This window comes from Acinetobacter towneri (genome assembly GCF_001758345.1).
Classification (GTDB): Bacteria; Pseudomonadota; Gammaproteobacteria; order Pseudomonadales; family Moraxellaceae; genus Acinetobacter; species Acinetobacter towneri_A.
Genome location: NZ_MKQS01000009.1, coordinates 1 through 57,671 on the forward strand (window position 1 = coordinate 1; position 57,671 = coordinate 57,671).

Sequence of the window (57,671 nt, forward strand, 5' to 3'; positions counted from 1 at the left end):
GCGTAAATTTTTGCTGCTCCTGTTGCAGTCGAACAGCCGGTTTTTCTTGCGTGGTGGCATGAATCCGCTGATTGGCGGTTTCATGCAGCCACCGGCCAATGTGGGCATTGGCGACATCAACATCTAACAGTAAACCCGAAGTCTTCAGGCTTGCTTTCAATGGCACAATAAAGCTTGATTTGAGGTATCCATTAAAGCGTTCAACTTTGCCTTTGGTCTGTGCACGGTAGGGCTTACATACGCGAGGACGAAAGCTGTATTTCTTGGCGCAGTCGAGCAGTTTGGGATTCCATTTATGCTGCCCCTCCTGATAGGCATCCCGTTCAATCATGATCGTTTTAGCGTTATCAAACAGGATTTCTTGAGGTACTCCTGCAAAAAACTGAAATGCATTTTCTAGACCATCGATCCATGCATCGGTACGTTCATGATCATAAAATTTCACGAAAGTCGCTCTGGAATACCCTAATGTTGCGACAAAGGCTTTTAAAGTCGTGTTGTTGCGTCGAATCGTGGTGAAATCTACCTGCATTTGTTGGCCAGGTTGGGTTTCAAAACGAATGATCGGTTCTGGTTGAGCAACTGGTTTTAATGTTGCAAGATATTCCCTCAAGATCCTGATCTTTCCTGGATATCCCAACCCTAAAATTTCCTGGTAGAGCACAACAGCAGGAATCCATTCAGGATGAGCTGCGTTTACACGTTGGAGTAAATAAGGTTTATATGGGTCAAGGATACTTATTCTAGGCTGTATACGCTGATACTGAGGTGTGGTGTTTTGCCGTAAATATTTACGTACGGTATTTCTGGACACCCCCAGTTCACGACTAATGGCTTTAATAGATTTACCTTGTTGATGAAGTATTTGGATTGTCACTGCTTGCTCCAAAGTTAACATGTTGAGCAGTCCAAAATGACCGCTATATTAACCAAGGGGGTCAGTTTTTAAATGCCATTAGGGGGTCATTTTTACACTGCCGCTAACACCGCAAGACGTTGAATTTCTTTGTCAGACATAGACACCAACATATCAAACCGTCCGCTAAGAAAATTGCAAAAGTGCATATTCTAAAAGCGGACATTTTTACTTTGGAGAAACCGGACATTTCTACTTTGGGCTTACAAGACTGATTGCGTATAATGTACGTTATGTTAAATCCGATACACCTAACCATAACTTCATATCCTTCTTACTTAAACCAAAATTCAATAACTTAAGTGAGTTCTATTTCACTTATAAAATATGATATGTTGACCTTAAGAATACTTCATAAACTTTACTATGTTTGCTTTAAAAACAATTCATTTGGAAAAGAAAGTCTCAAACGARAATCAAATTATTCTTTTATTTGATCTAAATTCATCTTGTCCATGTTTGTACCCTATGCTGTACACAATGAAGTTCCTTAGATTTCAAAGCATATCCACACAGCATGCAGATTTGATAGCAATAAAATTTTGGTATGAATTTTGGTACGAAAAGTTTTCGACATCCTTTTGTGAGTCGTTTTACTCTACATCCTATAATTTTGAGATCATCCAATGTGAAATTGATAATTTCATTGTTTATTTAGAAAATAATAAAAAATTTGAAAGCAATCTTATTCGACTAAGAAATACAGACCATACTAATTACACGACGATTGGTCAGAGAATTAGATCCTTTCTAAAGTTTTACAGCTTTCTGATAGATGAATACCTAAGCATCCAATCTCAGCCACAACTTACTTTGAAGGAAGTCCAAAAAATTAAAGAAAATCTAAGTAAGTATATGACTATAAAGAAAAAAATTATAAATAACTTTTCAAAATCCAATAAAATAATTAAAAGTGAAATAAATCATACGTTTAAAAGCATGAATCAAGAAATGATTAAAGGATTATATTCAGTTATTTCACCAAGCAACTCTAATAGATACAATGAATTAAATCCTTTTAGATCTAAAAGTGTGCAACTAAGAAATTTTCTGATCATACATTTAATGCTTAACTATGGTCTTAGAATTGGTGAGCTTATGCTACTAACAACCAATTCTATTAAAAAATCAATTCAAAATCATAATTTTAGTTTAATTATTACAAATACAGATGATGAATTCGATGATCGATCAAAAAAGCCAAAAATCAAAAATGAATATTCGTACCGAGTAATTAAACTACAGGAACGAGACTATAGAATTCTTCAAATTTATATAAATGAAATCCGAAAAGAACTTCCTTCACAAATCTTATTTACATCTTTAAAGCCTCCCCACTCTGCTTTAAGTTATGCCAGTGTTAAAAAGATATTTGATAAAGTAGATTTGTCATTAAAGGCGTTGTTACCTGAGTGTTTTGATACTTCAGCTTATGATTCAATAGAACGTCTAACTCCACACGTATGTAGACATTCTTGGGCTTATATGATGTTAAGTTTTTCTTTTGAGAAATATAAGAAAGAAAATGCTAGTCACTCTGATCTCAAACAAAGTGTAAATGATGCTCTAGTAAAAGCACAGGATGATCTAAGAGCCTTAGGTGGTTGGTCACCTACAAGTACAATGCCTATATATTATGGTAAACGCTTTATTGTAGAACGAGCTAATTTTATGAACTTGTCTCGGATCATAGATTCCAGTATTAAATTTTGATTGATAAAAATATGTCCCAACTTAGTCTAGATTTTAAAAAAATTGATAATAGTCATAGTGAATTTATTATTTTCCACGATGCTGACCTTAGGCTCATAGAGTCTTTACACTTACCGACAATCATTCGATTTCATAGAGCTGATAAGTTTGATAGCAAGTTCATTCAAACATCTAACGATGTTTGGAATTTTTCTTACTCAGGGAAAAAACTTCACTTAAACTTTTCTAACTTCAGTACGTCAGAGAAAAAATTGGCTAAATTTTTTCTAGCTAATTACATTCAAGTTAATACACCATCTGGACTTGAAGCAAAATTACAGGCTTACACTTTCGCAATAAAGTCGCTAAAAACTAGAAGCCTAAAGCTTGATTATCATAATTCGAAATCTTTGTTAGTTGATTTAGCAAAAGCCGACAATTCTACATACTATTACCATTTTAAGTTCTTAGTGAAGCTACTATTTCTAGAGAACTTTTCATGCTTTGATCTTGATCAGGAATATGAGTTGGAATTTCTTGAACGTCCTAAAGCATTTAATTCAAGATTATATTACCAGCAATACGAAGATGCGATTGATTACCCTCTTATTTCAATGATTCAACAAGGCTTTATCAAATTAAACCAAGCTATCAAAGATGATTTCCAGGGTATCGATAAACAAACACTACTTTACTCATCAATACTTGGTTTGGTGTATGTAACTGGTCTTAGACCTGTACAATTAGCAAAGCTATCTGCTGAAGACATAAAAATAGATACCACTCGTACTACTGATCATTTTAATCGCTATAGCATACTAATTCCCTATGCAAAACAAGCACGTTATGTACATGAAAAGATCGCAGTGAAATTACCAGAAGAAGTTGCTGAAATCATTATTGCTTATATCGAAAAATTTAACTTAAGTCCAAAAAACAAGTTATTTGATTTAGAAGAAAATTCTGCCCGCTTTTGCTCAAAAGCGATTAATACACAATTATTTGATTTTGCTCCCGAAGAGTACAGAGAAGCTGTTCTTGCAGATGAAATGATAAAGCAAAAGTACTCATTTTCTGATTTTAGGCATCATGTTGGCTATAGTTTGGCAATGGCAGGGTCTTCTGCTGAAGAAATTGCATATATCTTAGGTCACTCTTCTGTTGTAACTGCTAGACATTATATTTTTTCTACTCCTGAATTAGCTCAAATTAGAGCACAAGCACTTGGTAAAAATTCTCTGTACAGACAAATGATAGCCATGCTTATGACTGGAAGACTAGTTTATAAAAAAGATTGCAATCAGAAAAAAGTTCTTGGAAATATTGGTAGCAAAATTCATTACGATATTGGTGGGTGTTCTTACAAAAACAAATGTTTATTTCAACCTGTACGTAACTGCTATGGTTGTATGTACTTTCATCCTTTTATTGATGCTAATCATAGTAATGTTCTAGAAAGTATACAAAGTGAAATCAATGAACTCATTAAGCTATCAGATGGTATAGGCGTATCTAGGAATCCCCTGATTAGAGTCCATGAGTCAACTAAATTTGAAATTGAATCTGTAATAGCTCGTTGTGCATTACAGAAGGATGATCTTCATGAACATTGAAAAATATAATGCTTTTATTGAAGAACAAAAAAATTACTTTAATCAAAATTTACAGTCTAATTTCAAGTGGAATTGGAACGACTCCACTTGGTATGGTGGAACAATAGGTTCTGGATGGTTATTATCGAGAAGCGGGGAAATTCATTTTAAATTTAGCAAAATCCAACGATTAAAAGGTGTTGATAGTAGTAATATCAACTTAATTTTCCAAGAATTTATTAAATCATTACTTGTTCTCAGTTATCGAAAATCTAATTCCAAAGCATCTCCTCAAAAGCTCTATGCTGAAGTCTTAATTTTGAAACGCTGGTATAGCGCACTTTATGCTAAAAATAGTGAAAACTTACATCCATGCCAATTGTGTACATCAATTTTAAATAAGTCTTTTGAGATTCTGACAGAAAACTCAAGTAAAACGAATCTCCCCGACCATGCTGGTACATACCTTAGATTACAGGAAATGCTAAATCATTATGGTTTTACTGAACAACCATTAGAATTTTCTCAGAAATATCTTTATATCAACCACCAGAATAGGACTCCAAATGCTAAGAAAACAAAAGCTTTAATAGATCAACTAGAGCTCGATGAAGATGATTTGGATAAAGACAAACTAATCTCCATTCGAACATTTATCAATATCGTGTCGTTAATTAGTTTATGTGAAACGAATGGTGAAAAGATTGTTCTGAATTTAGTGTTATTACTTATTATCACTGGATTCCGTTCGACAGAAGCAATACTTTTAAAAACCGACGCTTTGGTTAAAAAACCTATACTTGATCCTGTTACCAATGAACATTTAAGTATAGATGGTATTAAGCAATACACTTTAGGAATTCATTATCATGGTGCTAAAGGTGCAGGCCTTAGAACATATTGGGTCGAGCCGTTGTCTGCAAATTTAGTTGAGAATATATTTCAATCATTATTAGAACTAACCCAAGAATATAGAGAACACCTGCATTATATTAGATCAAAAAATTGTTCCGATTTTCTACCAAAATCAATTGATATGATTGGAGAAAATTATGTTGAAGTAGATGATCTTATCGGAACAATTTTTGGTACTAAAGATACGTATAGAGGACGAGCTGGGCAACGTGAAGTTATCATCAAAACTCTTAAAAACACTCCAATGTATAAAGAAGAGAAAAAAGGTAGAGATGTAAAGAAATATTACTTAAAAAATGAAATTAATCAATTTGTTAAAAGTCTGACCAATTATGATTCTGAATATCCTATTGATCATGTATTTAATTATGAGGGTAAGATAGAAAAAATTCCTTTTGAAGATCTGCTTTTTATACATCAATTTAGATCAACGACACTTGATAGAGCTTTCTATAACAAGGTCAATATCATCCCATTGAATGTTTTGATAATAAATGCATTTGTAGGTAATAGACGTAATATGTCTGCTTTTAAGAAATATAATTTATTTGAAAATGAAACAGAACACTCTAAATTATCCTCACATATTCCACGCCACAACATTAATACTTTCTTGGCACTCAGTGGCTTAGCTGAACATTTGCAAGCAATGCTCATGGGACGTGTAGACATCAAGCAAAACCAGTATTATCAACACATAGCGTTGAAACAACGTAAAGTCACAGCTAGTCTCATAGAAAAACATGAATTGGTACTTTACAAAGATGATAAACAAGAACTAAAGCCAGACTACCCAATTGATTCTATTAAACATGATGGATTAATGTACTTTTCAGACAAATTGGATCTAGAAAATAATCTAAAGATGAACTTACAAACATTTGATTCAAAAAATGAAGTAGCTAGTTATTTAAAGGAATCTTTCTTTGATGAATATTTTCAAGACATCGCAGAGTCATTTAATGAGTTGGTTAAAGAGGATCAATCATTAGCCAACTCATTAGTTCAACGCCATGCTTGCTTACACCCCTTGCCTTTTGGTGGATGTATGCGTGAAGTCGCTGTACACGATTGCCCTAAGCGCCTTGCATGCCAATCAGGTGATCAATGTGGAAACTTTACTTTAACTGGTCGTAAAGGTGAATTAGAAGTCCTACAACATACTTTGAATAAGTTGCTGGATGAGTTTGCACACATAGAGTAAATTGTAGTCCATGATTTATCTTATAGCGAAATGCTTGAGGATTTACGTCAAAAAATACTTTATTTAAGTGACTTAAAGACAAAAGCACTTGATAGACAAAAAAGTTTAACTCCTATTCCCGTTTTTCCTTATGGGGATGCAATTGCTAAATTACCAACTACATTGAGTGAACTGTTCGCCATCGAACAACAAAAAATTGAGTCTAAGGAAGCCTGATATGATACGTGGTAAACAATTAGATGAAGTCATCGAACAGGAATTACAAATGATGTTGGTAGAAGGGTTTGAGAAATCACCTATCTCACACAAAGCTCTTCATAGTCGTCTAACAGCAAAGGGCTTTATATCAGGTGGGCTAAGTACTTTGAGTTCGGCTGAAAGGAAGAAGCTCATATCTCTGTATGTATCTGAGCAGATTTCTCCACTAAACCTAAAGACTAAAGAACAGCAACTTTATGTAAATAAAAAGACAAGGCAGGCTCTTACGGACACCAATAAAAATCTGCGTACACAAATTGATGATTTGGAGTCACAGCTTCATCAGAATACAGAAACGCTTATAGATATTATTGAAGAGGTAAGGCTTAGAACCAACTTGAAAGTTGATCATCTCTTAGCTCCACATCTCCTTAAAAAGTATCTTTCAAGGGAGTAATATTTTAGGGTCAACATTGAGTGTTTGCGAGATTTGGTAGAGTTTTTCAACAGTAATGCTGACTTCTCCCCTTTCGATTCTCCCCAAATAGCTACGATCAATCGTTGTTAATAAGGCTAATTGTTCTTGGCTAATAGATTTATTTTTTCGAGTTTCTCTGATTTTAAAGCCAATCGACAGTGCTAGTTCTTGATTCATAGGTGACAACCATAAATACAAGAACTATCAGGAATTGAAGTGTTTTAATCCACGGACTATAATCCTCATTATTTGAGTGATGAATATGGAAATTCAAAACTTACCAATGTTCCGAGAGCTTTCTAGAGTCTTTTGTAGCTATAAGATCGAGTCATGGCAAACTGTAGACTTCTGGGATAAAGTTAAACTTTTAGAAGTAGTAAATAGTAATATTAACTATCAAAGTGTTTATCGGTTGATACTTCGATTGGTTAAAGATGGTTATTTAACCGTTGATGTTGAAAAAAGTAGATATGGACAAACCACTTATACCGAAGCTGAAAATTTGCATGATCTACGATCACAGTTTTGTATTGAGTCAACATCTACCCTCCAAGAACTAAATTTGAAAAAAGAAGAGTTTGAGAGTGAAATCACCGCACTAGAAGAAGAAATTGAAGTATTACATGATTTAAAAAGACAATTTCCTGATATCCAATTTAAAATTGAACAATTACGACAAATGAAAAGCAAAGAAATTAACAGCTTGAGCTTAAAAATTAAAGCTCTTGAATCTTTATTAGAATTTTTAGAAGATGGTTAAGAGGCGGTCCAGATAGGATGTGTAATGACTTCTAAAGTGGATTGTCGCTTCACTATGTATAATCTGATTCTAGTACAAGAAGATCGATTGCCTAAGCAACAATCGAGCCCTCATTAACCTACATAGCTCAAGATTTCATAGAATTTCGAGACGAAATACTTTTTAAAGCATTATCGACTCAAATTTCTATTTGTAAAAATGCTATAAGGGGAAAGTCTAATTTTTATATTTATATGTAAAAAACTAAAAAATAGTAAAACTTCACACTAAAGAATAAGAGTAAAATAGACCTCTTGCGAAAGTATTATTTTTGACTATTTTAGACTTTGATATTTATTTAAAAATCAACGTTTATCACTGATTAAATTTTGACTAACGCAAGAGGTCTAATATACAAAATTAATTCAGTAATTTTAAATTAAAATAACGTTTTAATAAAATAAATATCTTATACTGATTTAAAATAGCTCCGTATACTACGCTATMATCAATACCTACATTACTTTGTATAGAAGTAAAAAATACATAAGGATCAATAATCTTTTTATCGAATACTTGATTAATAACTATCGAAACAAAATCTGAAATACTCTTCCCATTATCGAAATTTTTATATTTTATGCCTGCTGAGTTACAAATATTCTCTAAAGTTAATCTATTATCAATTATTTCTGTTAAACATTTATGGAAAGAGAAGCACCAATCTCTGTGGCTAATTTGAACATCCATTAAGTTGTTTGGGAAATTTATCTCCAGTTTTTCCTCAATAGACAAATGATTAGAAATTACAATTCTGTGGTATTCCTTAATTTTTTTATATTTATCTTTATTGTTAGATTTAAATAGATCAATAAACTTTTTAAAAGAATCCTTCTTTTGCTTAATATTGGAGATATAAGTAGACCATTCTGAAGGATTCATGTGATCTGATAGAATACTTAAAACAATGTGATGTTCCACCGAATAAATTACACGAGGATCTTTTAGGTAATTTACAAGATGCATGCTGATTTCTTTAATCTTATATTCAACTATATATTTATTAATATCCTTAAATACAGTCTCTTCAATAGTAAGAATGGGTCTATTTGTAGATATATAAATAAGCGTAGTTGGTCTTAAATAATTTATTGACCATTTACTGATCCAAAGTATTTGTCGCTCACCAAAAGTAAAATTATAAAAGTGTAAATTACCTATTCCATTTAATTCTTTAAGGAATATTGTAATTAATTCTTTTGAGTTTTTATCAATAAGTAATTTAAGTAATTGGTCAAAATAATCTTGGGTGAAAATGTTTAATTTCTTATTTTTTGAAATTGAAGGTAAAATAATAGAAATTATCTTTAATACATTTAGAGATATAGGTGTGCTTTTTATTGTTATTAAGTTTTCCAAAAGAATATCTTTAAACTCATCTAATAAATAAAATTCTTCTAATTCAAGATATAATTTAGAAAATTTTTCACCACCCAATATGGATATTATTAATCTCTTAAATTCTTCTATATAAGAAGAATTACTCTCAATTTTCTTTAAAATTTCAGGGAGAAATAGTTTATTATTATCATCAATTTGTATAGATATAATGGAAAAAACAATAAAAAACTCATCCCAACCTGTTYTAAAAAATAAATTACGTAAGATAAAAAGATTATCTATGATAATTTCTTTTTGATAATATTTTAAATTTAAAATATTTAGAAATAAATTATCTCTATGATTTGAAATAAAATCTAAAAAAATATCTTCGTTACTATTCGATTGAAGGAGTGTTGAAAAAAATGAGTCAATCACATCAGAATTAGCAATGTCAACATTATTATAAATATTTAATAAAAATTCTTTTACCCATAAGAATTTAACAGAATGAGATAATATAGCTTTATCTACAGAATGACCACAGTTTATTAGCTCAATAAATTTTTCTTTAATTAAAATAAAATTTTCAGCATCAAGCAAGCAATCTCTATCAGCAAAAAATCTTTTAGATTGTTTAATGCAATTAATTTTATTAATTAGACTGGTTAAATCTTTTTGTAATGTTGCATAATTTGAATGATAGAAGTCCTCACTAATAATTTCTTTACTGAATTGCAGGTTTAGTGATGAGCACATTGAAAGCAAATTATTTATTTTACTTCTAATATCATCTGTAGAATTAAATAATTTTAAATTCGTAAAATAATTATTCGGTAGATTAAGATCTGTAAGTTCACCCATAAAATTATTGAAGTAATCGCAAGGATGTATTTGATTCTCTAAAGTATTAGAAAAAAATTCTGATAATGGAGTGGTAGCAAGCTCATTAACCTCTAAAAATTTTTGAGAACTAAAAGAAGATTCCCACTGATGAGCTATCTTTTCGGTAAATATTATTTTAGGTTTATCTTGAAAAGGAATATCTATGTATTTTATAGGTCCAATCCAATGAATTTCATGTTTAACTGAAGGAAAAAGCAGTATCCACATAGAACTTAATACTTGAATGTAATCTTCGATATCGACTATATCTCCTTGAATAATAGTTTTAGCATTTTGATTATTTAGATACATGTCATATAAGGTTATAACGGTATTTTTAGCTTTTTTAAATGCCTCAGATTTATCATTAATAATTAAATTATCTAATTCAGCTATCGATACTTGTGTTTCTTTAATTTCATCACATATAGATTTTAAAAAAATAGGATCACTGATTATAAATTTTAAAATTTTATTGATATTTTTTATTGATAAACATTCTTCTTTACTTAAAAAAATAATAAAAGTTATATAACTAGTTCTTCCTTCGTTAGGCAAAATTTGAGTCGCGCCAATTGCCATTTTATTTATATTATTAAGCCATTTCCCGCTTATCACAGGAATTTTTGGAAAATTGCTAGGGATATAAAAAAAATTCTTCAATTCAGCCTGTTGACTTGAATTTAATTTTAATGATCCATTTCGATATTGATGTCCCTTATTAGTAGAAACTTTATCGTCGGAATAAATACATCCCCAGTCAAAAAACATTCTCAACTTCCAACTTTTTCAAATAACCAAGTAATAGGTAGACTTAAATTCTCTATTTTTTCTTTTGGCTTGTCATTTGTTACAACCCATGATTGTGATTTCAAATCTTTAACAAACCTTTCTTTTGCTTCAATAGCTTTTTTTGTTGGGTTTTTAGGATATTTAGATTTTACAAATAATTGTTCTGCATGATCACCTAAAGGGCTAATGCCGTAAATATTTAAGAAATCCTTATGCCAATTAGTATTGATAAATTCGTAGAACCATGGCATCTCACTCTTCAGTTTTTGTTCAGGGGAAATTTCTAAGTTCTCTTTTAAAATTTTATCCCAAAAATTCATAACAATAACTAAAGGCAATTTTTTCTTAGATTTTCTAGAAATTTTCTTTATGAAAAATAGCTGTTGAAAGAATGCAATATAATCCAAATCATGATTAAGTGACTTATCATCTTCTGATTGTTCATTATTTTTAGTTTCAACCTGACTTTCAGCTGGTCTAGCCAAATCATAGACATTATCTTTATCTGATGAAATAACTAGAATAATACCTTTACAGTCATGAATACGCTCAACCCACTCTTGTTTCCATTCATTGGTTTGGGCTAATTCTAAAAACTCTTCACCATTGTATTCTGGTAATTCAATTACAATTTCTTTTCCTTGATACATCAAACTCCATTGAACATTTTTATATGCTTCTTGTGTTCTATCTATAATGTATCCTTGTAACACATCCTGACTAAGTAATTTTGATGGAGTTTTGGTTTGAATTACAGGTGAACTTTTTAATGACCAATTATAAGCTAACATTCTTAAAAAATTTGATTTACCAGTTGCAGGTTCACCTATAATCAAAAGATTATTTATCATTAAATCCACTCTTTTAAATGTTGATGAATTGATGTAACTTCGTTCAATATATTTTTATCCATATCTTCTTGACTGTGTACATCTAATAAAGGTGTATTGATTAAGCAAAGCGATAATACTTTGTCTATATCTTCTGGAGGAACTCCTTGCTTAGCAGTAATACTAATTGTTTTTGCTATGCCAATTAAATTTCTACTGAACTTTTCAATAAAATAATCATTTACTTCTTGATGGTATTGGAAGTTTTCATGATTTTCATCGACTTTATCATATTTGGTCTGTATAAATACTATACTAACTTCTGGATTAAAATCAGCAATAATTTCCGCCAATCTATCAATAAAGATCATATGGTTTTCTTTGGATATCCAAATATCTTCAGTGTAATAATCTGAACTATCCAAGCATATTAATAATGTTTTTGTTTCAGATACCCATTTTTTAATTCTTTCATATTCTTGACTTTCAATATCATTATTTTCAACTATTCCAGAAAAAATTTCTCCTGCTGTATCACCTAGCAATAGATCAAATGGTTTATCATCTTTATTTATTAATAAATGAAGATATTGAGTATTTGGTTTATCTATTGTCCGCTCTGGGTGACGTGGTGTATTTCCGTACGCATATAAAGTTAGACTAATCAGATTGCTCCAAGCATTTAATGTAGAAGAACCCATGAAATTCAAATTTTGCTCATTATCCATTCTTAACATGTATAGCATTGAAGTTAATAAGCTTGTTTTTCCTGAGTTTGGCAATCCAATTAATGTTGCAATGCTTGGTTCATTTTCTAAACCGAAAAATTTAATATTTTCAAATTTAATGAGGTTTCTACTACTAATTATACTTTTAAAATCTGTATCATCTTCTTCATATTCATAATTTTGCTCATCATCAGTTTCTGAGTTACTTTCTACGTTAACTACTTTTATGTGCTCACAATCTTGAAATGTATTTCCTTCTAGACATGGTAAAAGACCATTATCCTCACAATTTTTAACAACACATCCAGAATAATCACATGYATATAACATCATCCTTCATATCCTAATTTTAAAATTTCAACTAATGATAAAATTTGCAAAATAAAAGAAGCTGGTTTTACTTTAATATTGAAATCACTAAATTTTTCTAACGATTTTAGTATATTTCTAAGATTATTTATATTTGGACATATGTTGTAGTCTTCATTATGAATAACACTAATTTCAACAGTTTCTATATCATCTTTCAGCACTTCAGGAAAACTTTTATATAATGCCTCTAAAAGTAAAGCTTTGACTTTCTTAGGTAAAGGTAGTTCTAGTGATTCTATTTCGCATAAATCATTGGCCAGAAATACAGAACTAACGTAGGGATTTAATAGTTCTTTATAAGAATAAAAGTCATGTTCAGGATAGTTATTTGTATGATTTACATTTAACCACCACAATAAATCCTGTTCACGTTTTATTTGTTCATAAGAATTTTTAACAGATTGCTGCAATTCAATTAAATTTTTTCTTATAGAAGAAGTTAAATTGTGTACACTTGTTGAATTATTATAAAGTTTTCTAACATAATCTTCTTCATTTGGAATATTCTGCTCTGTTTCAAAAGTTAACTTTGAAAAACTTTTCACAGTCTCCACGGTATGGCCTGGTATGGTATTATTTTCCCAATCCCTACTAACTATAATGTTTTTATAATCGTATAAAATATAAATAAAATCATCACTAAAGGGGTTGTCTGGATTAATCTTTGGATTATAATTCTTTAACAAATCAATACTAGCGCACAATCCAAGTATCTTTGTTGGATGGTTTTCTTCGTTAATTTCATTTTTTAACATTTCATTAATTGCTAATAACAGAATGTTATTTGCAAATATTAATGGTTTTTCACCACTATCAGCCATTCCTTGAAAAAGTAATGGGTGCTTCTCGCTGATATTATCAAAAATCTTAATTTTAATATTTTTTAAAGATTCACTATCCTTTGGCTCATAGATTACTGATAATATTATCTCAGCCAGCTCATTAAATTCTTTTGAAAATAACTCTTTGCTGTATTCTTGAATAAAGCTGTTAATCTCTTCTGAATCTTCTTGCTTTAAYTCTTTTTTTCCAGCCCATTTTAATAAAATATCTTTATTTATTTTATCAGTAATCTTTGTGTAAATTTCATTAATTTCCATTTTTATATCCTTATAAGGTTGAAACCATGCCTTGTAAAATTTGGGTCCATGCGCTAGCTCCTGCTATTGCAACTAGTTCACCCGCTTTACTCGCAAATGATTTCTTAAATTCTTGAGTAGGCCCATCTGAATTTCTTTCATCCAAAACTTTAGGTTCAATACTTTCCGTCAAAGCAATACTGACCGCTGCTGATGCATTTTCTGTTGAAATCTGATTTAGTTCTATAATAGAGTCATCATTTGGTAAGGCAATAAAAGTTCTTGCTCTATTCAAATCATTTTCAGAAAGTTGATTTCTTAATTCAATCAGCAATATTTTATTAAGTGGATAACTTTGTAGTGCGCCTATAAGTAGCTTAACTGGCTCTATTGCACCTGCATCCATTTTACGAAACAAATCTTCCCATCTTGTTTTAGCATCATGTGTATCAGCAATCATTGATGCTTTACCACCAGCTTGTATCCATAAGCTTTTTGTTTCTAAGTATGAGGAGAAATTCTCTTTTAAAAACTCCCTAGTTGCAGGGTTTATTGAGTTATGCATTTGAAGAAAATTTATATTAAGATAATTAAACGAATGATATTGATTATACTGTGATTTTTCAACTAGTACATGTCCTTATTTATCTTTACTGCATACATAGTCTAATGAGGCATTGACCAAAGCCAGTAACGATCCCTAAAGAAAGTCGAATTAGGAATTTTGATTATCAAACAGAAACATATAGGTACATATGAATACGGTTGTGCAACAATCCTACTAGTTCATGAATTTACTAGAATATCATTTTAGATTTTATTTATTTAAGTATCTAATATTATTAATGTATTTATAAAATATAATTTATGAACTAATCTTTAGGTAAACATAAGTTAAATAGATAATAAGTAGTAATAAGTTCATTAATATTGATAGGCTTTATTGCACAAACTTCTGTCCAAAGGCTTATTCAGCAATATAATTCCTAGATGAATAAGCCCACACCTAAAATCTATCGTACTTCTAACTGGAAAGCATACAACCAAGCTTTAATCAATCGAGGAAATATCTCGATCTGGTTTGATGAAAATACCCAATGGTATGCACCACCACAAGGCAAACAAGGACGAGATCAAACATATTCTGATACCGCCATTCAATGCTGTTTGATGATTAAGTCCTTATTTAGACTCTCTTTACGTATGGTCAAAGGCTTTGTTCAAAGCCTCATTAAACTTTGTAGTTTGAATTGGACGGCACCCGATTACTCAACTCTTTGCAGAAGACAAAAGCATATCGATATTTCAATTCGCTATCAAAAAAGTCGTCATGGATTACATCTACTCGTCGACTCTACGGGGTTAAAATTTTTAGGTGAAGGCGAATGGAAGCGTAAGAAACATCAGCCTGAATATCGTCGCCAATGGCGTAAACTCCACATTGGGATAGATGCTGAAACCCTGCAAATACGCGCTGTTCAGCTGACTACGAATAATGTCAGTGATTCACAAGTACTGGATGATTTACTTGATCAGATCCCTGAAGATGAGCGAATTGATTCGGTCTATACGGATGGGGCTTATGATACAAAACGATGTAGACAAGTGATTGCCGATCGGCAGGCTCATGCGGTAATTCCACCCAGAAAAAATGCCAAGCCCTGGAAAGATTCTAAAATCAGTTCAAGAGAACGAAATGAGTTACTTCAAACCGTTAAACGATTAGGCAGAGCTATCTGGAAAAAATGGTCGGGTTATCATCGTCGAAGTTTGGTCGAAAGCAAGATGCATTGCATCAAATTATTAGGCGATAAATTAACAGCAAGGAGTTTTCCTAGTCAGGTCAATGAGATTCATGCACGCATAGCAGTATTAAACAGATTTACAGAATTAGGTCGTCCTCATACCCAAGTTGTTACTTGAGTTCTGTTCAGATAAGCAGGTGCTGTCTTTTAAATCTTTGTGCAACTAAGCCGTTCAATTTTAAAGAAAAGAAAACAGTTTTTTCATAAATCTATAAAATTATTTATCTTCAGACTCTGAGGAGATTTTGTATTAATCCTAATTCTGTTTAAACAAATGATTCCATAATTTGAATAAAAGCTTTGAAATTATTAAATTGAGAGCATTTGTACTACATGGAGATAAAGATGATTTATGAGGGGGAGTAAGTTGTTCCTATCGGGTTCTTGGATAGTCGGGGCTTTGTTTTAGGAATTTCCAATAAGTTGCTGCAAATTTAAGAAAAAAGCCATCAACTACACAGAATAATTCGGTATTATTAGACATGAGGACTATAGCTTAAGGTTTAGTTTGGTAATTCAACTACTGGCTTTCAACCTCCTATTTTTTAAGGAAATTTCTTATCTGCTATTCGGGTTGATTAAGTAATTTACACATATTTTTTTAATTAAAACACAATAATTTAGGGAATGAAGATGAAGTATTATATTTTTGCTTCTTTAAGTGTAATTGGATTGCTCAGTCTTAGTCCACTAGTTCAAGCAAACCCTACCCAAGGTTACTGTCAGACAGTTGATGGTAGTGTATGCGGTTGGGGGGGAAATAGCAGTAGTTATAAGCCACAATATTGGTATGCTGGTGTTGCTTACGACCCGAAAAATGGCATATTTTCGATCTATACAGCCACATCTCGTGAACTAGCTATGCGCTCGGCAGCAAAAGAGTGCAAACAAATAAATGATAATCAAAGAAGATGCCCCGAGCTTATTTCTAGTGTTTCTGGATACACAAAAGACAAAGAGCCTGGTACAGTGATTACCAAAGGACAACTTCCAGACGGTACATTCCAACTGAATCTTAGATATGGTTTAAATGGTCAGAAAACTTTTTTCCAATCAAACTCTTATTCTGAAAAAAATGCCGAAGTGATTGGAATGGAGGATTGCGTGAACAAATACAAACTCAGTAATTGTGAGATTGTTTATAAAAAATATACTACTTTTTAAAACATACATAAAACTAAAAAAGACAAGCTAATCTTCCCATAAGTAATTCCTATTTAACATAATGGGCGTTATACGAAATTTTCAAAAAAATACAGTAAAAATGGGAGCTTAAGGCTCCTATTTTTTTTAAATTGTGTTATAATTCAGTATGCTAACACCTAGTTTACAGCCCACTCACCCTCGAGTGGGCTTTTTTTATGATTGTTCACGTTCCACGATCAATAACTGAACAATGTTCCACGGTTTTATTTAATGTTGCTGAACAATCAATAGATACCAGTAAAGCCCTTTAGGTCTTCTGTTGCTTCAAATATAAAGTTTCTACGATCAAGGATTAGACAATCTTTATTGTGTCGTCTGATTGATCTTGTGGCTTTGCTAATATCATGGCAATCCCAAGATTTGGGATAATACTTTATTAAAGAACGGACAATCTTGTTTTTATATTCTGAGTTTTCTATAATCTTAATTATGTTACATAATCAAGATTGATAATAAAAATGACGCAAAATAAGCATGGTGGTGCACGCAAAGGTTCTGGCCGTCCTTTTGTCTATAACGAACCGACTAAGGTCATTCGGGTGCCAGAGTCTCGTGTATTGGAAATCAAGAAATACCTGAAAAAAAATGACACTCCAAAGTTTAACGATATTTCCTCTATTACATTGCTTGAGACAAAAACACATTATGAGATTCCTGTTGCTTTGCAAAAAGTTGCTGCAGGCTTCCCTTCCCCTGCTCAGGACTATATCGATAAGACCCTTGATCTAAACGAGTTTCTTATTCAAAACCAACAGGCAACCTTTATCGTTGAAGTGGAATCCTTATCCATGCGTGATGCAGGGATTGATCTGAATGACAAGCTAATCGTTGACCGTAGTATTGAAGCCAAGCATGGGGATATTGTTCTGGCATTGATTGACAATGATTTTACGATTAAACGTTTGATGATTGAGGGTAATCAATGCTGGTTGCAGGCGGCTAATCCTGATTTTGCTGATATCCATTTGAAAGATAATCAAACCATGCTGATTTGGGGTGTGGTTACCAGTGTGATCAAGAAGTTCAGATGAGCAGTTACGAGCGGATTTATGCCCTGATTGATATCAACAACTGTTATGTCAGTTGTGAGCGGGTATTTAATCCCAGTCTAAACAATAAACCTGTGATTGTGCTCAGCAATAACGATGGCTGTGCTGTGGCAAGAAGTAATGAAGCCAAAGCGCTGGGCATCAAAATGGGCATTCCTCTCTTTCAAATACAAGATATTGTTCAGCAACATCAGGTCGTGGTGTTATCCAGTAACTATGCTTTATATGCTGAAATGTCCAAGCGTTTTCATTCAATTTTGGCTAGTTTTGTTGCGCCACATGAACAGGAAATCTATTCAATTGATGAGTGTTTTTTAGATCTGACCAGTTATGCACAAAATTTTGACTTAACCCAGTATGCGCATCACATGAAACAACGCTTGTTGGATTGGATCGGCTTGCCCGTCTCGATTGGTATCGGTCGTAGTAAAACCGAAGCCAAAATGGCCAACCATCTTGCCAAAAAAAGACAGGGTTTCAAGGGTGTGTGTAACTTACTCAATATGGATTTCCTAGATCAGGAAATGCTTTATTCAGACATTGAGGTGGGTGAAGTTTGGGGCGTTGGTCGTAAGTTAGTTAAAAAACTAAATGCCATGGGAATCTATTCGGTGCTGGATTTAGTGATGCAAGATGCTCATCGCATGGCGAGCCTTTTTTCTGTGGTAATCCAAAGAACAGTATTGGAGCTGCAAGGTGTTTCTTGTATGCAGTTAGATGATGCCCCTCCCACCAAACAGCAAATCATAGCAAGTCGTTCATTTGGTGAAAAAGTTACCGAGCTAGATGATCTCAAAGAGGCTATGGGCAAATATGTACAGGATGCGGTCATACGTTTACGAGCAGACGCTTCGTTATGTGGATGTGTCATTGCTTTTGTGCAATCGAATCCTTTTGATTCAAAGGTTCCCTATTACAGTAAATCGTTGGCTTTTGAGTTTCCTGAACCGACGGATTGTGTTTTGGATCTGATTAAAACAGCTATGCAACTGCTGGAACACATTTATAAATCTGACGTGAAATATAAAAAGTGTGGTGTAATTCTGACGGATTTAATTGCTAAGCAGCGCTTTACTCCTGACCTGCTGACAGACCACAGCCAGCGTGAAAGTAATGAAAGCCTCATGCAGACTTTAGAAGCGGTACAGGCGAGATATGGGAAAACTAAATTAGCTGTTGGCAGCTGCTACTTGCCACAACGAAAGTGGTCCATGAATCGTACCCATTTGACCCAGAACTATTTCAGCTGGCAGGGATTATTAAAGATCAGCCAATAAATTAATTAGCCTCACCTATTTGGTTTAAGTCAGCTTAATGAAGAACTCGACACATAAGCCGACACAGGCTTGATCTTCAGTCAACCATTTAACAACGTAAGTATGTTGTTTGGGATCCATGTAACACCTGTTCCTTAAAATGTAGTCAAACATAGTCAAGGACTAATTCGCACTCTGTTAATGTCCTGTCGCCAAGCGTGTAACTAGAGCCTAAGTCGGTCAGTTCCGACTTGTAGCGGTCAGTCCGTTCTTGCAATATGCGCTTTACGGTTTTGTAAGGCGTATAACGACTAATCTCAGTGTCATTTAATCTTGCAAGTACGTTTCTCGCACCATTCCAATCAGCTTGCACAACCTCCCCATTAAAACGGTGAAAGCGATCTCCTTTACGTGTGCCAATTAGCAGCCCATGTAAAAAAGAATCACATTGCGAAGTATATGCAGCATTAACTAGATGTACCGTAGAACCTCTACGGTGAGATACAGATGTTAGGGCATCAGCTAACAAGCCTTTAACCCATGTATTTAAGCGTCTATTGGTATTTTTACCATAGTTGCGTTTACTTTGAATTGGAGAAGTTAAATCCTCCGCAACAATTAATTTCGCTTTATCAACGAGCTTATGAGTTGCTGTAAAAATAAGTGTTTTTAACTTGGATTTTTGAGCGTCTTGTCGTCTATCCAATTTCTTACGACCCAAGTTATTTAGCTCAATTTGGGCTTTTTTATGAGGTTTATTTTTAGCGATTGCTCTGAGCTTGTTTCTGTTCTTGTATTTTTGATTCAAGTAGTCAGATTCACTTGAAATTAGCTTACCCAAACCTTGACCATACACTTCACCATCAGAATCAACAAAGGCTTCTGAATAACCCTTATCAACACCGATAGTTGCTTGACCGCAATCTTGAGATTCAACGGCATCATAGGTTGAATGAACCTCAATATTGCCGTTTTTAAGAATGATTCTGAGTGTGCCTATTGGTGCAAATTCCATTGTTGTATTCAATGGGATTTTAATCGTTTGGCGAGAAACTAGGCTTGGTACTTTGAGCCAACATTGACCGTTTAACTCAAATGTCTTACACATATCAACGTACAATGATTTGATTGTACGTGTGATTTACACCATGCCTAAAGTGTTTACGCATTTGACGATGCAGGAAATTATCTTCCTGCCATTCGTCTTTTTTAAGCAAGGTATAAAGTCTTTTTAGCTCTTTGTCGCAAGTCGTTCTTTTGCGAATCGCTTGTTTTACTTTCTCTTTTGAAGCCTCACGAAAGGCTTTAATATCACCCATGCAGTCACGTAAGGTTTCTTTCCAGGCATTTGCCGAAACACCGAAGTTACGACCTTCTTTCATCCACGCATCACGAATGGTTCTGTCGCTAATACTTAACCCTGCAATAGCACCATATCTCGCCCAAACTTCACTACGAACATGACCAAGTAATACAGCTTGTTTCTCAAGTTGCTTATACTTTTCCTTGTTCAAGTTTCTACAGTGATGAATGCGTGTTAGCTTCAAAGAGTTATTCCTTACTACTCACTAATTCTTTAACCTTATCTTTGTATTTTCTCAATCCATACAGGCGTGAAGAAAAACAATGAATAATTGCTAATAAATCTTGGGTTACTTCTTCTGTTGGGGAGAGAGATTCTTGATTCATGATAATAATTTTACAACCATGTCTATCAGCAAAGGACTCAAACCATTCAAAACCAAACCGCACCAAGCGATCCTTGTGAGCAAGGATCAGCATTGAAACTTTACCCATTTCAATATCCAAGAAAAGCTTGTTGAATTTTTTCCGGTTGTAATTTAAACCACTACCAATTTCAGACACCCACTCATCAATCGCATACCCATTGGCTGTGCAAAAAGTTTCTAGCGCTGAAACTTGGTTTGCTAAATCAGGTTTTTGAGCTGCGCTCGATACCCTTGAATATACAATTACTGATGATTTATCTTCCGTAGCTTTTATCCCAATATATTCAAGATATTGGTCATGTGTGTAATACCTACGGTTTTTGGGATTTCGACACGCAACCAAAGTACCTTCAGTATCCCATCGCTGTAGTATTTTAACTGATTTTCCAATCATTTCACCAAATTTAGCAGGAGAGTACATTATTCAATCTCCGCTAATTTTTTAAAGTCTTCTAGGCTATAGTCCTTAAATACCGCTTCATCACCATATATTGGCGCATCATTCACTTCATCCCAACCACACAGAGAGCAAGCATAGGGTTCTTGCTCAACACCCAACTGATTAAATCTAAATAAAATATTTTTACAAACATCATGGAGTTCTGAATCTTTATTATAATCAACCACTTCATGAAAAATTAATTCACTGATATTTTCAGCATTTTTTTTATATTTATCAGGCACTTCTAGTCCATATAGTGCAATTAACTCATCTAGTTTTTTTGAACATGCATCACCAAAAAGCTCTTGAAGCTTGTCTGAATATTCCTCACAAGCCATGCCATGCCCTGAAACAAAAGTGCATTTTGATACACCTGTATTTGCATTAATAAATTCCGCCTCTGTACACGACAAATTTCACAGAACCCTTATCCTATCAGGCTTCTGCCTTCTTAAAATTGCCAAAATTTCCTTAAACTCTTCTTTTTTCCCAAAACCAATTAAACGCTGAATCGCCATTTGAACATAGTCTAAACCATAGCGAAATAAACTCATTGAGAGTCGTCCATGCTTCTTTATTTTTATCACTTTTTTTTGATCATGTTGCCATTCACCTGTTAAATAGCACCAACAGAAACCGATAGCTAGCACTGCTATCAATTTCTTGACTCGTCTAGGGTCTGTTAAACGAGTATTTTCAAGATTAAACCCGCGTCCTTTGAGACAACTGAATAAGGTTTCAATTTCCCAACGTAATGCATAATCACGAATAGCAGAAGCATTAAACATAGGAGAAACAACAAGTAAAAGTTCTCCATTTTCTAATCGTAGCGCACTAATATACAGTTTCACTCGACCAACCCAAATACGTCGTTTACGACATTCAGTTTGACCAACTTGAAGATGACGAAATAAATCACTAATTTTATGATTCTTGGCTAAATGATTGGTCACAATAAAGTTTTTTTAACACGTATACAGAAGTTAATGTCATTTTCAATTAACCATGTAAACCATTTCTCACCGATAAATTCTCTGTCTGCGAACACATTCACAATACGATCTTTACCAAAAATGGAGATAAAGCGTTGAATCAAAGCAATACGCTCTTTTGTATCTGAATTTCCACGTTTATTGAGCAATGTCCAAACAATAGGTATCGCTATTCCACGATAGACGATGGCTAGCATCAAGATATTGATATCTCGTTTTCCCCATTTCCAGTTGGTTCTATCCAAAGTTAATTGGACTTTATCGAATGAAAATATATTGAAAATTAACTGAGAAATTTGACGATAATCGAAATACTGATCTGCAAAGAAGCGCTGCATACGTCGATAAAATGATTGTGGTAAGCACTTGATGGGCAAGGCTTTAGATGCAGAAGAAAGATTACATGTTTGCTTTAAAATAATCACAAGCATGATGAGCGCAAAGCACTTTAAATGTGACTTGTTCCATTTTAGAGATTTGTTTAAGATAAGATATAACTCATTGAGATGTGTCATAGTATTCGTCGTTAGAAAACAATTATTGTGACATTATTTCAATGAGTTATCTATTTTTGTCGTGTACAGAGCTAAAATTTCACTGAGAACATCCATATATAGCTCCTACGTAAACTGTCCAATAGGTCATGTTATACGAACTATTGAACATATTATATCTATTTTACATGCTGTAAAGTCAGTCTAATCAGTAAGTGGATGAAAACTAAGGAGGCTTTATGAAACTAGATTATGTGATCGTTGCCGGAGGGTGTTTTTGGGGTCTCGAAGACCTCCTTAGGAGTCTGGACGGTGTGACGTCAACGAAGGTGGGCTACTCTGGCGGAGATTTTGATGATCCTACCTACGCCGATATTATAACAGGGAAAACGGGGCACGCCGAAGCGGTTCGCGTGGAATACGACCAAGACGAAATATCTCTCGAAGAGATTCTACATTACTTTTTCAAAATCCATGATCCGACTACGAAGAATCGCCAAGGAAATGATGTTGGCACTTCGTATCGCTCGGCAGCGTTCTATCGTGACGATGCACAGAAAGCGATTATCGAAAACGTGATTGATGAGGTCAATGAGATCGGTCGCTTCGAGAATCCCGTGGTCACGACGGTAGCCTTGGAAAAAGAGTTTTATGACGCTGAGGAGTATCACCAAAACTATTTGAAGAAGAATCCCCACGGGTACACGTGCCATTTTGAGAGAGATTAAACCATGAATCAAACGAAAGAGGAAAAAATGAAAGAACTTAAGAACGTTGTCATCTACACAAAAGACCATTGTCCGTTTAGTAAACGCGTGAAGGAGTACTTAACTTCTGAAAAAGTTGATTTTAAACAAATTCGCGTGGATGACGATCCCAAGACTTATGATGAGTTGAAGAAAAAAACCAACCTTCAAACTGTTCCGCAAGTTTTTGTGGATGGAAAATTCATTGGTAGCGCGACTGACTTCTTCGCGTGGATTGATAGCTAAAGAACAAACCCAAAAATAAAGGAGCAAATTTATGTTCAACTGGGAAAGCATTAACAACTATCTCGATAACGGCACTCCCGCTCCTCCTAGAAAAGTAGAAAAGAGCGAGGAAGAGTGGAAAAAAATTCTGACGCCCGCTCAATTTAATGTCATGCGGAAGAAAGGCACCGAGCGCCCTCACACTGGGGAACTCTGTTCATTTTATGAGGCAGGACGGTATGCCTGCGCGGGCTGCGACACTGAACTGTTTGATTCGAACGTTAAGTTTGATTCGGGAACAGGTTGGCCGAGTTTTTCTGAGCCCGTCGCCGACAACGTAATTCAATATGAACTGGACACGACTTACGGACGAAGAATCGAAGTGCTATGCAATGTGTGCGAAGCCCACTTAGGGCACGTTTTTCCAGATGGTCCTGAGCCCTCTGGGGCTCGATTCTGCATCAACTCGGAGTCATTGAAGTTTGTAGAATAATTTTTAAATCGAGGGGGTTTATGAAAGTGAACCTTTTGAAAAAAGGAGCCGTTCGTGTTGATTAAGCTGTTCGGTCATAAAGACTGCCATAAAACCAAGATTTACCAGTCGTACTTGAAAGAAAAAGGAATCGAGTTTGATTTTTTAGATGTTCACGAAGACGACGCGGCAGCTGATGAACTGCGATCCCTTTATACTACTGGAAAGTTAAATTTCCCGACAATACTGGTTGGGACAAAGAAGCTGAGAAACCCCAAGTTCAAGGATCTCGACAAGTGGTTGGAAGCTTCGATGAAATAACGAGATCTTTTTTTTGAGGATTGTAATTAGCTTAGTAAGGAGTCAGATCAATGATTATAGCAGTTGTCCGCAGTCGTGTTGCCAAGGAGCACGGTGGGGAGTTTGAAAGAAGATACGCCGAGATGTCCGCGCTTGTCGAAGCCATTCCTGGTTACGGAAGCCATGAGCGGTTTTCTTCTCCTAACGGTGAAGATGTTCTAATTGTCGAGTTCCTTACCAGAGAAGCTTTCGATGCTTGGGATAAGCATCCCGAACACAAAAAAGCCAAGATGCTTGGCAAAGACTACATTTTTGAATCGTACGACGTGAAGGTCGGAGAAGTTTTTGAACGGCACACAAAGCCGGAGGTGAAATTATGAAAACGAGAAACGTTTATATCGTAGGTGGAGCTCGGATTCCATTTATGAAATCTATGACCGCATATCGAGACGTCTCAAGTGAAGAACTAATGACGGCGAGCCTAAAGAGTTTAGTTGATAGATATAACTTGGAAGGAAAAACTGTGGGCGATGTAGCCTTAGGAGCTGTCATGCACAGCTCGGCTAACTGGAATTTGGCTCGTGAAGTCGTTCAATCCTCCGGTTTGCATCCAAACACTCCGGCATATAACGTGCAACGTGCTTGCGGAACGAGCTTGGAAAATACGATTCAGATTGCTCACAAAATTTCTAGCCACCAAATTGAAAGTGGCATTGCGGGCGGTGTTGATAGCAACAGCGATTTGCCCATTATGGTTAGTCGAACTTTCGCAAGAAAATTGATTGCGTTGAATTCTGCCAGAACGCTTGGTGAGAAAGTAAAAATCATTTTAGGAATTAAACCTAGCGATCTAAAGCCAGTGTTGCCCGCAGTGGTTGAGCCACGCACCGGAAAATCAATGGGTGAGCATTGCGAACTCATGGTTAAAGAGTGGAATATTTCTCGCCAAGAGCAAGATGAGTTAGCGCTGGCAAGTCACAGAAATGCAGCTCAAGCATATAAAGATGGGTTTTATGATGATCTCGTCTTTCCATTCCAAGGAAATAAGACCGATGGAATTTTGCGTGCTGATACAACTTTGGAAAAATTGTCGAAGTTAAAACCTGTTTTTGATAAATCAGAAAAAGGGACTTTGACGGCGGGAAATTCAAGCTCGCTCACAGATGGCTCGTCCACCGTTCTTTTGGCTTCCGAAGAAGAGGCTAAAAAGAATAATTGGCCGCTGTTGGCCAAGATTGTGGATTCTCATACTTCTGCCGTGGATTACGTCGCTGGCGAAGGTTTGCTCATGGCTCCAACTGTGGCGGTCAGTGAATTATTGAAGCGAAACGGCTTAAAGCTTCAGGATTTTGATTTTTACGAAATTCACGAGGCGTTCGCTGGACAAGTGCTCTGCACGATGAAGGCGTGGGAGTCTGCTGAATACTGCAAAACACGTTTGGGACGATCAGAGCCTCTCGGAAAAATTGACCGCTCGAAGCTAAATGTCCGTGGAAGTAGCATTGCCCTTGGGCATCCGTTTGCGGCTACTGGCGCTAAGATCGTCGGAGTTTTAGCAAAGATACTGCACTCAGCTGGTCCTGGAAAACGTGGCCTTATCGTCGTTTGCACGGCGGGAGGAATGGGAGTGGCTACAATTCTTGAAAGTTAGGAGAAAAATATGTCGGATCTAAAAATGAATAAAGAAGACGGTGTTGAAAGCTATGAATTTGCAACCCCTGAAGCAATCGAAGAAGCATTGAAAATCGGGAAGCTTAGTCAAACGGTTTTCGGCATGGGTTGCTTTTGGGGACCGGATTCTAATTTTGGAGGGACGCAGGGAGTAGTGCAAACACGTGTTGGCTACGCTGGAGCATCAACTCTGGATCCGAGTTACCGCAACATCAACGGACACGCCGAAGTCGTCAGAGTGATCTACGATAAAGACCAAATCAGCTACAGGGAACTTCTTGGAAGTTTTGAATCATGGTCTGTTCATGGTAGAAAGCAGGGCCAGTATCGCCAGATACTTTTTGTTTTTGATCTGGAGCAAAAACAAGTAGCTGAAGAACTGATTCAAGCGATTGGAAAGGAGAAATCTCCCGAGGTGATTGAGGCCGGAGAACAAAATGGTTATTTTTGGCCCGCCGAAGATTACCATCAAAAGCATCGTCTTCGCAGAAACAAACAGCTTGTAAGTCTTGCAGAAGTAGATTTCGGTCCTCGCTGGGATGAACATCTGTATTTTACTAAATTAAATAGTACCGATAGAAAAGGCTTCAGTCTCTCAAGCTGGCTAAAAAAGTTGTCTCCGGAAATGCAGAAAGCTTACCGAATCGGTTAATCTGAAATTGCAGCTGGCTAAAGAACTCTATTTTCTATATGTAAAGAATGTGACGATCTCCTTCACATGGAGTCCAAGAGAGCATAAAAAATCTGTGTAAGTCGTATTACCCATGTATTTGAAAGGAATAAATAATGCCAATATCAGACCAGCTTATCGACCGAAGCAAGACCTCAGTTTTTATGAGGTCTTGAGATCAGCGCAGCATGAACAGATCTCTTACAGTGTGGCGAACACACTGGTTTGATTGCGGCCTTGGGTTTTAGCTTTGTATAACATCTGATCGGCGACTTCGAGCAACTGCTTTTTGTCGTCAAATAAATCAGCGCTGGCCAAACCTATGCTGACCGTTAATTGTCGTAATAACCACTCATGGTTAGCCACTACCAGCCTTAACTTTTCCAGTGTTTTATTTGCGGACGCTGTGTCTGTGCCTGGCAGGATCAGCACAAACTCTTCACCACCATAACGGGCGAAAAAGTCATAGTTCCTGCTATGGCGCTGAAACAGAGCCGCGACTTGACTCAGTGCCTCATCTCCTGCGGCATGACCATAGCTGTCGTTAAAACTCTTAAAGTGATCAATATCAATCAATGCCAGTACAAAAGATTGTCCTGTTCTTTGCCAGCGAGCAAATTCAGCTTCAAACTTGAGGTCAAAAGCTCTTCTGTTGTTCACCCCTGTCAGCGCATCCGTCATGCTGGTATTATGTAATTGTTCGCCGACTTTTTTCAGCTCCAGTATGGCGATCACTTGTCTGGACAGAGCCTGCAAAGAGCTTATCTGCCGCTGGTTCAGCTGCTTAGGAACATGATCATAGACACAAATAGTACCAATCACTGCACCTTCGGGATCAATCAGCGGCGAGCCAGCATAAAATCGGTAGCCAGGTCCTGAAATCACCATAGCATTGGTACTGAATCTGTGATCTAAAGTAGCGTCAGGGACCACCATTACCGCATCAGGTGTTTCCATTGCATACACGCAAAAGGACTCTTTAATTAATACAGAGGTACGCGAAATACCAACTTTTGCAATTAGATTCAGCTTTGTGTCATCGGTTCGCGTCACCATAGCCACTGGTGCATCACAGATATAACACGCCAGTTCAGTGATATCCCGCAGGTTCTGATCTGCTTCAGCAGGTGCTTTTAGTGTGGTTTCTGCACTAGCTGTTTGAGCTAAACTAAAGGTCATGTACTTCTCCGTTTTTCTACTGCATTTTTCAAAGATCCTGCATAGAAAAATGAATTAAATCGTTGATTTAACTCTAGCATAGATCTGTCAGACTTGAAGTTATCTCTGTAGCAATGGTATTGTTTTGTACAATATTCGCCTGCTTGATTTGAGTTTTAGCTGTATTTATAAACTTTTGGCTTTTCCGGTCGCAGGCTCTATAATTTGCTCGTTTAAATCCAACTCTTCGTCTAACGTCATCTATTTAGTGTGCATGCGGCCTCCGGAGCATTTTCCGTGGCTTATTTTACCGAAGCATCGGGATTGCTAAATAGAGCTGAACGCTGTAATGCGCTTTCGAACTGAGCTTTCCGTAACTTCGGCATTAGTTCATGTACCTTGCTTACTGGATGTTGGTTGACGCGCAGCAGCACGTCCGTCAGATAATCGTAAACGTTAATAGCAGTGTTGACCTTGCTTTGAATGACGCCAACATGCTTAGCACCAAGCTCCGTTCAGCAGAATCACAGCCAGTTTTTCAGTTATCCCAAGTGTCACTCTCAGATTAAAGGCCGCCATACCGGATGTAGTGCCAACAAGAAAACTAAAACACAACTTCGCTGATCATCGCTGAGTGTTTATAAATCGTCTCCCATCACCGGTATCGATAAGCAGATAAGCCTGGTTATGCCATTAGCAGTTCTTGAAGCATTCCTGCTTTCAATGTCGTCAACGTGATCACGATTTGAGTTGAGATAACGACTCTGTTGCTGAAGACTCTCAGTTAATTGCCACTCACCAGATTCAAGAACAGCACCCGCTAACTCGGCACATACTGTTGCAAAACCATAAAGCGCTTGATTATCGCGGGTAAAACGCAGCGGCATCGTCTGGCCTTTTACAAGAAGGGACCATTCCAAAACTCTGTACTTACCTTTTAATCGGTTACTGACAAAAATAGTTATACTTGTACCGCTGGCGCCAACAACTAAAAAGCTCGTGATAGCTAGTCCTATCAGAGACCATAACTCTGGTTTCCCACTTAGTAACAGTGGATTAGGCAAATGACTCCTCAAAACGAGATCAGCACCAAGGGTCAGCGCTGTTTTATACACTGCTTGTTCTAATAATGGAGTTGCATTGACCAGTGACGCAACAGCATCACAACTATAAGGTTCTAGAACTGCCGTAGCTCTCAACCATTCTGTTTCATGGGCAATCGCCAACAAATTTGACCAAATTCGAACCAGTGCCGCTATATGAATGGAGTTTTCATCAGTCAGGACGGTTTGATTAAGCTGCTTATCCAGTTCCTGATGCCAGTATTGGTATTGGCTTGTCAAAAGTACAAACAACTCAGATTGAAGCAACTTATTATTAGTTACCGGTCTTATCCTATTTGACATCTCATTGAATAGTTGTATAAATTTTTTGTCTGCTTGTTGCTCACGCTTTAGCAGATCTTGCTGTTGTTGAAGCATCTGTAAATCGTATTCAATGGCCTGCTTAAAAAGTGTGAGTAAGGAACAGTGTTGTGATGCCCGATCTGGGCTTGAAAAGTCCAACATACACAAAGTACCGAAAGTTTTTCCGCTAGGCCAAAGCAATGGCAGGCCATAGTAATAACTAAAGCCTGCTGCAAATGTTGGGTTATTGTTTTCATATCGGGTACCGATTGCATTTTCAACTAGTAATGGCTGGTTACTGGAAATGACTTGGGAACAATAAGTGTTAAGTGCCAATGGAACAGGTTCACCGCAATAAAAAGTTGGTACTGACACACTGCCAACAGCCTGACAAATTTCGTTTTTATCTAATCGATTAATCAGCACACAAGGCACTTCCGCGACTTGAGCCATCGAGTTTACAATGCCTTGCCAGCGCTCTAGGAGCAGAGCGGTTTCTATGCTCAAATCTACTGCCATTTGTTCCCTCAGTATTTAAATAGTCCCCTTTTGCATCATTCGATCTTGTTTATCTCAGAGTATCAAACAGGAAACAAAGTGATTGATGTCAATCAGGGAATTAGCAGCATTGATGCATTAAGCGGCGCACATACACTCTAAGTAAAGTGCTTAAGTCTGATTATGGCAAGAAATTGTTACTTTGTCAGGGATAGTCAACACTTTATTAGCGAGAGACTTGCTTGGCTGACATTTAAGACAAATCGCGAGATTCCAAATCTGCCACCAACAGTCGGAACTGAGTAACTCACTTGAGCTTTAAAAAGTAAAGCATTGAAATATTTATGGTATTTATACATCCTACCTAGCTCACAGCAGAGTTTAGCATCGTGCATTAATATGACCTTACACTAAAAATACGTACTAGTTGACGTCTATCAAACTCGTTTACGAGATAGTGTAGTGGTCGACAAATTTTGGCCACATCGTTATTGCCTAATAACCGATGCTCTCTTTAAATGCGAAATGAGTAGTGCACGCATTTTTAGCCTTTTGGCAAAACGTTGATGTCTCGAAATTTTCAAGCGCTGTGCCTTGTTTATTTTCAGAAACGTCTGCTTTCAGTGAGTTCCTGATGCTCGGGCGCTCTAAATTATGGGTATAGACAATCTGATTTGCCCTATATTTGCAGTTTTTCGTGAACCCTTAATTTCACAACTCTTTTAATCTGATATCCAAAGTCTGCATCCATACATAGCCCCTACGTAAACTGTCTAATAAGTCACATTATACGAACTATTGAGCATGTTATATCTATTTTACATGCTGTAAATTCAGTTCCATTAGTAAATAGAGGCTTTGTTGCACAAACCTATCTGTAAAGGGTTTTTCAGCGATATAATTTTCAAATGAAGAAGCCTACACACAAAATCTACCGCWCAACCAATTGGCCCGCATATAACCGAGCACTCATGAGTCGCGGAAATATTGCCATTTGGTTTGATCCTGCTACGCAATGGTATGCGCCATCAAAAGGCAAACAAGGGCGAAATCAAACCTACTCCGACGCAGCCATCCAATGCTGCTTAATGATTAAATCCTTATTCCGTCTGTCTTTACGTATGGTCACTGGCTTTGTGCAAAGTCTGATTAAACTTTGCGGATTAAATTGGATAGCTCCAGATTACACCACGCTTTGTAGAAGACAAAAGCATATTGATATTGTAATCAGCTACCAAAAAAGTAGCGATGGGCTGCATCTACTCATGGACTCTACAGGCATGAAGTTTCTAGGTGAGGGCGAATGGAAACGCAAGAAACATGGACCTGAATATCGTCGCCAATGGCGTAAACTTCATATTGGTATAGATGCTAAAACCCTGCAAATACGAGCAGTTCAGCTTACAACCAATAATGTCAGTGATTCACAGGTGCTTGGTGATTTACTTAATCAGATTCCACAAGATGAGCGGATTAACTCTGTTTATACCGATGGAGCTTATGACACCAAGCAATGCCGTCAGGTCATTGCAGATCGGCAAGCGCATGCGGTGATTCCACCTAGAAAAAATGCGAAACCATGGAAAGATACAAAGAGTAGCTCGCTAGAGCGAAATGAATTACTTCGAACAATTAAACGTTTAGGCAGGACACTATGGAAAAAATGGTCAGGCTATCATCGGCGAAGTTTGGTTGAAACTAAGATGCATTGCATCAAATTATTAGGAGATAAACTCAGTGCAAGGAGTTTTGATAGCCAAGTGAATGAGATCCATGCACGTGTAGCAGTCCTTAACAGATTTACGGAATTAGGTCGACCACTTACCCAAGTTACGCCTTAAATTTGGCTCAATTAGGGGCGCTTTGCATTTCAAATCTTTGTGCAACAAAGCCGAGTAGCTCGCTAGAGCGAAATGAATTACTTCGAACAATTAAACGTTTAGGCAGGACACTATGGAAAAAATGGTCAGGCTATCATCGGCGAAGTTTGGTTGAAACTAAGATGCATTGCATCAAATTATTAGGAGATAAACTCAGTGCAAGGAGTTTTGATAGCCAAGTGAATGAGATCCATGCACGTGTAGCAGTCCTTAACAGATTTACGGAATTAGGTCGACCACTTACCCAAGTTACGCCTTAAATTTGGCTCAATTAGGGGCGCTTTGCATTTCAAATCTTTGTGCAACAAAGCCGCGCTAAGATCAAAAATAGATTAAACCATTCGATTAAAGTTCATAGATGAATTGTCCACAGACTTTATTCATACAAGGTTAGAATCAAACATAGCAACAGGGTGCGTATTGCGAGCAGGAGAGCCATTTTGAATCAAACCATGGATGCCGATGTAATTATTATTGGTTGCGGACAAGCAGGATTAGCCACGGCTTACTTTTTAAAACGGCAAAAAATCAATTTTCTGATCTTGGATAATCAAGAGCAGTCGGGTGGTGCGTGGCAACATGCGTGGGATTCTTTGCAGCTATTCTCTCCCAATACATGGAGTTCTTTGTCAGGTTGGTTAATGCCAAAAACTGAACAGGAATATCCGAAACGATTAGAAGTGATTGACTATTTAACAGCGTACGAAAAACGCTATCAATTTTCTGTGTTGCGTCCTGTGCAGGTCGAAAACATCATAGCTGAAGGCAATGATTTAATCGTTTGTTCGGCACAGCGAAGCTGGCGCGCCAAAGCGGTCGTGAGTGCAACAGGCACATGGAGTCAGCCTTTTATTCCAGCCTATGCAGGGCGTGAACGATTTTTAGGTACACAAATTCATTCGGCCCATTACCGCAATGCTGAAGCTTTTCAGGGAAAAAAAGTGATGATTGTCGGTGGTGGTAACTCTGGCGCACAAATTTTGGCAGAAGTGTCTAAAGTGGCTGAAACCTTTTGGGTTACACAGCAACCCCCAAGTTTTTTAGCCGATGATGTAGATGGACGGGTTTTATTTTTACGTGCCACGGAACGCTTAAAAGCCCAGCAAGAAGGTCGCAGCATTGAACAACCGATTGGCAGTTTGGGTGATATTGTGATGATTCCAAGTGTCAAAGATGCACGGCAACGCAATGTATTGCATGGCCTGCCGCCATTTGACTATTTAACTGAACATACTGCAGTTTGGGCAGATGGAAGTGAACAGGACATTGATGCCATTATTTGGTGTACAGGTTTTAAGGCAGCAGTGTCACATTTGCAAAGTTTGGGTGTGTTCAATGCACACGGCACAGTCGATGTGTTAGAAAATCGAGCACTACAACAGCAAAATTTGTGGTTGGTCGGTTATGGTGATTGGACTGGTGCAGCATCGGCAACTTTAATTGGCGTTTCCCGAACAGCTCGAGATGTGGCGGAGCAAGTCGCACAGTATTTACAGACAACAGTGTAAGGTCACCATTGTGACTAAAAGTTATGATTAAAAACTGAAAACAGCAACCATAACCATAAAAAAGCCCTCTGTAGTAGAGGGCAAGAGGGTAGCTCAAAAAATTTACACACCTTAATTATGAGGATGTGACAGTCAGGACTTACTGTTTTGGTAAATCAAACCAAATGAACTGGCTGTCTTCTTTGGCTTCAATCACAGCATCTTCAGCAAATAACAAGGCATCGCCTGCTTTTACGGTATGCTCACCAATGCTGATTTCACCACGAATCACATGCACATAGTTAACAGCTTGTGTTGCTGCAACATCTAGCTGTTTTCCTGCTTGCAATACTGCAGTTTTCACTTCTGCTTGTTGGCGTATATGCATTGGTGCATTGTCATTCGGGCCTACAATCAGGTGCCATTGGTTCGGTTCGGCATTTGGGTCACGCTGAATTTGTTGGTAAGTCGGTTCTGCATTGCGTACATTAGGTTGAATCCAAATTTGCAACATGTGCACTTCTTCATCACCATTGTTAATTTCGCTATGCTGAACGCCTGTACCTGCGCTCATCAATTGCCATTCACCTGCACTGATATGACGCTCATTGCCCATGCTGTCACGGTGGGAAATCGTACCATTTAAAACACAGGTCAAAATTTCCATGTTGTCGTGTGGGTGTGTGCCAAAACCATTATGTGCAGCAATACTGTCATCGTTAATGACACGTAAGACACTAACACCCATGTATTTCGGGTTGTACCAACTACCAAAAGAGAAACTGTGTTTGGTGTCTAACCAACCCATTTTTACATGACCACGATCTTCACTACGGTGTAAATAAGCATTCATGATCATGCTCCTATCATTTTTTTAACTTGAACTCATCTTAATCTTTTCACCGCAGTCGACCTAGAGGCGAACTGCAACGTGCCATTCTAAAATTGCAACATTTGCAGACCCTAGACATCTTTGGGTTTTATCGAGGCATAAAAAAACCCACATAAAAAAACGTGGGTCTTTTGCGGTTTAAAGCGATCACTGATTATTCAAGGAATTTTACAGTCACGCCAGAACGTACTTTACGACCTAAATCGTTTGCATCCCAGTTGGTTAAACGGATACAACCATGCGACGCCGTTTTTGAAATGGTCGATGGGTTTGGTGTGCCGTGAATACCGAATGATTTTTTACTTAAACCAATCCAGATATTCCCCACAGGGCCGTTAGGGCCTGGTGGTAAAGACAGCGGTTTTAAGTTTTTGCCCTGAATAAAGTTACTTGGTGAATAGCTGTACCATGGGTTTGGTGCAACACCTGTCACTTTATAAGTACCTGTTGGCGATGGAGTATCTGCACTGCCAATGGTTGCTGGGAATGAGCCGACCATTTGGTTTTGTTTGTTGAACAAATACAGTTGTTTTGCACCTTTGTGCGCCACAATCAGGTGAATGTCTTCAGGCAAGTCATTGCGAACATTGGTCACCAATAACTTTTCACCCACTTTGTTAAATGTCGCATTCGGATTTAATTTCTTTAAGAAATTTTCATCCATGTGAAATTTTTCACCCAACATTTCACTCACACGGGTATAGTACAAGCCTTTCATTTTGGCTTGTTCTGCGTAGTCATGCGGAATAGATTTCGCATAAGGACCTTTTAAGTCCGCTTCAGTAACCGTGTATTCTATAAATGCAGGGCGGGAACCTTGACGTGCAACCAGCGCATCCCAAGTTTCTTTAGTTAAAATACCCGTTGGACTAATGCCATTCATTTGCTGGAAAGATGCAATCGCTTTTAGGGTGTTTTTGCCACTGGTACCATCAATTGCACCTGGAGAAGCGTGTGAATTGTTCAGCATCACGTGTGCACGTGCATACACTGGGAACTGACCTTTACCAATATTTTCATACCAAGTGGCATTATTTAAGCCATCCAAAGTCCATGAAGCTTTTGGTGCTGCTGTGTTGGATGTAGCAGCCTGGCTTGCTGAACTTGTTGTTGGTGCAGTGCCTACATCGGCAGTGGTATCTTCAGTTTTGTGCAGATCATCTAAGGTTTTTGAAGCCTTATTTAAATCATTTTGTTCTTGTTGCGTAATGGCAGTGTTTGTTGCGTTTAGATTATTTTGTGCAGCTGATGCTTCAGTCGCTAAAGGATCAATCGGATCTTCAATAGCGTTATTGTTAATCACTTGTGGATTTAACGGTTGTTCAGCAGTAGATGCAGCAAAAGTAGTTCCTGCAAAAATGCAACTTAAACTCATTGCGAGTATTGTGCGAACCAACATGTAATTCAACCTTGAGAATTGTTTATTTACATAGATAAAAACTAGTGCAGTATTACAGAAAAACTAAGGAGATGCAGTAGTTGATTTGTGTAAATATGCAAGATAATTCCTTTTTTACCGCGACTTTTGTTTCTGTGATGTGTTCACATAAATATAAGCAGAAAAGGCAAGCCAGAAATGAAGTTATTAAAACCTCAACCTTTTTGATATGATGGCTGCAAGATTGAAAATGAGTTGGGAAAGTAAATGACGACCTTAAAAAATGATCGTTTTCTTCGTGCCTTATTACGTGAACCAGTAGATTGCACGCCCGTATGGATGATGCGTCAAGCAGGACGTTATTTACCAGAATATCGTGCAACACGTGCGCAGGCAGGGGATTTTCTTTCTCTATGCAAAAATACCGAATTTGCCTGTGAAGTGACTTTACAGCCTTTGCGTCGTTACGAATTAGATGCCGCTATTTTATTTTCAGATATTTTAACTGTGCCCGATGCACTAGGCTTAGGTCTGTATTTTGAAGCAGGCGAAGGGCCAAAGTTTCATAAAACGGTGCGTACTGAGCAAGACGTTGCCAATTTACCAAAATTTAACGCCAAGTCAGACCTAGACTACGTCATGAATGCGGTGTCGACCATTCGTTCTGCTTTGGGTGGACAAGTGCCTTTGATTGGTTTTTCAGGCAGTCCGTGGACTTTGGCAACGTATATGGTCGAAGGTGGTTCAAGCAAAGATTTCCGTTTCACCAAAAACATGATGTACGCACAGCCTGAAGTTTTACATGCACTATTAGACTGTTTGGCCGATGCAGTGACCGTATACTTAAATGCACAAATTGATGCAGGTGCACAGGCAGTGCAAATTTTTGACAGTTGGGGCGGTGCACTGGCCCATCGTGAATATCATGAATTTTCACTAAACTATATGCAGAAAATTGTCTCGGGTCTGCAACGTGAAAAAGATGGACGTAAAATCCCTGTTATTTTATTTACCAAAGGTGGCGGTCAATGGCTTGAGCCAATGATTGCAACAGGTGCAGATGCTTTTGGTCTAGACTGGACCACACCGTTAAATGTCGCACGTCAAACGGTGAATGGTCGTGCCGCATTGCAAGGTAATTTAGATCCAGCGACTTTATATGGTTCACCTGAAGCAATTGCCAAAGCGACACGTGCGATGCTAGATGATGCCTATGCCAATGGTGAAAAAACAGGTTATGTGGCCAACTTAGGTCACGGCATTACCCAATGGGTAGATCCTGAACGTCCTAAAGTATTTATCGACACGGTTCATGAATACAGTGCCAAATATCTATAATCACGTAATGATATAGATGGATCATTTTTAGATGTATCAGAGTAATTTCAGCTTCGGTCAGGTTGTCAGATCATGTGGATAACATGGTTAAAGTCAGGACTTGAGTTTTCGACTAAGGCAGCTTCGGCTGCCTTATTTGGAATTTTATTGCTGATTGCATTTGCACTCACTGCATCAATGGGTAGCCAGGAATATTTCGGATTTTTCCGTTACGACTATTTATTATTCTATGCCTTAATCATTCAAGTTTGTCTTTTATATTTAAAACTAGAATCTTGGGCAGAAGCAAAAGTCATTGCCTTGTTTCACATTTTGGCGATGATTATGGAAATTTTTTTAACCCATCCACAAATTGCATCTTGGCAATATCCTCAACCTGCTGTCTTTAAAATTATGACTGTACCGCTATTTGCAGGCTTTATGTATTCTGCAGTTGGCAGTTTCTTTGCACGTTCTTTGCGTTTGTATCAGGTATCTTTACGGAATTTGCCGACTTTTGGCAATATGATGACCTTGGCAGTGTTGTCGTACATCAACTTCATGAGCAAGTTTTTTATCCCCGATATTCGTTATGGCTTGTTTGCGTGGAGCGTTGTGATTTTCTGGAAAACCAAAATTCGTTTTCAATTACAACGGTTTCAATTACAACTGCCGATGTTGCCTGTATTGCTGCTTTTGGCTTTTATTATTTGGGTGGCAGAAAATATTAGCACCTTTTATCAAATATGGTTGTATCCAAGTCAGGTCGATGCATGGCACATGATCGGCTGGGGCAAACTCGGTTCTTGGTATTTATTGCTGTTACTGAGTCTGGTTTTGGTCATGAAAATTTTGGGTTATCGCGATTCCCAAGGTCAGTGGAAACTGAAAACTGAAAATCAGCAGTACTAAATCTAAATACGACCTCGAACATAGAGAATCTATCTTTAAACTTAAATCCAAATTTGAAGATAAAATCAATGATCGCTACAAAAATGCACAAAAATAATGCATGACTTTGGTTTAAATGTTTTGCGTTCTCAGCTACATCTCGCTATCTTAAAGCGGTGTAATAAATGTTACACAAAGCAATAATAATGATTCGAAGCATAATTTTTCGAATAATAAATCTCTGGAGTAAGGCGATGATTAAAAAATTAGCATTGGCTGCTGTCTTGGCAGTGGGTTCTACAGCAGCATTTGCAGACCGTGATGCAGGTTGTGGTATCGGTTCTCAAGTTTGGGCAGGTCAGTCTGGCAAAGTTGCAAAAATTTTAGCAGCCACCACCAATGGTATTTTTGCGAACCAATTGTTTGGTATCACATTTGGTACTTTAGGTTGTAGCGGTACAGGTACAGTAACTGCACAAATTGTGACATTTACCAATGAAAATGCTGAAACATTGGCACGCGACATGGCAGTTGGTGAAGGCGAAAGCTTAAATGTATTGGCTGAATTGTTAAGCATTAAAGCGGAAGATAAAGCACATTTCTTTGCGGTTTCTAAGCAAAACTTTGCATCTATTTATTCTGCAGAAAACCAGACTTCTTTAGAAGTATTGGCATCTTTACAGAACGTGATGGCAAATGATGATGTATTAAAAGCATACGTTTAAGTTTGAATAAAAGCCCTGCATTATTCGCAGGGCTTTTTTATAGCACAAGAATACATTTAAGCCTGAATATGTATATAAAATTTATAAAATGTCCATGAAATCCATTATTTTAAGTAGTTTAGTTTTTTTATCTCCTACGATTTTTGCGTTATCTCCCGAAACATCTCCAACACAGATTCAGCCACTTTCAGTGACTTCTGCACCACAAAATACAAATAAATTTGCAATATCTGCAGCACATTATGTGCAAAAAGCCAAAGACTTACACTTGGCAGAACAGGTGACTTGGCAGCGTTTAATGTATGCACAGCAAGGCAAAAGTGAAGTGCAATATGCAGGCTATTTTGTGTCGGAACAAGGTGGAAGCAATTTAGACCAAGAGTTACTTCGCAATGTTCAGGCATTATTTGAAAAAGTACCTGCCAATCAATCGGTGCATTGCAAATTTCCTGCACGTAGTCGCTGGTTGGTTGAACAATTACAAATTCCTCAACAAGATTTGGCACAGGTGAAATGTCCTGAACTGGATGAATGGATTGGACAAATTAAACCTTATAAAGCGGTGCTAATTTACGCCACAGACTTTATGGGCAATCCAAGTTCTATGTTTGGGCATACTTTATTGCGCTTAGACCCGAAAGACCAAAAACAATTGGACTTAATTTCCTATGCGGTCAATTATGCGGCCACCGTAACTGGGAGTGAAGGTTGGTCTTATGCGTGGAAAGGGCTTACAGGGCAGTACCCAGGTGAATACTCACTGATGCCGTATTACCGCAAAGTAAAAGAATATGGCGATTTAGAAAGCCGTGATTTATGGGAATATGAACTGGCACTGAATGAACAAGAAACCACATTTTTAGTGCAGCACATTTGGGAAATGAAGCATGTGCAATTTCCGTATTATTTTATTAGTGACAACTGTGCCTATCGCTTATTGGGTTTAATGGATTTGGTGCGCCCTGAACTCAATTTACAGCAGCAGTTTAAAGTCGCATCTATTCCAATTGAAACACTAAAAGTCGTAGAGCAGGAAAATTTAGTGGCCGATGTAGTGTATCGTCCTGCTTTGGAAACTCAGTTATTGGCGCAAGCCAGACAACATGGTACAGCGTTGGCAAAAACTGCCCATCAAGTGGCCGAAGCAGAACCTGAAAATGTGGCGGCAATTTTGCAAAATCACAGCCAAAGCGATCAAGCTAAAATTCTGGAAATGGCCTATGACGATTTGTATCTGAAGCTGATTGGACGCAAAATTGAAGCCAAAGCTGCACAACCGCGACTTAGACAAATTTTAAGTTCAAGAAGTCAGATCAATTTAGAAAAACAACGTCAGGATGTCGCACGCCCTCAGGTTGATCCTGTGCAGGGGCATCATTCACGTAACTTTGCTGTACGTACTGGAGAAGTTCAAGGCAAGCCATTTTTTGAGTTGAGTCATCGACAGGCTTACCATGATTTACTTGATCCACAAGGTGGTTTTCGTACAGGCACACAGCTCAACTTTTTAGAAGCTTCGGTGCAATATCGTGAAGATCGCTTAAAACTGAATCAGTTAGATTTACTTTCAGTGAATTCTTATAACCCGGTGACCGCATTTAAAACAACACTAAGTTGGGGCTTTAATTTGGGTTGGCAGCAAGAAGCCTTAAATTCGCATGGGGCTTTTAGTGAAACGGAACAACATGGTGTTTTGAGTTTAAAAACACAGTTTGGTTATAGCGTGGCTAATCAAGCGCGTGAGCAGTTGTGTTATGCGCAAATTCAAAATCATGTGCAAGCGGGTAAGGCTTTAGACAAAGGTTGGCGTGTTGGAGTTGGCCCAACACTGGGTTGTCAAAATATTTGGTCTGTGCGAGTGAATAGTTTAGTTCAGCTTGAATTACCTTATTGGGAAGATCGTCATCAATGGCAATTTAAGCTGAACAGCCAGTTGCAATATGTACTCAACCTCCAGCATGTATTGCGATTAGGTTGGGAATATCAACAACAGTATAAACAAGATTGGAATAAGACTAGTTTAGGCTATGTTTATTTTTTTTAAAATATTTATAAAAATTTGATTTATATAACAAAAAAATAAATTTCAATTGTATTATTTCTTAAATTCGTTAGAATTTGAGCGTTTAGGCAGTGGTTGGATGGTTGTTGGAATGTCTCAAGAATGTATGCGCGAACTCGCAGATCAGTGGAAAATAATTTGCGAGCAGTATAGCCAAGCTGATTTAGAAGCTACATTTCAGTTTGTTCAACGCCATGCAGATGCATTTGTACTCGAATTCTACAAACAAATGATGCTAGAAGAACAAGCCTTAGAGTTCCTTTCGGTTGAAATGGTACAAAATCGTTTAAAGAACTCGTTGCATCAATGGTTAGTCTCAAGCTTTGAAGTACCATTCAAGCAAAATTATTTAGAAATTGTAGAAAAACAATTTAAAGTAGGCGATGTGCATGCACGTGTACAAATTCCATATTGGCTGATTATTCGTGGTGTGCGTATTATTATTAAAAAAGCATTTGTTTTTTTAGCGCAAGAAGCTTATACCAATCTCAATCAAATTAATTATTTATGCCAAATTCTGTGTTTTGCCACAGAAATTATGTGTCGATCTTATGAAATGAAGGTCGAAGTTCATAATGATATGAAACACACCTATCGCTTATTTTCAGCCATGCAAGATGTTGCTGTACAAAAAGACCGACAACGCGGGACTTTGCTGGATTGGGAAAATGAGTTGATGTTTCAAGTCGTCTCAGATAATCATAATTTACAACAGCCTATATTATCTAAAACTGAATTTGGTTTGTGGTTTATTCATAAAGCGGCTTATGCTTTTTCTAATACAGAACAGGTCGGTACGATTACAGAACGTATTTATCAGGTCGATGAGCTGATTCAACAAATTAAAAGCTGTGAAAATCAGGCTCAGGTTGTGGAAATGATTCAACTGATTCGTGCTAAGAATCGTGAGATTTTGTACTTAATTGATCAGATTTTTCAGGTGTCTGAATATATCAGTTCGGGCAATGATGCCTTAACCCAACTGCTTAACCGTCGTTATTTAAGTACAATTGTGGCGCGTGAAATTAATTTTGCCCGTAAACATAAAACACGGCTGACCATTCTTGCAATTGATGCTGACCATTTTAAATATATTAATGATCGTTATGGACACGCGGCAGGGGATGAAGCACTGCAGTTTTTAGCAGACTCAATTTTGCAATATACCAAAGGTAGTGACTATGCCTTCCGTATTGGTGGAGAAGAATTTTTATTGTTACAGGTCGATACCAATGTAGAGCGGGCTGTAAAAGTTGCAGAAAATATTCGCAGACGAATTGCTGAAAGAACGGTAAATACCTCAACAGGTGCAAGTTTTAATTTTACCGTCAGTATAGGCGTATTTGAATATGATGGTCATCCAGACTATCAACGCTTCTTGGATTCTGTAGATAAAGCATTATACGTTGCAAAAAATAATGGTCGTAATAATGTTTATATGGGCTAAATATGAAGATGTATTAATCTAAAATCAAAAAAATCCCGAACATAAATTTCGGGATTTTTTTGTTTGATTGTGGAACTTAGCCACAATTTAAAAACTTTCAGGCACCGCACTTAAAAACTCACGACGGGCTTCTTTATCGGTTTTAAAGTCACCTACAAAAGACACGGTACGTGTGGTCGATTCCTGTTTGCCTACACCACGCATCATCATGCACATGTGGGCTGAATCAATCACCACAGCAACACCGCGTGCTTTAGTTACTTCAGCCACGGCTTCTGCAATTTGCTGAGTCAGGTTTTCCTGAATTTGCAAACGACGAGCAAACATTTCGGTAATGCGGGCAAATTTAGACAAGCCCAATACATTGCCTTCTGGTAAGTAGGCAATATGCACACGACCATAAAATGGCAATAAATGGTGCTCACATAGTGAGTAGAACTCAATATTTTTAACCAACACCATTTCACGGTTGTCGGATGGAAACACTGCATTATTGGTGACTTCGGCTAAAGTTTGGCTATAACCTGAAGTTAAATACGAAAAAGCTTTAGCAGCACGCATCGGCGTATCTTTTAGACCTGGACGATTAAGATCTTCACCAACGGCGGTTAGGATGTTTGCGTAGGATTGCTGCATAGACATAAGACGTGTTCACTTACACTGATATTGAACAAGGACTGCATTGTAACAGAAAACTATTACAATGCCCTGTTTAAAAGATGAATCCGATTACTGTTTAAACTTTGGGTTCTTTTCACTGCGTTTAAGCAACACTAAAACAGCACCTGTACCACCTTGTTTTTCAGGCGCACTGACAAAAGCCAAAACATCTCGATGCTGACGCAGCCAACCATTCACATAGGTTTTTAAAATGGCTTTAGGGCCTTTACCATGTACAATTTTAATCACGTTCTGGTTTTCATCTTTGGCCATTTGAATGATTTGCAACACCGCTACCCGCGCTTCTTCTACGGTACAGCCATGTAAATCCACAGCTTCAAACCAACGTAAGTTGCCTGCTTTTAAATCTTCAAAGACTTTATGTTGCAAAGTTGCAATACGATAGCTCAGCGAAGCTTGGCTACCTACAGGGTTAAGCATGGCTTGAGTATCTGACAGAAATGTGTCATCGGTTTGCATAGGTCCTATAGCAGCTGCACGTTTGGCCAGCGTTTGGGCATCGGGTTTTTTCTTGGCAGTGTTTTCGATTTTTGCAATATTGCCTGCATCCATTTTTTGAACGCCTTGCATTTGCTGACGAAACAAAGCGAGATCATCTTCCTGTTGTTGCTCAGGCGTCTGAACTTTGGGTTCAGACGGCTTGGCAATACTTGAAGTGTGAGGCTGAGTGATTTGCTTTTTAAAAGATTTTAGTAAATTGTACTGTTCTTTAGAAAGAGAGGAGTCGTGTTTACTCATAATCAAACAAAAATAGAAATGATGATTTATACTATATGATTTTGGCTTTTATTTTTACAAAATTTATTTTTGATTGAGGGAATCTATGAAACGACAAATTTCTGAGCAAGATAAAAAGTTAGTCCAAGAACAACAACGTAATCAAAATGGTTCCTTGAGTTGTTTTATTTCTGGGGAAATTATCGATTTAAACAATGATGAGATAGAGTACGATCACATTTTACCTTATGCGAAACAGGGAGATACTGATTTAGCCAATATCCGTATTGTTAAAAAAATATATAATCGAAGAAAGTCTGATCAGTCTTTATATGAAGTTAGAGATAATCTTAAACTTGAGCAATTGTTTATTGAAAAAAAGAATAAAATAAAGTTGCAAGATATTTTTAAGCTAAAAGATATTGAACAAAAGTCCCTTATTTTTACGAAAAAAGATCATTCTATTGTTATTGATGATGGTGTCGATAAAAAAGAATTTTATTTATTGTTTGATAATATTTTAGAAGTTGAATACTTCTACGGTAGAATCCCGGTCAAATGGCTTGAAAATGATGATCAAGAAGGTTTGCAACCGAGAGTTATTGATTATAAGAGATTAATTTCTCTGAGAAATCATCTTAAATTTCATCCACAATTAGCACCATCTATTGCGCGTTTAATTGATCGTAAATTTAAATTGTTTGATGGTCAGCATAAACTGGCAGCACAAGTCCTCAATAACAATACAGAAGTAGATATTAAGGTTTATGTATCGCCTGATGATACAGAAAAAGCTAAAAAATTGTTTGATGACTTGATGATCACTAATTTAGAAGCACATTCAAAGCACAAACAAATTCCATTTTATACCTCTACATTGTTAGATCGTTTATCTGTTATTTATAAAGAGATGCTAGATGAATTTACGGCGAAAAAAGCGGTCGGGCAGCATTCAGAAGAGAATTTCATTAAGTTTTTAGTGGCTGAAAAACAACAGAATAAAAAAGATGCGAAGGAAATGCTTAAAAGTGCAATTATGGATAACGCAATTGAACTTTCTGCATTAAGACCTTTTATTGCGGAAGCATCTAAGGATGCGGCATATCCTTTGTCGATTGATTTGCTCAAAAAAACAATTTTTAGCAATACCCTATATTTGGAGCCATCTTCTGCAAATTTTAAAGCGGTCAATGATTATAGAGATACAGAGCTTGAAAATTTTAAAGAACTTGCACAATTGCTAGTGCAACATGGTTATTTGAATAGTTGGGTACAAAATATCAGAGGGAAAGAGTTAACTGATCTTGAGCTCAAATCACGCCGTATTTGGCATAAAGGTGCTGTATCAACCTGGTCACCTTATTTAGAAAGTATTTTAGGTATGGCTTTTAATTTTATGACGCATGATGAGCGCAAAAAGCTATTGTATCGCGATCTCATGACGAGTGACCAAAAAGAAAGAATTAAAGCTTGTTTGCAAAGATTATTTAATCATCCTTTATGGGATGAACCTAAAGGTGAAATTGATAGTTTACTAGTTTCATCAACTAAACAGAACGAGTTGTTTGATCGTAAAGGTTTAACAGAAATCTATGTTTTAACAGGACAAAGTAAATAAAAATGAAGCATAACCAAGCGATTTTCATATCGCTTGGCTAGATCGATTTTAAGCATCAATAGGCCCAAATAAATCACGGAAAGCATGGTCAGGACGTGCTTGTTTCATAAAACTTTCACCGACCAAGAAACTGTGAATATCATGGTTTTGCATCATGCGGACGTCTTCTGGTGTGGCGATACCACTTTCAGTGACCAATAAACGAGCGGGCGGCAACAGTTTTTTTAAACGCAATGAGGTGTTTAAATCAACTTCAAAGGTTTTTAAATTTCGGTTATTAACGCCTAAAATACAACGCTCTGAAAGATTTAAAGCACGTTCCAATTCATTTTCATCATGCACTTCAACCAACACATCTAAGTGATGTTCAAAAGCCGTTTCAGACATTTCTTCTAATTGTTGGTCAGATAAGCAAGACACAATCAATAACACACAGTCTGCGTGTAAAGCACGTGCTTCCACTACACCATATGGATCAATCAAGAAATCTTTACGCAGTGCAGGCAAGTTACAATGTGATCGGGCAATCTGAATATTTTCATCTGCACCCTGAAAGAAATCGACATCAGTCAGTACAGATAAACAGGCTGCACCTGCTGCTTCATATTGCTGTGCAATTTCGGCAGGGTCAAAGTTTTCTCGAATGATGCCCTTAGACGGCGATGCTTTTTTAATTTCCGCAATTACCGCTGGGCGTTTGTTATCCAAGGCTTGCGCAAAGCCACGTGTAGGTGTCGCTGCACGTGCCAATTGTTCTAAGTCTGCATAACTGCGTTGTTTTAAACGCTCTGCAAACTCTTCTTTTTTACGTTCTACAATTTTACCTAAAATGGTATTGCGAATATCCACTATGATGCACCTTCCTGTTTTGTTTTATGCTTCGTACTGTTTGAGCGTTTTGGTAAATTCAGATAACACGCCCATTTTTTCCAAAGCTTGTCCACCATAAATAATGTCATGTGCCAAAGCGACACCTTGTTTGTAGCTTCTGGTAAGACCAGAAACATAAATACCCGCGCCCGCATTGAGTGCAATCATGTTGGCCGCTTTTTCGCCTTTGTCGGATTTGTTTTTGCCTAAAGCATCTTTAATAAGATTTAAACTTTCAGCCGAGTTGTCTACAGTCAGTCCTGTTAAAGTTTGAGATTCAATTCCCACGCTTTCAGGAGTAAGTTCCCATTCAGTAATCTCACCATTTTTGAGCTCTGCAACATGAGTGCTTGAAGCAAGGCTAATTTCGTCTAAACCATCTTTTGAATGCACCACCATGACATGCTCAGCACCCAGCAGTTTCATCACTTCTGCAATAGGGCGGCACAATTCATCGCTAAATACACCAATGACAAAACGCTTTACACCTGCCGGGTTGGTTAATGGCCCCAGTAAGTTGAAAATACTGCGAATACCCAACTCTTTACGTGGTGCAACCGCATATTTCATGGCTTGATGATGATTCGGTGCAAACAAGAAACCTAAGCCAATTTCACGAATACAGCGTTCAGTTTGTTGCATATTTAAATCAAGATTAATGCCTGCTTGCTCTAGCAAGTCCGATGAACCCGATTTAGTTGAAACCCCACGGTTACCGTGTTTGGCAATGGTTGCACCTGCAGCTGCAATCACAAAAGCAGAGGCGGTAGAAACGTTAAATAGGTTTTGACCATCGCCGCCTGTACCTACAATATCCACAAGGTGCGGAATATCGCTCACATCAATTTTAATGGCAAATTCACGCATTACACGTGCAGCTGCAGTAATTTCATCAATGCTTTCGCCTTTTAAGCGTAAGCCCATCATCAATGCACCAATTTGAGCGTCTGTTGCTTCGCCCGACATAATCGCGCGCATCACATCTTCCATTTGAGGCTGAGTCAGGTGAATTTGTTTTGTAATATGGTTGAGTGCTTGTTGAATATTCATGTGATTTGACTCGCTCATTATGCGTAAATTTCCAAAAAGTTTTTAAAGATTTGATGACCGTGTTGGCTCAGGATCGATTCGGGGTGAAATTGCACGCCTTCAACAGGCAAAGTTTTGTGCTTCACGCCCATAATTTCTTCCATCGAACCATCTGCTTCTTTGGTCCAGCATGTCACTTCCAGACAATCTGGCAAGGTTGCTTGATCAATCACCAAAGAGTGGTAACGGGTTGCAGAAAATGGTGAAGGCAGATTGCTAAAAATACCTGTGTTGCTGTGGTACATATCCGATAAACGACCAYGCATCACGGTTTTAGCGCGCACAATGTTTCCACCAAAGGCTTGTCCGATACTTTGGTGTCCTAAACACACGCCCAGTAACGGAATTTTGCCTGCGAAATGCTGAATGGCAGGAATAGAAATCCCTGCTTCAGATGGAGAACAAGGGCCTGGGCCAATCACCAAATACTTGGGTTGCCATCGCTCAATATCTTCTAATGTCACGGCATCATTACGAACGACTTTTACTTCCTGATTTAACTCGCCAAAATACTGGACGATGTTGTAGGTAAAAGAGTCATAATTATCGATCATTAAAAGCATGAGCTAACCTATTGAAAATTGAACACTTTAAGTGCTAAAGAGTCTGAGATAATTTGCTTTATTCCTGCGCCTATAATGAGAAAGGGCTTTATTTTCTTATCGAAAAGAAAATGGAATAAGGAAGCACTGTTCATCATAGCAAATAATAAGTATTTTCTGCGGACTATTTATATGATAATCACTGTTAAAGCTTATTAGCGAATTCGCCATTTCAAAGCTTGTGGTGCATTATTCAGGTTCGTTCTGAAAGAAATAATCAATGGATTAAACTAGGTCATTCAGCAGTTATATTTTAGCTTCACACTTAAGACAGCATAAAAAATGCGCTAAAAGTAGCATCCTGCCGCATGATATTGCGACTCAAATCGGTGGTTTGATTGCAGCGTTTTGTAAGAAAAACAAATTTGCAGTAATGTGTCCTTTCAATCTATTTGCTCAAAAAGAATGCAGATTTAGAATTGTTAAGCGATTTAATTATTTTTTCTCATTAAAAAATAAAGTGTTGTTTAATATTGTTGGATAGTTTGCCTTGCTCAATGCAAGCATGGCGCAACAAAATGTCTGCCTAGATATGGTTTGAGCTAATTCTGATCTAAAATTCAACAGAAATAAAACATTGATGCACTAAAATGGTGCTATGTTTTGCATTTTTAAATCTAATCACATCAACAATGTTTGAATATGGTGCAAATCGTATTTCTGACAGTATAATAACGACAAAGTAATTTTTAAAATGACGTATTCTCATGCAGAATTCATAGTTTTATCTTTGCTTTTGAAAGTTGGTACGCTAATTGCTTAATAACTGCCAACTACTAACACGCACTTCGTAAGTGCAACAAAAAAACATCGGAGCAAATTGAGCATGGCGAACAAGGTCCTTCAACTCATCCAAGAAAGTGGCGCAAAATGGGTAGACTTCCGTTTTACAGACACTAAAGGTAAAGAGCAACACGTGACTTACCCAGCAGACACTATTGATGAAGATACATTTGAAGACGGTAAAATGTTCGATGGTTCTTCAATCTCTGGCTGGAAAGGTATTGAAGCGTCAGACATGATTTTACGCCCAGATGCTGAAACAGGTTTCATCGACCCGTTCTTCGCCGAGCCTACAGTTGTTGTGACTTGTGATGTCATTGAACCTTCAACTGGTCAAGGTTATGACCGTGACCCACGTTCTATCGCTCGCCGTGCAGAAGAATACCTAAAATCTACAGGTATTGGTGATACTGCATTCTTTGGTCCAGAACCAGAATTCTTCGTATTTGACGAAGTGAAATGGGACATCGACATGTCTGGCGCACGCCACACCTTAATCGCTGAAGAAGCGGCTTGGTCTACAGGTAAAGACTACGAGTCTGGTAACTCTGGCCACCGTCCACGCGTTAAAGGCGGTTACTTCCCGGTTCCTCCAGTTGATTCTCACCATGATATGCGTGCAGATATGTGTGCAAAAATCGAAGAGATCATGGGCCCAGGTCGTGTAGAAGTACATCACCACGAAGTTGCATCTTGCCAGTTAGAAATTGGTGTGAGCTTCAACACCATGGTTCGTAAAGCTGACGAAGTACAACAGTTCAAATATGCGGTTTGGAACGTTGCGCACCAATATGCAAAAACTGCAACGTTTATGCCTAAACCAATGGTAGGTGACAACGGTTCAGGCATGCATGTACACATGTCCATCTCTAAAGATGGTAAAAACCTGTTTGCGGGTGATGAATACGCTGGTCTGTCTGAAATGGCACTGTACTTCATTGGCGGTATCATCAAGCATGCCCGTTCATTGAATGCGATCACGAATCCATCTACAAACTCGTACAAGCGTTTAGTACCGCACTTTGAAGCACCAATTATGTTGGCTTACTCTGCGCGTAACCGTTCTGCATCTATTCGTATTCCTTATGTTTCTAGCCCGAAAGGCAAACGTATTGAAGCACGTTTCCCTGATCCAATGATGAACCCGTACCTAGGTTTCGCAGCTTTGTTGATGGCGGGTCTTGACGGTATTCAAAACAAGATTCACCCAGGTGAAGCAGCAGACAAGAACTTGTATGACCTTCCGCCTGAAGAAGAAGCAAAAATCCCAACTGTGGCACACAACCTAGAAATGGCGCTTGATGCTTTGAAAGAAGATCACGACTATTTATTAAAAGGTGGTGTATTCACCAAAGACATGCTTGATGCTTATATTGAATTGAAAACTGAAGATGTACGTCGTTTGAACACGACTACTCACCCAGTTGAATTTGATATGTACTACAGCTTGTAATACTCGAAAATTTCAAATTTGAAAAACCCGCTTCGGCGGGTTTTTTGTTTTAGATTGCTCAATCATAGTTTTAAGTTGGCATGGATTTTATCAAAATATAACAAATCGCTTAATTTATTGTGGATAATTGCAGGGAATTGCGCCATCGGTCACAAAACTTTGCCTAAATTTGGGCTACACTAGGCTATCTTGTTAAGGTGGCGGAACATGCGAACACAGCCTATTTTTCCCAAGCAGGCAAATCTGCCTTCTGAATTAAAAACATGGCTATATGCAGCAGGTTCTTTGACCCAACAATTGACTCAGCTCGCAGGTGGACAATTTGAAGTTGAACCGCTGCAACAATCTTTTCAGCGTTTAAATTTACAAGATGCCCAGTGGATGCAAATGCCACATTGGCACACCTCATGGGTGCGTGAAAGCTATTTATATGGTTGTGATGAACAGCCATGGGTCRAAGCCAAAAGTATTTTTCCGATTCTAAGTTTACAAAGCAAAGCCCGTTTATTTCAGCACATTGGCAATAAACCGATTGGCTGGTTTTTGTTTCAGCGCACCAATCCGCTATGTCAAAGGCGTGTGGTTTTGCTTGATGAAGGCTGGACACGGCAGAGTTGCTATACTTGGCATGGCTGTAAATTTATTGTGCAAGAAACTTTTTTACCGTGTTTTGAGCAATTTATTCAACAACATTAAGATACGAGATTGGTATGGCATTGGCACAGCAGATCACGTGGCGTGAGCGTTTAGAAGCATATTATTATTTGTGTCGTTTCGATAAACCAATTGGCACAGAACTGGTGTTTTGGCCAACGATGTGGGCTTTGTGGATTGCCAATCAGGGTATGCCATCTATCGGGATATTAATCCCTATGATTCTAGGCACAATTTTTATGCGCGCCGCAGGTTGTGCCATCAATGACTTTGCTGACCGTAAGGTAGATGGTCATGTAGAACGTACCAAAACACGTCCTTTAGCCACGGGTGTGATTAGTGCCAAAGAAGCCATTTATGTATTCTTAGGTTTGGTTGCACTTAGCGCAGCCATGTTGTTGTTCTTACCGATTGAAACGTTTTATTGGTCTTTTGGGGCATTGTTTTTAGCGTTTATTTATCCGTTTATGAAACGCTACACTCATTTGCCCCAAGTGTTCTTAGGAGCGGCATTTTCATGGTCTATCCCCATGGCTTATACCGCTGTTGGCGCAACGCCTGATCTCACTTGCTGGTTATTGTATTTTGGAAATTTGGCATGGACTGTGGCGTATGACACTCAATACGCAATTACAGACCGTGAATATGATTTAAAAATTGGGGTGAAATCGACTGCAATTTTATTTGGTCGCTACGACATTCAAATTATTTCATTGTTGCAAGCAGGCAGTGTACTTTTAATTGGTACGGCATTGTGGTTGGAAAATATACTGATTCCATTTGGTTTGGCGGCATTATTGGTGGTAGTGGCAGACTTTATATATCAATGGCGTAAAACCAAAGATAAAGACCCGCAACGATGTTTTTGGGCATTTCGTCATAACCGTTGGGTAGGGCTGATTATTTTTTCAGGAATCGTATTGGCTTTAATGTAAATATTTCTATGCAAAAAAAACTGAGTAAAGCATCTGATGGTAGTGTGGGGCAGGTGCTTTTTTATTCGATGGCTGATCAATTTTTGCTGTTAAAAATTAAACTGAGCATTAGAACGTGCATACTTATGCACAAAGCACAATCAGCATTATTCTGATATATTGAGCTTCATTTAGAAGTTTGAATTAGGAATAGATGATGTCACAGTCTGAACAGCAAGCACCTGCAAAAAAGCCAAGCCTAAAAAAGATGATTTTCTTGGCAAGCTTAGGTTTGTTGATTCCTATTTTCTTGGTTAGCATGGCATTTTTAGCAGTTAATAGTGATGCTAAAAATCAGGAAAAATATAAACAACAACAGGCAGAAATTATTGCGCGTATTGAAGCGCGTGAAGCTGCAGAACAACAAGCGAAGCAGGCTAGTCAGATACAAGCCGCTTCAGAAGCTACACCTTAATATCGAGTTGATGATTTCAGCTCAAATCTGATTGCAATTGTCTGATACTCGGAATTTCGGTGTATCGGACAACGCGATAACCCGCCTCGTGAAACATTGCGTCTCGTTCTGCGTCTTCTTGTTCTTTGCCAATATGTGAAGGATCATCTAACTCTATAATTGCAATGACTTGCATGTCTGCATTTAAGATTACAAAATCAGTCACTTTACGATTAAACAGCGCACGAATTTTATAGTGGCTGTTAGTAATTAATGCGCTAAATGCCACTTGCGCCAAGATGTGATGCTCAGGAAAAGCCTGTTTTAAACGCATAAACATTCTGCGTTCAAAAGCCGTCATAATCGGTTTGGAATAAAAACTTTTCTTTGGAAAAAATAATGGCTTAAAAATTAAGATAAACAGGGCAAGGCTTGCCAAGCTGCCAATAAGCAAGAAAGTCAATTGACTGGATTCAAACATAGATGATGCGGTGCCGTTAGACCCAAATAAACAGCAGGAATAAAAAAACCCACGTCATACTGCGTGGGTTTTTTAATAAATTTGGCTCTCCCACCTGGGCTCGAACCAGGGACCTGCGGATTAACAGTCCGTCGCTCTACCGACTGAGCTATGGGAGAATCTGATACGCATTCTATGTGGGTATATGTTTTTGGTCAAGCTGGAATTGAAAAAAAGCGTTAAAAAGCAGATTAATTGCTTTAAAAATAAGCGCCTAGCCAGTTTTATAGCACTTTAAAGTGACTGAATCGCTTTTATATAATCTTCGCGTGTTTGTAGAGGGTTAGTTTTGCGACATAAATTAATTAATTTCAGCATCTTTTGCTGGGTCAGGTCTGCTTTCACTTGGTTTTGAATTTGTCTTAATGTTGCTTGTTGCTGTACTTTCAGATCTCGACTGCATTGATACAGACGTTCATACATGAGCGCAGCAGCAGTTTTATTGCTTTCAGATTTTTGTGTGCATTGAAAAATTGAAAAAATCACCACAATCAGAATTGTCCAAAAAATCAGGGATTTTAACCAAGGCGCTTGCATGGGCTTTCAAGTTTTATTGTTTTTGATGCACTTAAGGTAGCGAAAAAATAGAGACATCACAAGAGGAGCTGCCCGATCTTCATCGCATGTTTTTTAATTTTAATTTATGGAGGAGTTGGGCATGTTCAATTCGATTAGAACATCATATCCACTATAAAAACGATAAAAATTGCAAAAAAATCCCACGTCATTCTGCGTGGGATTTTTAGAATCTTGGCTCTCCCACCTGGGCTCGAACCAGGGACCTGCGGATTAACAGTCCGTCGCTCTACCGACTGAGCTATGGGAGAATAGATTGGCTCTCCAACCTGGGCTCGAACCAGGGACCTGCGGATTAACAGTCCGTCGCTCTACCGACTGAGCTATTGGAGAATCTGTGGGGCATTTTAGGGATGAAAGTTTAAGTCGTCAACATCTTCATCATTAGAAATGGATTGTTTGCGTTATAAATATTCATTTCATTGGCAAAAAATAAAAAAACTGCCCATAACAAGCAGTTTTTCTATATAAAAAATAGAAATTATTTTTCTACACCAGCTTCTTGACCTGCGTATTTCGCATTTGCGTAATCCCAGTTTACAAGGCTTTCTAAGAAAGTTTTGATGTAAGCAGGACGTGCGTTACGGAAGTCGATGTAGTAAGCGTGTTCCCAAACGTCAATTGTCAATACTGCAACTTTGCCGTGTGCCATTGGTGTGTCGGCATTTGAAGTTTTCATAATAGAAAGTTTGCCATTCACTTCGTCAGCCACTAACCAAGCCCAACCTGAACCGAATTGAGTGGTTGCTGCAGCAGCAAATTCTTCAGCGAATTTTTCGTAAGAACCGAAAGCTTCATCAATTTTAGCAGCCAAAGCACCAGTTGCTTTACCGCCACCGTTTTTCGCCATACAGTTCCAGTAGAACGTGTGGTTCCAAACTTGCGCTGCGTTGTTGAATACCCCAGCTTTAGCTGCATCACCTGCAGTTGCTTTGATAATTTCGTCTAAAGTTTTACCTTCAAGCTCTGTACCCGCGATCAAGTTATTTAAGTTCACAACATAAGTGTTGTGGTGTTTATCGTGGTGGTATTCTAAAGTTTCTTTGCTGATGTGTGGAGCAAGATCTTCGTAACCGTATGGTAAAGCTGGTAAAGTAATGGTTGTCATGTTTTCAATTCCTTGCATTTTGCTGGGTTTTAACATTAAGTGGCTCTATTGTAATAGATTTCGAGATAAATTGCGCATTAGGTTTAAATAACCATACAAAATTAGACTCGAATGTATACATCTAAAGACGATGTTAAAAACAGCTGTCATTTGAGTGAAATGTTAGGTGAAACAGTGTATTAAATTGGGTTATTTAATTCAAAATAACTATACTCAATATTAAACTGTTCTGAAATAGCTTTTGCGAGTCTTTGTACACCGTAGCGCTCAGTCGCATGATGTCCGCAGGCATAATAATGCACACCTAATTCTTTGGCTTCATAATAAGTGCGTTCACTGACTTCGCCCGAAATAAAGGCATCACAACCTTGTTCAGCCGCTTTGCCAATAAAATCTTGTGCTGCACCAGTACAAAAACCTATTTTTTGAATTTGACTTTTTTCGGCAGGAAGATGAATGGTATTAAAGCCTAAACGTGCTGTAAGATAATCACGAAATTCGCTTGCACTCATGGCTTGCTTTAAAAAACCAATATTGCCAATAGGATGACGTTCACTAGGATCTAAGGCTTGCAAATTTTCTAACGCTAAACATTCAGCAATGGCTGCGTTATTGCCTAGACTTGGATGTGAATCGAGCGGTAAGTGATAACCGACCAAAGAAATATCGTGTTGGATTAAACTTTTGATGCGTTTACCGCGCATGCCTGTAATTGGGTAAGGTTCGCCTTTCCAAAAATAGCCATGATGCACCAACAATAAGTCTGCATTTTGCGCAATTGCGACCTCGATAGCTTCTTGAGAGGCGGTTACTGCACAAAGAATTTTTTGAACGTCAGACCTGCCTTCGATTTGTAAACCGTTTGGCGCGTAATCTTTAAATTCATGTGTATTTAAAGTTTGATCACACCATTGAATAATTTCTTTTAATTGCGCCATAACTCTCTCAAATTGCACATATTTAGCGAATATCAAAACATATTTTGTATTGTAACTAAAGCAAGACAAAACTCTTGGGCTTTTTTATGTTTCTATTTGTATTTCGTTTTACAATAGCTCATTCAATGACTTAATCATCAAAAAAATTTATTTAGAGGTACAAAACGTGCGCCGGACCTTTACCTGGTTACCTTGGGTGTTACTCATTCTAGTCATTATTGGCTTTGTGACTTGGCAACAGCTGCAAAAACCGAAAGCGCCTGTAGCTGCCGATGGGGTCAAAATGCCTGCCGAAAAAGTTGAACCATTAATTGATACAACACGCACGGGTAGGGTGGTGTCGTACAGCGCTGCGGTAAAAGTGGCTGCGCCAGCAGTAGTGAATATTTTTACCACACAAAAAGTCAAACAGTTGGATCATCCATTACTGAATGACCCTGCGTTTCGTGAGTTTTTTGGTAACCAGTTGCCCGATCAATTTAAGCAAGGTCCAAATGAAAACAGTTTGGGTTCTGGGGTAATTGTTCGTCCAGACGGTTATATTTTGACAAATAACCATGTGATTGCGCAGGCAGAACAAATTGTGGTGGCATTGCATGATGGCCGTCGTGCTGAGGCAAAAGTTGTTGGTACTGACCCAGATACGGACTTGGCGGTAATTAAAATTGAGTTAGAAAAATTGCCAGTCTTGCCATTTAAACTCAGTGGTAATGAAGTTGGCGATGTGGTCCTTGCGATTGGCAACCCGTTTGGGGTAGGGCAAACGGTGACTCAGGGAATTATTTCTGCCACAGGTCGTTCTGATTTAGGCATTAATACCTATGAAGATTTTATTCAAACCGATGCGGCAATTAACCCAGGTAACTCTGGTGGTGCATTGATTGATGTGGCAGGGAATTTAATTGGGGTAAATACTGCAATTTTCTCACAATCGGGTGGTTCATTAGGCATTGGTTTTGCAATTCCTGCGCAAGTGTGTCAGCAAGTTTTAAACTCTATTTTAAAAGATGGACGTGTGGTTCGTGGTTGGTTAGGTATTAGTTTATTGCCTGTAGAACAAGACAATATTTTAGAGCCTGCACAAGGCGGTGTAGTGGTTGCAGATGTACTGCGTGGTGGCCCAGCTGCAGAAGCTGGTTTAAAACGTGGTGATAAAATTCTGAAAGTAAATAATGAAGCGATTACCTCAACTTCGCATTTAATTAATTATGTGGCAGCACAAGCACCAAACAGCACAGTCACGGTATCGGTAGAGCGTGGTGAAGAGGCACTAGATTTACAGGTCGCTGTAGGTGAACGAAAAGTACAAAATTCAGATAAGCAATTTATTCCATTGCCTGAATAATGTATTGATCATCCGTAAAAAAGCCCTGCCAGTAGCAGGGCTTTTTTGTGGTAGGAATCCAATAGAAGTTGCTACATCGCCTAAATGTATTCACTTTTGTATAAATCGAAGCGATGCCGTATTTAAGTTTATGGGTTTATCTGTAAATATCAAGATGTTGTCCTGCCTCAATCCAGAGCAGAACCTAGAAGATATTGAAGTCCTGTTTAATATGTTTATTCAGTATCAAAGCTGCATTCTCTTAACTACTAGGTTTTTCTTTAATTTATGCTGGATAAGAATAAAAGAGAGAGCAAAATTGCAAAGAAGTTTTTGAATAGAAGCTCTGTCTGATAAAAGATAGATATAAAAAACAGCGGCCTAGACCGCTGTTTTAAATTATTTTGAAATTATTGCTCTTGTTGAATACCTGCCACTAACCAGTCTTGGTTTGAACCTGCAGGTTTTACAAAGTGCCAGATTTCTGTAAATGGCTGCGGTAGGCTGTTCAGGTCTTCGCTGACCGTACCAGTAAAGCGTACACTCACTACATATTGACCATTTTCAGTTGCTGAATCGACCACCATTGCATTCAAGTTAGAAAACTCTGCTACATCTTGGTCTTGGTTCGCCATAATATCTTGATACATTGACTGATATAAATCAGGTGTTAAATAACGCTGAATTTCTGCAATATTGCTTGCCGTATTCATAGACTGAATATGGTTAAAACGCTGACGTGCAACACGTAAGAAAGCGGCAGGCTCAGAACCATCAGGCAATTGATTGCCACTGTTAGTATAAGCTGTGCCGAAAGGAGCATTGTTATTTGCTGCTTGGCTAAAAGGAGCTTGTGTTGCAGTTGCAGAACCACCTACAGACTGACCAAAAATATTGGTGTTGTCGTTACGCGGAGCAGCATTTGCTGGAGTTTGCGCAAACGGTGCCTGATTGGCACCGCTGTTTGGCGCATACGGGTTAGGCGTTAGTTTTTTTTTTGCGCCCATCTTACGGAAAATGAAGAAGGCGACAGCAGCAGCGAGTAAAATCCAAATCCAGCTTGGAATACCACCTTTTTCCTCTTGTGCTTCGGCTGCACTGGCTTGGTCATCTGCCAAAGCATTCGCAGCAACAGCACCAATCGCTGCACCAGCAACACCTGCTGCAACCATACCACCTACGCCTGGGCCAGATTTTTGCTGAGCAGGAGCAGGTTGTTGTGCTGGCGTTGTTTGGCGAGGTTGTTGGTAAGACTGAGTTGGGGCTGCAGAACGGCTCATACCATGACTTTTACCGCCACCTGCACGTTTTGCTTCTGCTGCCAACGGTGCTACCAATAAGGTCGCTGTAAGCATTGCTGCAATCAAACCA

General features: G+C 37.8%; 54 protein-coding genes, 3 tRNA genes and 3 pseudogenes (1 of these 60 running past the window's edge). 30 read left to right on the top strand and 30 right to left on the bottom strand.

Annotated features, from left to right (window positions below):
• Window positions 1–898: IS21-like element ISAba8 family transposase (istA, locus tag BJN41_RS06210; RefSeq protein ID WP_070154028.1), on the bottom strand; the 898-nt coding region annotated here is incomplete at its 3' end.
• Between the two features lie 384 nt (window positions 899–1,282).
• On the opposite strand from istA, the gene BJN41_RS06215 reads away from it, so the two are divergent.
• The 4 genes and pseudogenes from BJN41_RS06215 to BJN41_RS06230 all read left to right on the top strand — a co-directional run bounded on the left by BJN41_RS06215 (window position 1,283) and on the right by BJN41_RS06230 (window position 6,974).
• Window positions 1,283–2,629 carry a site-specific integrase gene (locus tag BJN41_RS06215; RefSeq protein WP_070154030.1) on the top strand — a complete coding sequence of 449 codons (1,347 nt, stop codon included), beginning with the start codon at window positions 1,283–1,285 and terminating at the stop codon, window positions 2,627–2,629.
• 11 nt (window positions 2,630–2,640) lie between these two features.
• On the top strand, window positions 2,641–4,221 hold the full coding sequence (locus tag BJN41_RS06220; protein ID WP_070154032.1) for a site-specific integrase: 1,581 nt from the start codon (window positions 2,641–2,643) through the stop codon (window positions 4,219–4,221).
• Window positions 4,211–6,535: pseudogene (locus BJN41_RS06225) on the top strand (hypothetical protein). Before BJN41_RS06220 ends, BJN41_RS06225 begins: the two are co-directional and overlap by 11 nt.
• A gap of 1 nt (window position 6,536) precedes the next feature.
• Window positions 6,537–6,974 carry a hypothetical protein gene (locus BJN41_RS06230; protein WP_070154033.1) on the top strand — a complete coding sequence of 146 codons (438 nt, stop codon included), beginning with the start codon at window positions 6,537–6,539 and terminating at the stop codon, window positions 6,972–6,974.
• Here the strand turns inward: BJN41_RS06230 and BJN41_RS06235 are convergent.
• On the bottom strand, window positions 6,963–7,172 hold the full coding sequence (locus BJN41_RS06235) for a helix-turn-helix domain-containing protein (RefSeq protein WP_009585097.1): 210 nt from the start codon (window positions 7,170–7,172) through the stop codon (window positions 6,963–6,965). The genes BJN41_RS06230 and BJN41_RS06235 overlap by 12 nt on opposite strands.
• Before the next feature lie 85 nt (window positions 7,173–7,257).
• Here BJN41_RS06235 and BJN41_RS06240 point away from each other — a divergent pair, with 85 nt between their 5' ends.
• A complete protein-coding gene (locus BJN41_RS06240) occupies window positions 7,258–7,755 on the top strand; it encodes a hypothetical protein (RefSeq protein WP_070154035.1) in 498 nt (165 codons plus the stop codon).
• 399 nt (window positions 7,756–8,154) lie between these two features.
• Here the strand turns inward: BJN41_RS06240 and BJN41_RS06245 are convergent, their stop codons facing one another.
• Genes BJN41_RS06245 through BJN41_RS06265 form a run of 5 tightly spaced genes read right to left on the bottom strand, consistent with a single transcriptional unit; the run spans window position 8,155 to window position 14,365 of the window.
• A complete protein-coding gene (locus BJN41_RS06245) occupies window positions 8,155–10,770 on the bottom strand; it encodes a hypothetical protein (protein WP_070154036.1) in 2,616 nt (871 codons plus the stop codon).
• Window positions 10,771–10,772: 2 nt separating this feature from the next.
• Window positions 10,773–11,642 (bottom strand): hypothetical protein, encoded by an 870-nt coding sequence (locus tag BJN41_RS06250; protein WP_070154037.1) that lies wholly within the window; start codon window positions 11,640–11,642, stop codon window positions 10,773–10,775.
• The gene (locus BJN41_RS06255) at window positions 11,642–12,682 is read right to left on the bottom strand and encodes a TRAFAC clade GTPase domain-containing protein (protein WP_141730379.1); all 1,041 of its coding nucleotides are present in this window, start codon (window positions 12,680–12,682) and stop codon (window positions 11,642–11,644) included. The genes BJN41_RS06250 and BJN41_RS06255 overlap by 1 nt, the downstream gene beginning before the upstream one ends.
• On the bottom strand, window positions 12,679–13,821 hold the full coding sequence (locus BJN41_RS06260) for a hypothetical protein (RefSeq protein WP_070154039.1): 1,143 nt from the start codon (window positions 13,819–13,821) through the stop codon (window positions 12,679–12,681). The genes BJN41_RS06255 and BJN41_RS06260 overlap by 4 nt, the downstream gene beginning before the upstream one ends.
• 10 nt (window positions 13,822–13,831) lie before the next feature.
• Window positions 13,832–14,365 carry a hypothetical protein gene (locus BJN41_RS06265; protein WP_070154040.1) on the bottom strand — a complete coding sequence of 178 codons (534 nt, stop codon included), beginning with the start codon at window positions 14,363–14,365 and terminating at the stop codon, window positions 13,832–13,834.
• A 425-nt stretch (window positions 14,366–14,790) separates the two neighbouring features.
• Here BJN41_RS06265 and BJN41_RS06270 point away from each other — a divergent pair, with 425 nt between their 5' ends.
• Entirely contained in the window at window positions 14,791–15,723 is a 933-nt protein-coding gene (locus BJN41_RS06270) for an IS5 family transposase (protein ID WP_070154042.1), read from the top strand.
• 214 nt (window positions 15,724–15,937) lie between these two features.
• On the opposite strand, the pseudogene BJN41_RS15845 reads toward BJN41_RS06270, so the two are convergent.
• Window positions 15,938–16,089, bottom strand: a pseudogene (locus tag BJN41_RS15845) (IS982 family transposase); the annotation flags it as partial.
• Window positions 16,090–16,238: 149 nt separating this feature from the next.
• Between BJN41_RS15845 and BJN41_RS06275 the strand changes: the two are divergent.
• The 3 genes from BJN41_RS06275 (at window position 16,239) to BJN41_RS06285 (ending at window position 19,137) form a co-directional block, all read left to right on the top strand.
• Window positions 16,239–16,769 carry a hypothetical protein gene (locus BJN41_RS06275; RefSeq protein WP_227515219.1) on the top strand — a complete coding sequence of 177 codons (531 nt, stop codon included), beginning with the start codon at window positions 16,239–16,241 and terminating at the stop codon, window positions 16,767–16,769.
• A 500-nt stretch (window positions 16,770–17,269) separates the two neighbouring features.
• Window positions 17,270–17,842 carry a LexA family protein gene (locus BJN41_RS06280; protein WP_070154044.1) on the top strand — a complete coding sequence of 191 codons (573 nt, stop codon included), beginning with the start codon at window positions 17,270–17,272 and terminating at the stop codon, window positions 17,840–17,842.
• Complete coding sequence (locus BJN41_RS06285) at window positions 17,839–19,137, top strand: Y-family DNA polymerase (RefSeq protein ID WP_070154046.1); 1,299 nt, start codon at window positions 17,839–17,841, stop codon at window positions 19,135–19,137. Before BJN41_RS06280 ends, BJN41_RS06285 begins: the two co-directional genes overlap by 4 nt.
• A 145-nt stretch (window positions 19,138–19,282) precedes the next feature.
• Here BJN41_RS06285 and BJN41_RS15965 read toward each other — a convergent pair whose 3' ends face one another.
• From BJN41_RS15965 to BJN41_RS15385, 5 genes are all read right to left on the bottom strand, one after another.
• On the bottom strand, window positions 19,283–20,131 hold the full coding sequence (locus BJN41_RS15965) for an IS200/IS605 family accessory protein TnpB-related protein (protein ID WP_264754237.1): 849 nt from the start codon (window positions 20,129–20,131) through the stop codon (window positions 19,283–19,285).
• 94 nt (window positions 20,132–20,225) lie between these two features.
• Window positions 20,226–20,663, bottom strand: coding sequence for a hypothetical protein (locus BJN41_RS15970; RefSeq protein WP_228152123.1), 438 nt, complete (start codon window positions 20,661–20,663; stop codon window positions 20,226–20,228).
• Window positions 20,664–20,667: 4 nt separating this feature from the next.
• Complete coding sequence (locus tag BJN41_RS06295; RefSeq protein WP_070154048.1) at window positions 20,668–21,267, bottom strand: IS607 family transposase; 600 nt, start codon at window positions 21,265–21,267, stop codon at window positions 20,668–20,670.
• Complete coding sequence (locus BJN41_RS06300; RefSeq protein WP_130114527.1) at window positions 21,267–21,701, bottom strand: hypothetical protein; 435 nt, start codon at window positions 21,699–21,701, stop codon at window positions 21,267–21,269. Before BJN41_RS06300 ends, BJN41_RS06295 begins: the two co-directional genes overlap by 1 nt.
• A gap of 3 nt (window positions 21,702–21,704) precedes the next feature.
• Window positions 21,705–22,795, bottom strand: a protein-coding gene (locus BJN41_RS15385; protein WP_141730380.1) for an IS4 family transposase whose coding sequence is annotated in 2 segments (ribosomal slippage) — window positions 21,705–22,255 and window positions 22,255–22,795 — 1,092 coding nt in all. Because the reading frame shifts where the segments join, the coding sequence is not laid out codon by codon here.
• 218 nt (window positions 22,796–23,013) lie between these two features.
• Here BJN41_RS15385 and msrA point away from each other — a divergent pair.
• The 7 genes from msrA to BJN41_RS06345 are packed head-to-tail and all read left to right on the top strand — an operon-like array spanning window position 23,014 to window position 26,840.
• Window positions 23,014–23,502: a peptide-methionine (S)-S-oxide reductase MsrA gene (gene msrA, locus BJN41_RS06315; protein WP_000762837.1), complete on the top strand. Its 489-nt coding sequence runs from the start codon at window positions 23,014–23,016 to the stop codon at window positions 23,500–23,502.
• A 3-nt stretch (window positions 23,503–23,505) separates the two neighbouring features.
• Window positions 23,506–23,766, top strand: coding sequence for a glutaredoxin (locus BJN41_RS06320; RefSeq protein WP_001076938.1), 261 nt, complete (start codon window positions 23,506–23,508; stop codon window positions 23,764–23,766).
• A gap of 31 nt (window positions 23,767–23,797) precedes the next feature.
• Entirely contained in the window at window positions 23,798–24,238 is a 441-nt protein-coding gene (gene msrB / locus BJN41_RS06325) for a peptide-methionine (R)-S-oxide reductase MsrB (protein ID WP_000483554.1), read from the top strand.
• Between the two features lie 54 nt (window positions 24,239–24,292).
• On the top strand, window positions 24,293–24,538 hold the full coding sequence (locus BJN41_RS06330) for a glutaredoxin family protein (protein WP_000905740.1): 246 nt from the start codon (window positions 24,293–24,295) through the stop codon (window positions 24,536–24,538).
• A 50-nt stretch (window positions 24,539–24,588) separates the two neighbouring features.
• Entirely contained in the window at window positions 24,589–24,897 is a 309-nt protein-coding gene (locus BJN41_RS06335) for an antibiotic biosynthesis monooxygenase family protein (protein ID WP_000582514.1), read from the top strand.
• Window positions 24,894–26,168: an acetyl-CoA C-acetyltransferase gene (locus tag BJN41_RS06340; protein ID WP_000857678.1), complete on the top strand. Its 1,275-nt coding sequence runs from the start codon at window positions 24,894–24,896 to the stop codon at window positions 26,166–26,168. The genes BJN41_RS06335 and BJN41_RS06340 overlap by 4 nt, the downstream gene beginning before the upstream one ends.
• Before the next feature lie 9 nt (window positions 26,169–26,177).
• Window positions 26,178–26,840 (top strand): peptide-methionine (S)-S-oxide reductase MsrA, encoded by a 663-nt coding sequence (locus BJN41_RS06345; RefSeq protein WP_001281573.1) that lies wholly within the window; start codon window positions 26,178–26,180, stop codon window positions 26,838–26,840.
• 219 nt (window positions 26,841–27,059) lie between these two features.
• Here BJN41_RS06345 and BJN41_RS06350 read toward each other — a convergent pair whose 3' ends face one another.
• Window positions 27,060–28,037: a sensor domain-containing diguanylate cyclase gene (locus tag BJN41_RS06350; protein ID WP_002119794.1), complete on the bottom strand. Its 978-nt coding sequence runs from the start codon at window positions 28,035–28,037 to the stop codon at window positions 27,060–27,062.
• Window positions 28,038–28,654: 617 nt separating this feature from the next.
• The gene (locus BJN41_RS06355; RefSeq protein WP_000257537.1) at window positions 28,655–29,941 is read right to left on the bottom strand and encodes a GAF domain-containing protein; all 1,287 of its coding nucleotides are present in this window, start codon (window positions 29,939–29,941) and stop codon (window positions 28,655–28,657) included.
• An 887-nt stretch (window positions 29,942–30,828) separates the two neighbouring features.
• Between BJN41_RS06355 and BJN41_RS06360 the strand changes: the two genes are divergently transcribed.
• The 3 genes and pseudogenes from BJN41_RS06360 (at window position 30,829) to BJN41_RS06365 (ending at window position 33,308) form a co-directional block, all read left to right on the top strand.
• Window positions 30,829–31,761: an IS5-like element ISAba12 family transposase gene (locus BJN41_RS06360; RefSeq protein WP_070154054.1), complete on the top strand. Its 933-nt coding sequence runs from the start codon at window positions 30,829–30,831 to the stop codon at window positions 31,759–31,761.
• A 59-nt stretch (window positions 31,762–31,820) separates the two neighbouring features.
• Window positions 31,821–32,060 (top strand): annotated as a pseudogene (locus BJN41_RS15720) (transposase); the annotation flags it as partial.
• 192 nt (window positions 32,061–32,252) lie between these two features.
• Window positions 32,253–33,308, top strand: a complete 1,056-nt coding sequence (locus tag BJN41_RS06365; protein ID WP_070154180.1) for an ArsO family NAD(P)H-dependent flavin-containing monooxygenase — start codon at window positions 32,253–32,255, stop codon at window positions 33,306–33,308.
• 139 nt (window positions 33,309–33,447) lie between these two features.
• Here BJN41_RS06365 and BJN41_RS06370 read toward each other — a convergent pair whose 3' ends face one another.
• Together BJN41_RS06370 and BJN41_RS06375 are read right to left on the bottom strand one after the other, a co-directional pair.
• Window positions 33,448–34,140, bottom strand: a complete 693-nt coding sequence (locus BJN41_RS06370; RefSeq protein ID WP_070154056.1) for a pirin family protein — start codon at window positions 34,138–34,140, stop codon at window positions 33,448–33,450.
• A gap of 193 nt (window positions 34,141–34,333) precedes the next feature.
• On the bottom strand, window positions 34,334–35,578 hold the full coding sequence (locus BJN41_RS06375; RefSeq protein ID WP_070154057.1) for a L,D-transpeptidase family protein: 1,245 nt from the start codon (window positions 35,576–35,578) through the stop codon (window positions 34,334–34,336).
• A gap of 246 nt (window positions 35,579–35,824) precedes the next feature.
• Between BJN41_RS06375 and hemE the strand changes: the two genes are divergently transcribed.
• From hemE to BJN41_RS06400, 5 genes are all read left to right on the top strand, one after another.
• Window positions 35,825–36,895: a uroporphyrinogen decarboxylase gene (gene hemE, locus BJN41_RS06380; RefSeq protein WP_070154059.1), complete on the top strand. Its 1,071-nt coding sequence runs from the start codon at window positions 35,825–35,827 to the stop codon at window positions 36,893–36,895.
• Window positions 36,896–36,967: 72 nt separating this feature from the next.
• On the top strand, window positions 36,968–37,786 hold the full coding sequence (locus BJN41_RS06385) for a DUF817 family protein (RefSeq protein WP_070154061.1): 819 nt from the start codon (window positions 36,968–36,970) through the stop codon (window positions 37,784–37,786).
• A 233-nt stretch (window positions 37,787–38,019) separates the two neighbouring features.
• Entirely contained in the window at window positions 38,020–38,490 is a 471-nt protein-coding gene (locus BJN41_RS06390; protein WP_019837434.1) for a DUF3015 family protein, read from the top strand.
• Between the two features lie 94 nt (window positions 38,491–38,584).
• A complete protein-coding gene (locus BJN41_RS06395) occupies window positions 38,585–40,534 on the top strand; it encodes a DUF4105 domain-containing protein (RefSeq protein ID WP_227515220.1) in 1,950 nt (649 codons plus the stop codon).
• Between the two features lie 109 nt (window positions 40,535–40,643).
• On the top strand, window positions 40,644–41,999 hold the full coding sequence (locus BJN41_RS06400; RefSeq protein ID WP_070154062.1) for a diguanylate cyclase: 1,356 nt from the start codon (window positions 40,644–40,646) through the stop codon (window positions 41,997–41,999).
• A gap of 87 nt (window positions 42,000–42,086) precedes the next feature.
• Here the strand turns inward: BJN41_RS06400 and folE are convergent, their stop codons facing one another.
• Both folE and BJN41_RS06410 read right to left on the bottom strand, forming a co-directional pair.
• On the bottom strand, window positions 42,087–42,635 hold the full coding sequence (folE, locus tag BJN41_RS06405) for a GTP cyclohydrolase I FolE (protein ID WP_171062567.1): 549 nt from the start codon (window positions 42,633–42,635) through the stop codon (window positions 42,087–42,089).
• A 93-nt stretch (window positions 42,636–42,728) separates the two neighbouring features.
• Window positions 42,729–43,418 carry a Smr/MutS family protein gene (locus tag BJN41_RS06410; protein WP_070154064.1) on the bottom strand — a complete coding sequence of 230 codons (690 nt, stop codon included), beginning with the start codon at window positions 43,416–43,418 and terminating at the stop codon, window positions 42,729–42,731.
• Window positions 43,419–43,503: 85 nt separating this feature from the next.
• On the opposite strand from BJN41_RS06410, the gene BJN41_RS06415 reads away from it, so the two are divergent.
• On the top strand, window positions 43,504–45,015 hold the full coding sequence (locus BJN41_RS06415; RefSeq protein WP_070154066.1) for an HNH endonuclease domain-containing protein: 1,512 nt from the start codon (window positions 43,504–43,506) through the stop codon (window positions 45,013–45,015).
• A 48-nt stretch (window positions 45,016–45,063) separates the two neighbouring features.
• On the opposite strand, the gene trpC is transcribed toward BJN41_RS06415, so the two are convergent.
• Genes trpC through BJN41_RS06430 form a run of 3 tightly spaced genes read right to left on the bottom strand, consistent with a single transcriptional unit; the run spans window position 45,064 to window position 47,537 of the window.
• Window positions 45,064–45,867: an indole-3-glycerol phosphate synthase TrpC gene (trpC, locus tag BJN41_RS06420; RefSeq protein WP_026438154.1), complete on the bottom strand. Its 804-nt coding sequence runs from the start codon at window positions 45,865–45,867 to the stop codon at window positions 45,064–45,066.
• A gap of 21 nt (window positions 45,868–45,888) precedes the next feature.
• Complete coding sequence (trpD, locus tag BJN41_RS06425; RefSeq protein ID WP_070154185.1) at window positions 45,889–46,935, bottom strand: anthranilate phosphoribosyltransferase; 1,047 nt, start codon at window positions 46,933–46,935, stop codon at window positions 45,889–45,891.
• 17 nt (window positions 46,936–46,952) lie between these two features.
• Entirely contained in the window at window positions 46,953–47,537 is a 585-nt protein-coding gene (locus tag BJN41_RS06430; protein WP_070154067.1) for an anthranilate synthase component II, read from the bottom strand.
• An 865-nt stretch (window positions 47,538–48,402) separates the two neighbouring features.
• On the opposite strand from BJN41_RS06430, the gene glnA reads away from it, so the two are divergent.
• From glnA to BJN41_RS06450, 4 genes are all read left to right on the top strand, one after another.
• Window positions 48,403–49,812: a type I glutamate--ammonia ligase gene (glnA, locus tag BJN41_RS06435; RefSeq protein ID WP_070154069.1), complete on the top strand. Its 1,410-nt coding sequence runs from the start codon at window positions 48,403–48,405 to the stop codon at window positions 49,810–49,812.
• Between the two features lie 207 nt (window positions 49,813–50,019).
• The gene (locus tag BJN41_RS06440; RefSeq protein ID WP_070154071.1) at window positions 50,020–50,508 is read left to right on the top strand and encodes a chorismate--pyruvate lyase family protein; all 489 of its coding nucleotides are present in this window, start codon (window positions 50,020–50,022) and stop codon (window positions 50,506–50,508) included.
• 14 nt (window positions 50,509–50,522) lie between these two features.
• Window positions 50,523–51,401 carry a 4-hydroxybenzoate octaprenyltransferase gene (ubiA, locus tag BJN41_RS06445; RefSeq protein WP_070154072.1) on the top strand — a complete coding sequence of 293 codons (879 nt, stop codon included), beginning with the start codon at window positions 50,523–50,525 and terminating at the stop codon, window positions 51,399–51,401.
• Window positions 51,402–51,597: 196 nt separating this feature from the next.
• Window positions 51,598–51,855 carry a hypothetical protein gene (locus BJN41_RS06450; protein WP_004971904.1) on the top strand — a complete coding sequence of 86 codons (258 nt, stop codon included), beginning with the start codon at window positions 51,598–51,600 and terminating at the stop codon, window positions 51,853–51,855.
• Window positions 51,856–51,871: 16 nt separating this feature from the next.
• Here the strand turns inward: BJN41_RS06450 and BJN41_RS06455 are convergent, their stop codons facing one another.
• The 7 genes from BJN41_RS06455 to BJN41_RS06485 all read right to left on the bottom strand — a co-directional run bounded on the left by BJN41_RS06455 (window position 51,872) and on the right by BJN41_RS06485 (window position 54,976).
• Window positions 51,872–52,315, bottom strand: a complete 444-nt coding sequence (locus BJN41_RS06455; RefSeq protein ID WP_070154074.1) for a DUF2726 domain-containing protein — start codon at window positions 52,313–52,315, stop codon at window positions 51,872–51,874.
• 82 nt (window positions 52,316–52,397) lie between these two features.
• Window positions 52,398–52,473: transfer RNA gene (locus tag BJN41_RS06460), tRNA-Asn, on the bottom strand.
• Between the two features lie 115 nt (window positions 52,474–52,588).
• Window positions 52,589–52,891: a hypothetical protein gene (locus tag BJN41_RS06465; RefSeq protein WP_019837418.1), complete on the bottom strand. Its 303-nt coding sequence runs from the start codon at window positions 52,889–52,891 to the stop codon at window positions 52,589–52,591.
• A 214-nt stretch (window positions 52,892–53,105) separates the two neighbouring features.
• Window positions 53,106–53,181, bottom strand: a tRNA-Asn gene (locus BJN41_RS06470).
• Between the two features lie 6 nt (window positions 53,182–53,187).
• Window positions 53,188–53,263: transfer RNA gene (locus tag BJN41_RS06475), tRNA-Asn, on the bottom strand.
• Between the two features lie 148 nt (window positions 53,264–53,411).
• The gene (locus BJN41_RS06480) at window positions 53,412–54,038 is read right to left on the bottom strand and encodes a superoxide dismutase (RefSeq protein ID WP_070154187.1); all 627 of its coding nucleotides are present in this window, start codon (window positions 54,036–54,038) and stop codon (window positions 53,412–53,414) included.
• 179 nt (window positions 54,039–54,217) lie between these two features.
• The gene (locus BJN41_RS06485; protein ID WP_070154075.1) at window positions 54,218–54,976 is read right to left on the bottom strand and encodes a Nif3-like dinuclear metal center hexameric protein; all 759 of its coding nucleotides are present in this window, start codon (window positions 54,974–54,976) and stop codon (window positions 54,218–54,220) included.
• Between the two features lie 166 nt (window positions 54,977–55,142).
• Here BJN41_RS06485 and BJN41_RS06490 point away from each other — a divergent pair, with 166 nt between their 5' ends.
• A complete protein-coding gene (locus BJN41_RS06490) occupies window positions 55,143–56,321 on the top strand; it encodes a S1C family serine protease (RefSeq protein ID WP_070154077.1) in 1,179 nt (392 codons plus the stop codon).
• A 389-nt stretch (window positions 56,322–56,710) separates the two neighbouring features.
• Here the strand turns inward: BJN41_RS06490 and BJN41_RS06495 are convergent, their stop codons facing one another.
• Window positions 56,711–57,671, bottom strand: partial view of a Tim44 domain-containing protein gene (locus tag BJN41_RS06495; protein ID WP_070154079.1) — the 3' portion only. The gene runs 17 nt beyond the window's last position; the window shows 961 of its 978 coding nt (coding positions 18–978); its start codon lies beyond the right edge, outside the window; its stop codon occupies window positions 56,711–56,713.

Excerpts from the sequence above, each read along its gene's own strand:
- BJN41_RS06220 (WP_070154032.1), top strand. The coding sequence starts at position 2,641 with ATGTCCCAACTTAGTCTAGATTTTAAAAAAATTGATAATAGTCATAGT.
- BJN41_RS06230 (WP_070154033.1), top strand. The coding sequence starts at position 6,537 with ATGATACGTGGTAAACAATTAGATGAAGTCATCGAACAGGAATTACAA.
- BJN41_RS06235 (WP_009585097.1), bottom strand. The coding sequence starts at position 7,172 with ATGAATCAAGAACTAGCACTGTCGATTGGCTTTAAAATCAGAGAAACT.
- BJN41_RS06240 (WP_070154035.1), top strand. The coding sequence starts at position 7,258 with ATGGAAATTCAAAACTTACCAATGTTCCGAGAGCTTTCTAGAGTCTTT.
- BJN41_RS06250 (WP_070154037.1), bottom strand. The coding sequence starts at position 11,642 with ATGATAAATAATCTTTTGATTATAGGTGAACCTGCAACTGGTAAATCA.
- BJN41_RS06265 (WP_070154040.1), bottom strand. The coding sequence starts at position 14,365 with ATGCATAACTCAATAAACCCTGCAACTAGGGAGTTTTTAAAAGAGAAT.
- BJN41_RS06270 (WP_070154042.1), top strand. The coding sequence starts at position 14,791 with ATGAATAAGCCCACACCTAAAATCTATCGTACTTCTAACTGGAAAGCA.
- BJN41_RS06275 (WP_227515219.1), top strand. The coding sequence starts at position 16,239 with ATGAAGTATTATATTTTTGCTTCTTTAAGTGTAATTGGATTGCTCAGT.
- BJN41_RS06280 (WP_070154044.1), top strand. The coding sequence starts at position 17,270 with ATGACGCAAAATAAGCATGGTGGTGCACGCAAAGGTTCTGGCCGTCCT.
- BJN41_RS06285 (WP_070154046.1), top strand. The coding sequence starts at position 17,839 with ATGAGCAGTTACGAGCGGATTTATGCCCTGATTGATATCAACAACTGT.
- BJN41_RS15965 (WP_264754237.1), bottom strand. The coding sequence starts at position 20,131 with ATGGAATTTGCACCAATAGGCACACTCAGAATCATTCTTAAAAACGGC.
- BJN41_RS06295 (WP_070154048.1), bottom strand. The coding sequence starts at position 21,267 with ATGTACTCTCCTGCTAAATTTGGTGAAATGATTGGAAAATCAGTTAAA.
- msrA (WP_000762837.1), top strand. The coding sequence starts at position 23,014 with ATGAAACTAGATTATGTGATCGTTGCCGGAGGGTGTTTTTGGGGTCTC.
- BJN41_RS06320 (WP_001076938.1), top strand. The coding sequence starts at position 23,506 with ATGAATCAAACGAAAGAGGAAAAAATGAAAGAACTTAAGAACGTTGTC.
- msrB (WP_000483554.1), top strand. The coding sequence starts at position 23,798 with ATGTTCAACTGGGAAAGCATTAACAACTATCTCGATAACGGCACTCCC.
- BJN41_RS06335 (WP_000582514.1), top strand. The coding sequence starts at position 24,589 with ATGATTATAGCAGTTGTCCGCAGTCGTGTTGCCAAGGAGCACGGTGGG.
- BJN41_RS06340 (WP_000857678.1), top strand. The coding sequence starts at position 24,894 with ATGAAAACGAGAAACGTTTATATCGTAGGTGGAGCTCGGATTCCATTT.
- BJN41_RS06345 (WP_001281573.1), top strand. The coding sequence starts at position 26,178 with ATGTCGGATCTAAAAATGAATAAAGAAGACGGTGTTGAAAGCTATGAA.
- BJN41_RS06350 (WP_002119794.1), bottom strand. The coding sequence starts at position 28,037 with ATGACCTTTAGTTTAGCTCAAACAGCTAGTGCAGAAACCACACTAAAA.
- BJN41_RS06355 (WP_000257537.1), bottom strand. The coding sequence starts at position 29,941 with ATGGCAGTAGATTTGAGCATAGAAACCGCTCTGCTCCTAGAGCGCTGG.
- BJN41_RS06365 (WP_070154180.1), top strand. The coding sequence starts at position 32,253 with ATGGATGCCGATGTAATTATTATTGGTTGCGGACAAGCAGGATTAGCC.
- BJN41_RS06370 (WP_070154056.1), bottom strand. The coding sequence starts at position 34,140 with ATGAATGCTTATTTACACCGTAGTGAAGATCGTGGTCATGTAAAAATG.
- BJN41_RS06375 (WP_070154057.1), bottom strand. The coding sequence starts at position 35,578 with ATGTTGGTTCGCACAATACTCGCAATGAGTTTAAGTTGCATTTTTGCA.
- hemE (WP_070154059.1), top strand. The coding sequence starts at position 35,825 with ATGACGACCTTAAAAAATGATCGTTTTCTTCGTGCCTTATTACGTGAA.
- BJN41_RS06385 (WP_070154061.1), top strand. The coding sequence starts at position 36,968 with ATGTGGATAACATGGTTAAAGTCAGGACTTGAGTTTTCGACTAAGGCA.
- BJN41_RS06390 (WP_019837434.1), top strand. The coding sequence starts at position 38,020 with ATGATTAAAAAATTAGCATTGGCTGCTGTCTTGGCAGTGGGTTCTACA.
- BJN41_RS06395 (WP_227515220.1), top strand. The coding sequence starts at position 38,585 with ATGAAATCCATTATTTTAAGTAGTTTAGTTTTTTTATCTCCTACGATT.
- BJN41_RS06400 (WP_070154062.1), top strand. The coding sequence starts at position 40,644 with ATGTCTCAAGAATGTATGCGCGAACTCGCAGATCAGTGGAAAATAATT.
- folE (WP_171062567.1), bottom strand. The coding sequence starts at position 42,635 with ATGCAGCAATCCTACGCAAACATCCTAACCGCCGTTGGTGAAGATCTT.
- BJN41_RS06410 (WP_070154064.1), bottom strand. The coding sequence starts at position 43,418 with ATGAGTAAACACGACTCCTCTCTTTCTAAAGAACAGTACAATTTACTA.
- BJN41_RS06415 (WP_070154066.1), top strand. The coding sequence starts at position 43,504 with ATGAAACGACAAATTTCTGAGCAAGATAAAAAGTTAGTCCAAGAACAA.
- trpD (WP_070154185.1), bottom strand. The coding sequence starts at position 46,935 with ATGAATATTCAACAAGCACTCAACCATATTACAAAACAAATTCACCTG.
- glnA (WP_070154069.1), top strand. The coding sequence starts at position 48,403 with ATGGCGAACAAGGTCCTTCAACTCATCCAAGAAAGTGGCGCAAAATGG.
- ubiA (WP_070154072.1), top strand. The coding sequence starts at position 50,523 with ATGGCATTGGCACAGCAGATCACGTGGCGTGAGCGTTTAGAAGCATAT.
- BJN41_RS06450 (WP_004971904.1), top strand. The coding sequence starts at position 51,598 with ATGTCACAGTCTGAACAGCAAGCACCTGCAAAAAAGCCAAGCCTAAAA.
- BJN41_RS06455 (WP_070154074.1), bottom strand. The coding sequence starts at position 52,315 with ATGTTTGAATCCAGTCAATTGACTTTCTTGCTTATTGGCAGCTTGGCA.
- BJN41_RS06465 (WP_019837418.1), bottom strand. The coding sequence starts at position 52,891 with ATGCAAGCGCCTTGGTTAAAATCCCTGATTTTTTGGACAATTCTGATT.
- BJN41_RS06480 (WP_070154187.1), bottom strand. The coding sequence starts at position 54,038 with ATGACAACCATTACTTTACCAGCTTTACCATACGGTTACGAAGATCTT.
- BJN41_RS06485 (WP_070154075.1), bottom strand. The coding sequence starts at position 54,976 with ATGGCGCAATTAAAAGAAATTATTCAATGGTGTGATCAAACTTTAAAT.